This is a genomic window from Stenotrophomonas sp. YJH_SMC_57 (assembly GCF_059369755.1).
Map to the genome: position 1 here is coordinate 113,382 of NZ_JCAFSZ010000008.1, position 57,671 is coordinate 171,052.

The 57,671-nt window shown below is 68.4% G+C and carries 44 protein-coding genes (2 of these 44 cut by a window edge); 10 read left to right on the forward strand and 34 right to left on the reverse strand.

The window, feature by feature from the left end; all coding sequences use genetic code 11:
* The 10 genes from bcsA to AC5P7U_RS12505 form a co-directional block, all read right to left on the reverse strand.
* Positions 1–897 carry the start of a UDP-forming cellulose synthase catalytic subunit gene (gene bcsA, locus AC5P7U_RS12460; RefSeq protein WP_495221161.1) on the reverse strand. 1,728 nt of this gene lie to the left of the window's left edge, so the window shows 897 of its 2,625 coding nt (coding positions 1–897); it begins with the start codon at positions 895–897; its stop codon lies off the left edge, out of view.
* Positions 897–1,652: a cellulose biosynthesis protein BcsQ gene (gene bcsQ / locus AC5P7U_RS12465; protein ID WP_004154170.1), complete on the reverse strand. Its 756-nt coding sequence runs from the start codon at positions 1,650–1,652 to the stop codon at positions 897–899. The genes bcsA and bcsQ overlap by 1 nt, the downstream gene beginning before the upstream one ends.
* The gene (gene bcsR / locus AC5P7U_RS12470) at positions 1,649–1,828 is read right to left on the reverse strand and encodes a cellulose biosynthesis protein BcsR (RefSeq protein WP_004154169.1); all 180 of its coding nucleotides are present in this window, start codon (positions 1,826–1,828) and stop codon (positions 1,649–1,651) included. The genes bcsQ and bcsR overlap by 4 nt, the downstream gene beginning before the upstream one ends.
* Positions 1,828–3,459 (reverse strand): cellulose biosynthesis protein BcsG, encoded by a 1,632-nt coding sequence (gene bcsG / locus AC5P7U_RS12475; protein WP_495221162.1) that lies wholly within the window; start codon positions 3,457–3,459, stop codon positions 1,828–1,830. Before bcsG ends, bcsR begins: the two co-directional genes overlap by 1 nt.
* On the reverse strand, positions 3,456–3,635 hold the full coding sequence (gene bcsF / locus AC5P7U_RS12480; RefSeq protein ID WP_040008940.1) for a cellulose biosynthesis protein BcsF: 180 nt from the start codon (positions 3,633–3,635) through the stop codon (positions 3,456–3,458). Before bcsF ends, bcsG begins: the two co-directional genes overlap by 4 nt.
* On the reverse strand, positions 3,632–5,170 hold the full coding sequence (locus AC5P7U_RS12485) for a BcsE family c-di-GMP-binding protein (RefSeq protein ID WP_495221163.1): 1,539 nt from the start codon (positions 5,168–5,170) through the stop codon (positions 3,632–3,634). The genes bcsF and AC5P7U_RS12485 overlap by 4 nt, the downstream gene beginning before the upstream one ends.
* 213 nt (positions 5,171–5,383) lie before the next feature.
* Complete coding sequence (locus AC5P7U_RS12490) at positions 5,384–6,421, reverse strand: fimbrial protein (RefSeq protein ID WP_164087420.1); 1,038 nt, start codon at positions 6,419–6,421, stop codon at positions 5,384–5,386.
* Entirely contained in the window at positions 6,412–8,976 is a 2,565-nt protein-coding gene (locus AC5P7U_RS12495; RefSeq protein WP_308308459.1) for a fimbria/pilus outer membrane usher protein, read from the reverse strand. Before AC5P7U_RS12495 ends, AC5P7U_RS12490 begins: the two co-directional genes overlap by 10 nt.
* 92 nt (positions 8,977–9,068) lie before the next feature.
* Positions 9,069–9,800 carry a fimbrial biogenesis chaperone gene (locus tag AC5P7U_RS12500; RefSeq protein WP_008266722.1) on the reverse strand — a complete coding sequence of 244 codons (732 nt, stop codon included), beginning with the start codon at positions 9,798–9,800 and terminating at the stop codon, positions 9,069–9,071.
* A gap of 85 nt (positions 9,801–9,885) precedes the next feature.
* Positions 9,886–10,425, reverse strand: coding sequence for a fimbrial protein (locus tag AC5P7U_RS12505; protein ID WP_004154162.1), 540 nt, complete (start codon positions 10,423–10,425; stop codon positions 9,886–9,888).
* Between the two features lie 459 nt (positions 10,426–10,884).
* Between AC5P7U_RS12505 and AC5P7U_RS12510 the strand changes: the two genes are divergently transcribed.
* Positions 10,885–11,250 carry a hypothetical protein gene (locus AC5P7U_RS12510; protein WP_004154160.1) on the forward strand — a complete coding sequence of 122 codons (366 nt, stop codon included), beginning with the start codon at positions 10,885–10,887 and terminating at the stop codon, positions 11,248–11,250.
* Between the two features lie 22 nt (positions 11,251–11,272).
* Here AC5P7U_RS12510 and pncB read toward each other — a convergent pair whose 3' ends face one another.
* The 17 genes from pncB to purL all read right to left on the reverse strand — a co-directional run bounded on the left by pncB (position 11,273) and on the right by purL (position 39,131).
* On the reverse strand, positions 11,273–12,454 hold the full coding sequence (gene pncB / locus AC5P7U_RS12515; RefSeq protein ID WP_008264910.1) for a nicotinate phosphoribosyltransferase: 1,182 nt from the start codon (positions 12,452–12,454) through the stop codon (positions 11,273–11,275).
* Positions 12,455–12,507: 53 nt separating this feature from the next.
* Positions 12,508–13,347 carry a glycosyltransferase family 2 protein gene (locus tag AC5P7U_RS12520; protein WP_495221165.1) on the reverse strand — a complete coding sequence of 280 codons (840 nt, stop codon included), beginning with the start codon at positions 13,345–13,347 and terminating at the stop codon, positions 12,508–12,510.
* On the reverse strand, positions 13,344–14,195 hold the full coding sequence (locus tag AC5P7U_RS12525; RefSeq protein ID WP_049456281.1) for a glycosyltransferase family 2 protein: 852 nt from the start codon (positions 14,193–14,195) through the stop codon (positions 13,344–13,346). The genes AC5P7U_RS12520 and AC5P7U_RS12525 overlap by 4 nt, the downstream gene beginning before the upstream one ends.
* A gap of 589 nt (positions 14,196–14,784) precedes the next feature.
* On the reverse strand, positions 14,785–16,989 hold the full coding sequence (gspD, locus tag AC5P7U_RS12530; RefSeq protein ID WP_495221166.1) for a type II secretion system secretin GspD: 2,205 nt from the start codon (positions 16,987–16,989) through the stop codon (positions 14,785–14,787).
* A 9-nt stretch (positions 16,990–16,998) separates the two neighbouring features.
* A complete protein-coding gene (locus AC5P7U_RS12535; protein WP_495221167.1) occupies positions 16,999–17,784 on the reverse strand; it encodes a type II secretion system protein, XpsN-like in 786 nt (261 codons plus the stop codon).
* A complete protein-coding gene (gene gspM / locus AC5P7U_RS12540) occupies positions 17,774–18,493 on the reverse strand; it encodes a type II secretion system protein GspM (protein WP_495221168.1) in 720 nt (239 codons plus the stop codon). The genes AC5P7U_RS12535 and gspM overlap by 11 nt, the downstream gene beginning before the upstream one ends.
* Positions 18,468–19,613, reverse strand: a complete 1,146-nt coding sequence (locus tag AC5P7U_RS12545) for a PilN domain-containing protein (RefSeq protein WP_197564415.1) — start codon at positions 19,611–19,613, stop codon at positions 18,468–18,470. Before AC5P7U_RS12545 ends, gspM begins: the two co-directional genes overlap by 26 nt.
* Positions 19,610–20,473, reverse strand: coding sequence for a type II secretion system minor pseudopilin (locus tag AC5P7U_RS12550; RefSeq protein ID WP_008268216.1), 864 nt, complete (start codon positions 20,471–20,473; stop codon positions 19,610–19,612). Before AC5P7U_RS12550 ends, AC5P7U_RS12545 begins: the two co-directional genes overlap by 4 nt.
* The gene (locus AC5P7U_RS12555) at positions 20,470–21,102 is read right to left on the reverse strand and encodes a type II secretion system protein J (protein WP_049456875.1); all 633 of its coding nucleotides are present in this window, start codon (positions 21,100–21,102) and stop codon (positions 20,470–20,472) included. Before AC5P7U_RS12555 ends, AC5P7U_RS12550 begins: the two co-directional genes overlap by 4 nt.
* Entirely contained in the window at positions 21,099–21,518 is a 420-nt protein-coding gene (xpsI, locus tag AC5P7U_RS12560; protein WP_049456876.1) for a type II secretion system protein XpsI, read from the reverse strand. The genes AC5P7U_RS12555 and xpsI overlap by 4 nt, the downstream gene beginning before the upstream one ends.
* Complete coding sequence (gene xpsH / locus AC5P7U_RS12565; RefSeq protein WP_049456877.1) at positions 21,515–22,009, reverse strand: type II secretion system protein XpsH; 495 nt, start codon at positions 22,007–22,009, stop codon at positions 21,515–21,517. The genes xpsI and xpsH overlap by 4 nt, the downstream gene beginning before the upstream one ends.
* Before the next feature lie 6 nt (positions 22,010–22,015).
* A complete protein-coding gene (gene gspG, locus AC5P7U_RS12570; protein ID WP_004154150.1) occupies positions 22,016–22,459 on the reverse strand; it encodes a type II secretion system major pseudopilin GspG in 444 nt (147 codons plus the stop codon).
* A 49-nt stretch (positions 22,460–22,508) separates the two neighbouring features.
* Positions 22,509–23,729 carry a type II secretion system protein XpsF gene (gene xpsF, locus AC5P7U_RS12575; protein WP_197564412.1) on the reverse strand — a complete coding sequence of 407 codons (1,221 nt, stop codon included), beginning with the start codon at positions 23,727–23,729 and terminating at the stop codon, positions 22,509–22,511.
* Positions 23,730–23,753: 24 nt separating this feature from the next.
* Complete coding sequence (gene gspE / locus AC5P7U_RS12580; protein ID WP_197564411.1) at positions 23,754–25,475, reverse strand: type II secretion system ATPase GspE; 1,722 nt, start codon at positions 25,473–25,475, stop codon at positions 23,754–23,756.
* 136 nt (positions 25,476–25,611) lie between these two features.
* The gene (locus AC5P7U_RS12585; RefSeq protein ID WP_308308811.1) at positions 25,612–27,465 is read right to left on the reverse strand and encodes a S8 family peptidase; all 1,854 of its coding nucleotides are present in this window, start codon (positions 27,463–27,465) and stop codon (positions 25,612–25,614) included.
* A gap of 158 nt (positions 27,466–27,623) precedes the next feature.
* Positions 27,624–34,805 carry an ESPR-type extended signal peptide-containing protein gene (locus AC5P7U_RS12590; protein ID WP_495221169.1) on the reverse strand — a complete coding sequence of 2,394 codons (7,182 nt, stop codon included), beginning with the start codon at positions 34,803–34,805 and terminating at the stop codon, positions 27,624–27,626.
* A 441-nt stretch (positions 34,806–35,246) separates the two neighbouring features.
* Complete coding sequence (gene purL / locus AC5P7U_RS12595) at positions 35,247–39,131, reverse strand: phosphoribosylformylglycinamidine synthase (protein WP_495221170.1); 3,885 nt, start codon at positions 39,129–39,131, stop codon at positions 35,247–35,249.
* A gap of 825 nt (positions 39,132–39,956) precedes the next feature.
* Between purL and AC5P7U_RS12600 the strand changes: the two genes are divergently transcribed.
* The gene (locus AC5P7U_RS12600; protein ID WP_197564957.1) at positions 39,957–42,056 is read left to right on the forward strand and encodes a glycosyl hydrolase family 18 protein; all 2,100 of its coding nucleotides are present in this window, start codon (positions 39,957–39,959) and stop codon (positions 42,054–42,056) included.
* Positions 42,057–42,171: 115 nt separating this feature from the next.
* Here the strand turns inward: AC5P7U_RS12600 and AC5P7U_RS12605 are convergent, their stop codons facing one another.
* Together AC5P7U_RS12605 and xerD are read right to left on the reverse strand one after the other, a co-directional pair.
* Positions 42,172–42,963, reverse strand: coding sequence for a DsbC family protein (locus AC5P7U_RS12605; protein WP_004154141.1), 792 nt, complete (start codon positions 42,961–42,963; stop codon positions 42,172–42,174).
* Positions 42,964–43,063: 100 nt separating this feature from the next.
* Entirely contained in the window at positions 43,064–44,041 is a 978-nt protein-coding gene (gene xerD / locus AC5P7U_RS12610; RefSeq protein WP_197564956.1) for a site-specific tyrosine recombinase XerD, read from the reverse strand.
* A gap of 56 nt (positions 44,042–44,097) precedes the next feature.
* Between xerD and AC5P7U_RS12615 the strand changes: the two genes are divergently transcribed.
* Positions 44,098–44,589, forward strand: a complete 492-nt coding sequence (locus tag AC5P7U_RS12615; protein ID WP_197564955.1) for an RDD family protein — start codon at positions 44,098–44,100, stop codon at positions 44,587–44,589.
* 87 nt (positions 44,590–44,676) lie between these two features.
* Here the strand turns inward: AC5P7U_RS12615 and lptG are convergent, their stop codons facing one another.
* Both lptG and lptF read right to left on the reverse strand, forming a co-directional pair.
* Positions 44,677–45,783: an LPS export ABC transporter permease LptG gene (gene lptG, locus AC5P7U_RS12620; RefSeq protein WP_495221171.1), complete on the reverse strand. Its 1,107-nt coding sequence runs from the start codon at positions 45,781–45,783 to the stop codon at positions 44,677–44,679.
* Positions 45,780–46,862: an LPS export ABC transporter permease LptF gene (lptF, locus tag AC5P7U_RS12625; RefSeq protein ID WP_004154135.1), complete on the reverse strand. Its 1,083-nt coding sequence runs from the start codon at positions 46,860–46,862 to the stop codon at positions 45,780–45,782. Before lptF ends, lptG begins: the two co-directional genes overlap by 4 nt.
* A gap of 104 nt (positions 46,863–46,966) precedes the next feature.
* Between lptF and AC5P7U_RS12630 the strand changes: the two genes are divergently transcribed.
* From AC5P7U_RS12630 to AC5P7U_RS12645, 4 genes are all read left to right on the forward strand, one after another.
* Entirely contained in the window at positions 46,967–48,445 is a 1,479-nt protein-coding gene (locus AC5P7U_RS12630) for a leucyl aminopeptidase (protein ID WP_197564954.1), read from the forward strand.
* 82 nt (positions 48,446–48,527) lie between these two features.
* A complete protein-coding gene (locus AC5P7U_RS12635; RefSeq protein ID WP_004154132.1) occupies positions 48,528–48,953 on the forward strand; it encodes a DNA polymerase III subunit chi in 426 nt (141 codons plus the stop codon).
* A 72-nt stretch (positions 48,954–49,025) separates the two neighbouring features.
* Positions 49,026–51,854 (forward strand): valine--tRNA ligase, encoded by a 2,829-nt coding sequence (locus tag AC5P7U_RS12640; RefSeq protein WP_495221172.1) that lies wholly within the window; start codon positions 49,026–49,028, stop codon positions 51,852–51,854.
* Positions 51,855–52,013: 159 nt separating this feature from the next.
* Entirely contained in the window at positions 52,014–52,835 is an 822-nt protein-coding gene (locus tag AC5P7U_RS12645) for an EamA family transporter (protein ID WP_197565046.1), read from the forward strand.
* Positions 52,836–52,910: 75 nt separating this feature from the next.
* Here the strand turns inward: AC5P7U_RS12645 and rimI are convergent, their stop codons facing one another.
* The 3 genes from rimI to pssA are packed head-to-tail and all read right to left on the reverse strand — an operon-like array spanning position 52,911 to position 54,690.
* Entirely contained in the window at positions 52,911–53,408 is a 498-nt protein-coding gene (rimI, locus tag AC5P7U_RS12650; protein ID WP_004154129.1) for a ribosomal protein S18-alanine N-acetyltransferase, read from the reverse strand.
* Positions 53,405–53,917 carry a hypothetical protein gene (locus tag AC5P7U_RS12655; protein ID WP_004154128.1) on the reverse strand — a complete coding sequence of 171 codons (513 nt, stop codon included), beginning with the start codon at positions 53,915–53,917 and terminating at the stop codon, positions 53,405–53,407. The genes rimI and AC5P7U_RS12655 overlap by 4 nt, the downstream gene beginning before the upstream one ends.
* The gene (pssA, locus tag AC5P7U_RS12660) at positions 53,914–54,690 is read right to left on the reverse strand and encodes a CDP-diacylglycerol--serine O-phosphatidyltransferase (RefSeq protein WP_308309632.1); all 777 of its coding nucleotides are present in this window, start codon (positions 54,688–54,690) and stop codon (positions 53,914–53,916) included. The genes AC5P7U_RS12655 and pssA overlap by 4 nt, the downstream gene beginning before the upstream one ends.
* Positions 54,691–54,770: 80 nt before the next feature.
* Here pssA and AC5P7U_RS12665 point away from each other — a divergent pair, with 80 nt between their 5' ends.
* The 3 genes from AC5P7U_RS12665 to AC5P7U_RS12675 form a co-directional block, all read left to right on the forward strand.
* Positions 54,771–55,145, forward strand: a complete 375-nt coding sequence (locus tag AC5P7U_RS12665; RefSeq protein WP_197565045.1) for a DUF4124 domain-containing protein — start codon at positions 54,771–54,773, stop codon at positions 55,143–55,145.
* A gap of 551 nt (positions 55,146–55,696) precedes the next feature.
* Positions 55,697–57,400, forward strand: coding sequence for a proline--tRNA ligase (locus AC5P7U_RS12670; RefSeq protein ID WP_049458183.1), 1,704 nt, complete (start codon positions 55,697–55,699; stop codon positions 57,398–57,400).
* 222 nt (positions 57,401–57,622) lie between these two features.
* Positions 57,623–57,671, forward strand: the start of a protein-coding gene (locus tag AC5P7U_RS12675; protein ID WP_004154120.1) for an H-NS histone family protein. 335 nt of this gene lie beyond the right edge of the window; only the first 49 of its 384 coding nucleotides appear in the window; its start codon is at positions 57,623–57,625; the stop codon falls past the right edge of the window.

Below are 57,671 nucleotides of genomic sequence, written 5' to 3' on the forward strand. Positions count from 1 at the left end.
CATCGCGGCGTATACGGTATGCCGTACCAGCGCCAGGTCTTCGTTGTAGGTGGGAATCAGCACGTCCACCGTCGGCCATTGCCGCACGTCGGCCGGCAGCGGCGCAGGTCGCCTGCGCAACGGCCAGGCGACCTGCACGTAGCCCAGCATCAGCACCAGCCAGGAGTAGGTTTCCGCAGCCAGCAGGATCACGCCGCAGACCAGGTCGAAGGTGCTGTTCCAGTTCAGCGTGGCGGTATAGCGCCACCACAGGTAGCGGCAGGAGACGGTGATCGACAGCACCACCAGCACCAGCGTGGCGTAGCGGCCCTGCATGCGCCGCACCAGCAGGGCGATGATCCACAGCAGCAGCACGAACACGAACTGCGCGACGTAGGTGAACGGCTGGGTGATGCACAGCGCCGCCAGCCCGAGCGTGAGCAACCCGATCAACAGAGTCAGCAGATGGCGCGAGCGCGGCGACAGGGCGCGGACCCGCTGCCCGAACCAGCCTGCGAAACGGCTGTTCCAGAACTCGCTGGGCGCATCGCTCATCGCCCGCAGATAGCGCAGCCGGCCTCGGCCTGCGGCGCCGCGAAGCTCGGCAATCCGCTGGCGGTTGGCGTCGGCCAGGCGCTGCCGCCGCTTCGACGCCTTCGGCACCAGCCGCACCACTGACAGCCAGGCGGCCTGGATCAGCAGGCGCAGCGGATCACCCGGACGCCAGCGACGGTCACCCTGGATCTGCGGGAAGGCGTTGCGCAGGCGCGGCGCGATCGACTGCCAGGCCGGTCCCTCCAGGCGCAGGAAGGCCCACCCGGTCCATTGCAGCAACCACAACAGGGCCCGCGTCGGCCAGGAGGCATGCACCCGCTCGCGCAGGCGCCCCCAGCCCAGGTAGTAGACCCGGGCGCCCATCAGGGGACGCCTTCGCGGTGCTGTCGCCGCGCCGCTTCAGCCAGGCACCACAGCACCAGGCCGTCGACGTCGGCCGCGGCCAGCGAGTTCGCTGCATAGCGCCCCAGCGGTTGCTTGCTGGCGAGTGCGGCCGGCACCCGCGCATCCTCATGCAACGGCTGCGGCACCAGCCGGCTGGCATGGGTGTGCAGCCACAGCTGCATCAGATCGCGCTGCACCGGAACGGCCGGGTCATAGCGGTTGGCCAGCACCCGGCGCTCGTCGTCCGGCTGCCGTTGCAGGACCACATGACTGACCGGATCGACGCAGGCCAGGCGCAGCGGCAGGGTGCAGCGCGCGTGCTGGTTGATGGCTGCCGCATGTGCCGGCAGGCGCTGCGGCAGATCGAACAGCACCCAGTCGAACTGGGCCTGCAGCAGCGGCAGGCGATCGGCCCAGGTCGAAGGCGCCTGGCGCAGCTGCTGCTCGACCTGCATCGCGCCCTCGGCATCCACCCGGCCGTAGGGCAGCACGGCCAAGCCGGGCGCGATGGCAAAGGCGGCATCGCGCCAGTCGCTGCCGTCCAGCTGTGCATGCGCCCAGCCGCGTTCAACATCCGCGGGCAGGCCCAGATGCAGGCCAAGCATCTGGTCGGGACTGCATTCCACCAGCAGCACGCGCTGGCCCTGGGCATGCAGGCCCTGCCCCAGCGCGGCCAGCACCGTGGTCACGCCGGTGCCGCCATGGACGCCCTGCAGGGACAACACGTTGCTCATCCGCACCGCTCCAGTTCCGCCAGCAGCGGCCAGCGCGCCAGCGCCTGGGCACGTTCATGCTGGGCCGAGAAATCCACGTAGGGCAGCTCCGGCATATCCAGGCTGCGGCGCAGCAGATCGATGTCGTCCTCTTCCACGGACAGGGTGGCGGGCACGGCAAGAATGTCGGCAGGCATCAGCGCGCATCCTCCGGGTAGGGGCTCCAGGTCTGGCTGCCCTGCAACTGCAGCCAGGGTTTGCCGCCGTAGTCGATGACCTTGGCGCCTTCGTTCTCCGACACCGAGGGCGTCTGCGGCAGGCCCTTGAGCAGGCTGTCCCAGTTGCGTTCGCTCGGCGGCGACTGCGCGTTGAGTGCGTAGACGCGCGAGACCAGCTCGGACACGGCCAGGTAGCTGCTCGGCTCGGGGATGTGGCGCGGGCCACCGGCCGCCGGTGCGCCCATCCCGACCAGCTTGACGCCCACCGGCACGTGGGTGATCGACGGGCTGGGAATCTCGCGCATGCCCGGAATCTGCATGCGGTCCCCGTGCAGCGCGGCGCCATGTTCGGGGACCACCACGATCATCGCGCGCCGGCCGCTCTTTTCCACCGCATCGACAAAACCGGCCATGTCACCCAGCACCATCTCCGCGCGCGCCTTGTAGTCGGCGGCGTTGGAACGGCCATCGGCACCGACGATGCGATTGCCGTCATGCAGCGAGATCGTGTTGTAGAACAGCGCCACCTGCTGCGGGGCTTCGGCCAGCCGCTGCTTCCACCACGCCATCAGCACGTCGCCATCGCGGCGCAGTGGCGACTTGTCGAACGCCACCAGCGCCTTCGGGAAGGCGCTGATATCCATCGGCTGTGCCTGCAGCCCACCGTACTGGTGCAGCTCGCCGATGAAGTCGTCGAAGTGGCCATCGTGGTTCATCGCCAGCTCGCTCTGGAAGCCCAGCCGCTGCAGGTTCGAGAACAGCTGGCACTCGGCAGGCACCGGGTCGAACAGCTTGGTATGCGAGGTCTGGCCACAGCTGGCGCGCAGCAGCCGGATCGCCGCCGGGCCGCTGTAGGCGGTGGCCGAATTGAAATCGTCGAACACCACGTCCATGTGGTCGAGCAGGTTGTTCTGGCGCAGCCCGACTTCGTCCAGGTCGCTCCACGCCAGCGAGCAGATGTTGAGGATGATGACGTCGAACGGAGCACCGCTGGCCGGTGCCGGGAAGCTGGTCTTCAGGCTGGCCTGCTGCTGGTAGAAACTGCTCAGCCACGCATTGAGCGTGTCGTTGTTGGCGGGCGGCAGTCCCCCTGTCGTCGCCCCGGCGGCCCCTGGGCTGGCCGCCGTGGCGGTGCCCTGCCCCCAGTTCCAGCCGGCCGGCATCGGTATCGCCATGACGGCAAGGCCAAGCATGCCCAGCACGCTCAGGGTGGTGATGCGCAGCCACGGCTTGAGCAGGAAGTAGGCCACCAGCAGCAGCGCGAGCACCGCCACCATCTGCCAGTTGATGAAGCGCTGGGCCAGTTCGAGCCAGTAGTCGGCCGAGAAATCCAGCACGCCTGGTTGCACCAGCAGGCGCTGGAACGGTGGCCACCAGGTGTCCTGGTAATAGAGCGCCACGCCTACCGGCACGGCAACGATGGTGCGTGCGATGCGTGCCCATCGCCAGCGCAGCGGAACCAGCAGCGCGCCCAGGAACAGCAGGTTGGGCAGGATCTTCAGGTCCAGCGCGCCCATCCAGGCCAGCACCACCTTGGACAGGAAATACAGGTTCCAGCCACGCAGGTCGGCCCAGGCGAACGGAGATGCGGGAACGTTCTGCGGACTCATGCAGCGCTCCGCGGCGCACGCTGGCGCACGCCGGCGCGGCGCAGATGGCGGGGCGGCAACCAGCGCGTGGCACGGCGGCGCAGCCCGCGCCACAGGGTGCCCAGCATGGCCCCGAAGGGAATCATCACGACCGCGCAGGCGACGATCAGGGTCCAGAGTTGCTGGTCGGTGGTCATGCGGTATCTCCCAGCCGCAGCGGCTTCGGGGCAACGACGGCCGGCGCTTCCCGCACCGGAGCCACTGCGGGCAAGGCAACCGGCGCCTCGGGCAGCAGCTCGGCGTCCGGATCACTGCCGCTCGGATTCATCGCGGCGATGTCGTATTCGGCAAGGCGCTGATAGCCGTCAAACAGTTCGCGCCATGGCAGGCGGAACAGGTTGCCCAGCGCCTGCTCGACCGCATCGCGGCGGCAGCCGAACAGGAACAGGCGGACCTGCCCGCGATAGATACAGGCAAGATCACCCTGGCGGCGGATGCGCAGCTGTTGCAGGGTCTGTTCGGCGCGCAGCCCGGCAACCGGCTGCAGGGCCAGCACCGCGCTTTCCACCGCGCTGCCGTCCTGGTCGATGCGTTCTGCGGCAATCTGGCGGAAACGTGCGGCATTGACCAGGCCGCTCAACGACGGCGGCCGATGGGCGCGGATCAGCGGCTCCGGGTCATCGGCCAGCTGGCCCTGCCAGCGCTGCCGCTGCACGGTTTCCAGCAGCGTCAGCAGGCGTGGCAGCGGCGTATCGGCCGGCACCACCAGACTGCATCCGCACTGCATCAGCAGGCGTTCGTCGGCGTAACGCAGGCAGGGCTGAAGCTCGCGCACGACCAGCTTCAGAGCGGTGCCGCGCTCGCGGCGCAGGCGGTGCAGCAGCCGCGCCAGCGCGTCCACCTGGGCGTTCTCGTTGATGGCCAGCACCACGGTGGCCTCGCGCGCCTGCAGTGCGGCCGGCAGCAGGCCGGCCCAGCCCTCGTAGAGGCGCCATGCGGCGGACAGCGGCGGCGCGCCCTCCAGCACGTCGGCCTGGGCGAGGAAGACGTCGCGATCACTTCCGCTGGCAAGGCTGGCAGCCTCGCCACCGGTATCGGCCTCGGCCACGTGGCGCAGGCCGGTGCCCTCCTGCAGCACGCCAAAGGAACGCTGCGCGACCACGCCATGACTGTTCGACCAGTAATGCAGCAGCAGCTGCAGGGCACCGCGATGCGGGTGCAGCTGGGCCACGCCGGCACAGGCGCGGTTCAAGGGCAGCAGGCGCGGTGCCAGGGTGGCGACTTCGCCATGGCAGAGCAGCAGCACGATCTGGCCGGCCTGCCCGGCCCAGCCTTGCAGCCGTTCGCACCAGCGCGCCAGGCGCGTGTCATCCCAGCCATCCAGCGCGGCAACCGGAAACTGCACCAGGCTGAGCCCGGTGGCGGCGGACGCCACGCGTGGCAGGTCCTCTGGCAAGCCGCGCAGCGCCTGCTGCATGCCGTGGTGGGAACGCTGGAACAGGCGCAGGCGTGCCGGCCCCTGGTCGTCCGCCAGCAGCGACAGCATCGGCTCGGCGCCACGGCCCAGCGTCACCAGAACGGCGTCCTGCAGTGCGGCGGCGGTGGACAGCACGCCGGCGCCGAGCAGGTCGGTCGGCGCACTGCCGGCCGCGACGACCCAGTACAGGCCGCCCCCGCGCATCTCAACGAACTCCGAAGGCAATCCGGCAATGGCAAGGTGGGCTGCTGTCACGCCGGGTCCTTTCAACGCCCCTCAACCGGGTGGAAGGCCCGATGGCGGAGACGCTGCGGTGAAGGGAAGGTCATTTCCATGACGCACATCACATTCATGTTTCTGTACGGTCATGATAGCTCCGATCTTCACGTTTGCGGCATCAAGACGCAGTCAACGCCGCCTGCGGAACAGGCGACGTGCGGGGCAGTGCTCAGCGATGGAAAAACGCTGTTACTCGTACTGGATCGTGAACGTTGCCTGCCCGTTGGCGACACCGGCACCGACGGTCCCGGCCTGGGTCTGCACATAGCGGGCCCGCAGCGGCAGGCTCATGACACTGGTACCCGGCGCGGTGGTGCCGACATTGATGGCCTGGCCGAAGCGGACTTCGCGTTCGGTGCTGCCATCACGCTGCACCATCTGGATGCCGATGCGGGTCGCACTGTTGGTGGCCGCGCTCAGCTTCAGCACGCCGGGCATGTTCGAACTGTCCTGGTCGGCGTCGAGGCGGATGCCGATCTTGCTCTGGTAAGACGCAACGTTGCTGCCCTGGCAGTTCAGGCGGATCTCGAAGTCACGATCGACCGCGCGCGAGCCGACGCCGGTGAAGCTGGTGTTGGGCACGCTGCCGAAATCAACGGCGATGTTGCGGCTGCCGGCCTGCACTTCGCAGGTCGGGCTGACCACGGTGGTGCCCGAACCGCGGAAGGTCGAAGTCAGCACCGGGCGGCTGGGGCCGTCGCCATCGAAGTAGTAGGTGGTGAAGCGGCCGTTCGGCGCGATCACGCCCGAACCGGTCTGCGCGGCGGTCTTGATCAGCTGGATGCGGAACTGGCCACCGATCAGCGAGATGGTGGAGTTGGCGCCGAAGTTGATGGAATGCGGGTAATAGGTCTGGATCGCGCCGGAGTCGCGGAACAGGCGGATGCCCACACCGGCAACGCCGGTCTCGTAGACGTTGGCGAAGCCGGCCACCGGCCGCTTCTGCGGCGCATTCACGTACTCACCGGTCGAGCTGCCACCATACCAGTAGTCACAACGGGCGACGTTGTTCTGCTGGTTGATCGGCACGCTGAGTTCCTTGATCACACCACCGACCGGCGTGCTGGGCAGGATCACGATCTGGCCCATGTCCATCTGCACATCCTGGGCAACGAAACCGTTGATCTGGATGCGGCAGGCGGCGCTGGCCTGCTGCGCCAGCAGCGCGCCACCGAGCAGGGCCAGCGTGGCCAGCAGCCTGCGGCCACGGAAAGGAATCATCGGCATGCTGCCTCCAGCGGAATGAAGCCGGTCTTGGACGCGTCGGCGCCCGCCGGAACCTGGTAATCAATGGTGCAGCGCTGATCGGCACCGGCGCCCCACTCCACCAGCAGGCGACCCTGGTTCTGTTCGCTGCGCACGTACAGGCGGCCCCCCTGGCTGACCATGCCCACCGGCTGGCCCTGCTCATCCTTGACCTGCGCGCCGAACGGCATGCTGCGGCCATCGGGGTTGCGGACCTGGATCAGCAGCGCGTTGCCCTTGCGGGTGTCGAAACGCAGGTAGCTGATGGCACCGGCGAACGGCGCGACCGACTGGCTGGTGCTTTCCAGCTCGACGTCGTGGGCCATGCCCTGCGGGTCGAGGGTGACGGTGTTGAGGCGGTACGGCGACACGTACGGCACCACCGCGTAGCCGCGGCCGTCCACGCGCAGGCCCGGGGCGTTGCTGACGATGGCATCGCGCGCGCCCGGTGCTTCGACCAGCACCATGGTGTCGCCGCGCTGCGGGGTGAAGGTGAAGCCACCCGGATGCACGACCACGCTGCCGTTGGCACCGACCGAGGCCTGGCGGAAGTCACGCGAATGGCTGTAGGTCGCGTTCAGTGCCGAGTAGCGGCTGCGGTACTCGACATTGCCGACCGCGGTGGTGCCACCCTCGCGCGAATCGGACAGGGCCGCGCCATAGCTGAAGTTGTTGTCGACACCGGCAGAACCGGTGATGCCGACGCGGCTGTTGTCGTAGCCGCCGCGGTCGCGCATGCCGAGGTCGGCACTGAACGACACCGGGTGGGTGCCACGGCCCAGCGGCACGCTCATCGACAGCAGGTACTGGGTGTCGGAACGACCGAGCACGCCTTCTTCGGTACGCAGCGCGGAGAAACCGAAGTTCACCGAACGCCAGGCGTTGTTGTAGCCTACCTGGTACTGCTTGGAGGTGCCGGCGCGGTCGTAGAAGTCACGCACCGAGCCGGTCACGTACAGCGCGCCGCCGCGACGGCCCAGCGGCTGGTTCAGCGTTACCTGGAACTGGCTGCGCTGGCGGCCACGGGTGGTCGGATCGATGCCGCGCTTGTCCGAGTCGCGGCCATACAGCGCGTCCTGCAGGCTGTAGAAGCCTTCGGTCGAATAGCGGTACGCGGCCAGGGTCAGGTTGGTCCCGGTCTCGCCGATCATGTTGCTGTAGCTCAAGCGCACGCTGGCACCGGTGTGGTTGCCGTAGTGATCGAACGAGGTGCGCGCATGGGTGACGTCGGCCGCGAACGCACCGACCGGCGTGGACAGGCCCACGCCGTACAGCAGCGACAGGTAGCCATCGCTCAGCGCACTGCCGCCGTAGAGGGTCAGCTGGTTGCCGATGCCGCGCTGGTAGGTACCCTGCACCAGCCACGGCTCATCGGCCAGCAGCTTGTTGCGTACCTGGCCGGCGGTCAGCGCGTAGCGCGACACGCCTTCGCGCAGCATCTGCGGCACCGAACCGAACGGCACCTTGAATTCGCGGCGACGGCCATCGGCCTCGATCACGCTCACTTCCAGGTCGCCGCCGTAGCCGGTCGGGTACAGGTCGTCGATGACGAAGCTGCCCGGCGACACGGTGGAGGAATAGATCAGCTGCTGGTTCTGGCGCACTTCAACGCGCGCGTTGGTTTCGGCGATGCCGCGCACGACCGGCGCGTAGCCGCGCAGCGAGTCGGGCAGCATGCGGTCGTCGCTGGCCAGGCTGGCGCCGCGGTAGCCGATCGAATCGAACAGCTCGCCGGTGGTGTAGGCCTCACCGATGGTGAGCATGCCACGCACCTGCGGGATGCCGCGCTGCGCGTAGGTGGCGATGCTCTGCCAGTGGCGGCCATCGCCCTCGGACCAGGTCAGGTTCGAGTCGTGGCGGAACTGCCAGCCGCCCAGGTTCAGGCCGGCATTGAGGCCGAGGTAGGCGCTGCGGTTGCGCTGGCCACCTTCGACGCGGCTGTCGCTGTCGATGGCATTGAAGCTGTAGCCAACGAAGCCGGCGTTGATGCCACGGTCCCACAGCGCCGGGTTGACGTAGCCGCGCGCTTCGCGGCGCAGGAACACCTGCGGGATGCTGAGGTCGTAGCGCAGGTTGCCGCTGTCGTAGATGCCGTAGGCATTGGCCATGCGCTGCTGCACCGGCACGCAGCTGGTCTTGTCTGTCGGCAGCGTCGGGTCCTGCTGCAGCAGCACGGCCTCGCTGTCCACGCCCATTTCTTCCAGCATCGGCAGCGGCAGGCACGCATCGACATGGCCCTGCGCGTCGGCCTTGAACTGCAAGTCGCGACGGCCCTGCCAGCCACCGTTGACGTAGACGTCGACGCGGTAGGTGCCGGCCACCATCGGGTTGCCATTGCTGAAGGCCGCCAGGTCGACCTGCTTGGCCTGGCCGGACAGGAAGCTGGAATTGAACTGGGCCGATTCCGGGGCACGCGCATTGGCTGCGCCGCTCTGCGCCATCAGCGCCTGCTCGCCCAGATTGGCCGGCGCTGCCAATGCCCATCCTGGGCAGGCCACGCCAGCTGCCAACAGGCAGATCGCCTGGTGGATCGACAATGTCAATCTGTTTCCGATCACACTGACATTCCTTCAATTCGCCGCGCGGCGGCGGTGGCGGGATGCGCTGGCCCTGGGCCGGCGCGGCGCGTTCAGCCCCCGGTGCTGCCGAGGCGGATCGTGTGTTCCACCCGGCCGCCGTAATCGTTGATGGTGATGAAGCGCACCTGGTCGGTGCCCGCCGGCGCGGCGAACTCCAGGCTCTGCTTCGGCGCGACCATTGCGCCCTTGTCCTCGACGGCCTTTTCGCTGCTGCCGGTCACGGCATGCACTTCGGCCAGCGTGACGTGGAACGGACTGGGGTTTTCCACGCGCAGGCGGTCGCCCGTGCGGGTCCAGCGCAGCGCTGCCGGTGCGTCGTTGGCGACGCCCTTCAGGCCCTGCGGCCGGTAAAAGAGCTTCAGGCGCGAACGGAACGCGACCTGCAGGTAATTCTGTTCGCCCGTGTTGTCGGCGTTGTCCGGCGACGGCGGCACGTCCAGCACGTTCAGCCAGAACACCGACTCACGATCGGCCGGCAGTTGCGCACCGGAGAAGATCACGCGCAGCGCCTGGCTGCGGCCCGGCTCGACGCGCGCGATCGGCGGCGTCAGCACGAACGGGGCATCGCTGGTATCGGCGGTCTGGTTGGCATCGCCACTGTCGATCCAGGCCTGCACCAGGGCCGGCGAGTCGCCCACGTTGTCGACCTGCACGGTGACTTCGCGCGCCTGCGCCGGGTAGATCACCCGCGTGCCATTGACCACCACGCCGGCCAGTGCGTCCTGGCAGAAGGGCAGCGTGAACGCTGCCAGCAGCAGCGCCCGGGGAAAGAATGCTTTCATCGGAAGTACTACGCTCGAGAGGTGTGGCCAGCGGCCGTGGAGCACTGGCCGGCGCGTACGCCGGCCAATGCGGGTACGGCGACGATCAGTTGTAGATGATCGTGTACTTGACGCTGCTGGTGACGTCGCCCGGGGTGGCGGCGGCAGTGGCGTAGTACTCAGCGTAGTAGTTCAGGTCGGCCGAGCCGTCGGTGCCGACGGTGACCCACTGCGAGTTGGTCTGGGCCAGGCCAGCGCCGGCAGCCTTGATCGGCAGGAACTGGTTGTTGGAGCCCAGCAGCTGCAGCTGCACGTTGGTGGCAGCGTTGGCCGAGGCCTGGTTGACCAGGCGGCCGCTGTTGAAGTCGACGGTCGAACCCGGCTCGAAGTAGGTGGCGACGTTGCCGGCGCTGCACTTGGTCAGGTTGATGGCGAACGGGGTACGGCCCGCAACGGCACCGGCGGTGGCCAGGGTGTTCTTGGACACGGTCGGCAGGTTGACGGCGAAGTCCTTGCCGCCCGGGGTCGAGATGGTGCAGGTCTTGTCGGTGACCTTGCCATTGAAGGTGATGGTGCCGTCGGCGGCATTGGCGGCCAGCGGAGCGGCGGCCAGCATCAGAGCGGCGATGAGAGTGTTCTTGTGCATTCGCTTTTACCTAACCCTACTGAAGAGATGAGAAGTAGAGGAGGAAGCAAGGAGCACTGCCGGGCTAACAAGACCCATCCTTGCGTCTCACCTGTGGCCGGACTCGGACATACCTTCCCCTGAATCCGTGACGCAAGTATAGGCACAAGTGTGATGAAAGTCTCATTATTTTTATGAACGCCAATTTATTGACGGCTCAAATGTGACGTGCTAAGCGGAATGGCGCCCTGTGGGGCGTGGAGGATTTGACGCGGGCCCGGTCGGGCCGCAAACGACGTTCAATGACGCATTGAGTGGCGCACCCGGCATGCACGGACTCCGGCCTTTTTCAGGCGGAAATCAGCTTCTTTGATGCGCATCACTCTTTCTTGGTGATGGCCCTAGCAGATTCGAACTCGTCCTATTAAAGGCTGATCGAAGCTGTCGCTAACTAGGACACACCGAACCAGAGAACGTGTCATGAGGAACTCCATTCTGCTGTGCGTGGCCCTGATGTCCGTCAGTGCGCTGGCCCAGGCCAGCAGCGGCAACATCCGTTTCAGTGGCCGCATCGCCGAGCCGGGCTGCACGACGAACCTGTCCCAGGGCGAACTGAGCCTGGCGGCCTGCCCGCCGTCGGCCAAGGGCTCGACGGTGGAAGTGACGGCGCTGGCCGATGGCCAGGCTGCGACGCTGCGCGACGGCAAGCGCCAGGGCCAGAAGCTGTCGGTGTCGGCCAGCGCGATGCGCGCCGGCGATATCGCCTTCTCCGAACGCTACCGCGTCCAGGCCTCGCAGCAGCAGCCGCTGCAGGGCGCCTATCTGGTGGTCGTCGACTACCTGTAAGCGCCCGCCCCCACCGGCGGGGTCATTCCGGCTGCGGCAGCTCGAAGACCTGGCGCAGGTAAGCCAGGTAACCCGGGTCGTCGCACATGCTCTTGCCCGGCGAATCGCTGAGCTTGGCCACCGGCTGGCCATTGCAGCGGACCATCTTGATGACGATGTTGAGCGGCGTCGGGCCCAGATCATTGGTCAGGTGGGTGCCGACGCCGAATGCGACCTGGCAGCGACCGCGGAAGTAGTCGTACAGGCGCATCACCTTGGGAATGTCGAGCCCATCGCTGAACACCAGCACCTTGCTGCGCGGATCGACGCGGCGCTGCTGGAAATGCGCCAGCATGCGGTCGCCCCAGTCGAACGGATCGCCCGAATCGTGGCGGACGCCGTCGAACAGCTTGCAGAAGTACATGTCGAAGTCGCGCAGGAACGCGTCCAGGCCGACCACGTCGGACAGCGCGATGCCGAGGTCACCGCGGTACTCGCGCGCCCACGATTCCAGTGCCGCCACCTGTGAGTCGCGCAGGCGCGGGCCCAGCGCCTGGAACGCCTGCAGGTACTCATGGGCCATGGTGCCGTGTGGGGTCATGCCGTACAGCCGGGCAAAGTGCACGTTGCTGGTGCCGACCAGCTGCGGGCCGAGGGCATCGCGCAGCAACGGCAGCAGGCGCGCGTGCCAGTCACGCGAATAGCGGCGGCGGCTGCCGTAGTCGGCAATGCGGCATTGCTCGAAGCCGGGGGTATCACGCAGCAGCGCGGCCTTGGCCTGCAGCCGGCGCTCGCCCTCGGCGAAGTCGGCCGTGGTGGTGTTGCGGAACCAGACTTCGTTGATGATCGCCAGCAGCGGCACTTCGAACAGGATGGTGTGCAGCCACGGGCCGGTGATGTCCAGCTCGATCTCGCCAGGCACCGCCTTCGACGCGCGCAGCTGGATGTACTTGCGGTCGAGATGGAACAGGCCGAGGAAATCGGCGAAGTCCGGCTTTACGAAACGCAGGCCCCGCATGTAATCCAGCTCTGCGTCACTGAAGCGCAGGGTGCACAGGTGGTCGATCTCTTCGTCGATCTGGTCGATGTAACGGGCCAGGTCGATGCCGGGGGTGCGGCACTTGAACCGGTACTGCACCTGGGCGCCGGGGTGCTGATGGAGCACCGCCTGCATCATGGTGAACTTGTACAGGTCGGTGTCGAGCAGGGACTGGATGATAGGCATGGGGCGGATTATGCGCCCGCCGGGGTGAACCGGGGGTCCGCCGCCGCCCTCTGCTACAGCGACCTGCGCAGCAGGCGTGGTACCAGCATCAGCGCATGCGCCCAGATCGCCGCCCATACCGCAGCCCGTACCGGCAGCGGGCGCTGCTTCGCCTCGAATTTCCGGAAGTAGCGCCACAGGCCCTTGTGCTTGTGCCACTCGACGAAGAACGGCCGCGAGCGGCTGGAGACACCGCGCACGTGGGTCACCTGCAGATCGTTGGCGATCGCCACCACCGCGCCGGCCTCGCGCGCACGGCGGCACAGGTCCAGGTCTTCGGCATGCAGGCGGTAGCCCGCATCCCACCCACCGATGCGGTCGAACAAGACGCGCGGCATCATCAGCAACGCACCGGACAGCGCCGGCACGCGCTGCAGGGCCTGGTGCGGATCGCGCGGCACCGCCAGTTTCGAACCCCGGCCGGGCGACCGCAGCATCAACAGGAAATCGGGATCGCGACGGCGTACCGCCTCGTCGGCCCGGCCATGCTCGTCCAGCTGCTCGACGCCGAGCAGGCAATCGCCCAGCGCCTCGGCACGGCGGCTCAGCTCGGCCAGGGTATCCGCTTCGACCATCAGGTCCGGGTTGATGAAGGCCAGCCACGGGCTGGCCGAGTCGGCCACGCCCCGGTTGTTGGCGGCGGCAAAACCGGGATTGTCCGGATTGCCGACGAAACGCACGCGGGCATCATGGCTGGCATGCCGCTGCACGATGTCCAGCGTGCCATCCAGCGAACCATTGTCGATCACCCGGATCTCGGCCACATCCTGCGCCTGGCGCAGGCGCGAGAGGCAGGCATCGATGGTGCTGCCACTCTGGTAGGTGACGACGATGGCGGCAATGGCAACATTCAAGCAGGTGGCTCCGGCGCGGGCGGGACGAACAGGTCGCCCTGTTCGCGCGGCATTATCGCCTGCTGCATGCGCTGTTGCAGGTCGGCACGCAGTCCATGCAGCGGATCATGCATCAGGAAGTCGGCCAGCCGTGGCACCCAGCCCGGCCAGCGCGCGGCCAGCGCTTCAAGATCACCGTCGCGGCTGATCGCCTCCCCTGCCCGGCTGACGAAGGCGGTCTCGCAAAGCACGTTGCGCCATCCCAGCCCGGCCATGCGCAGGCTGAGATCAACCAGTGCAGCGTTCCAGCCGGCGTAGCTGTCCACATCCAGGCCACCGGCACGACGGCGCGCATTGCCGCGCACCAGTACCGCATGGGTGACCGCCGAAGGCAGTTCCGGATGCAGCGTCGGCAGCGTGGCACAGGTGTGCGCCAGCACGGCCGGGTCCTGGGGTTCGGGATTGATCTCGCCCAGCCGAGGCCAGGCCGCCGTTTCCCCGGCATTGCACCATGGCGTCGCGGTGGCGATGGCGGCATCGCGGGCGAAGGCGTCCTGCAGCTGCTGCAGCCAACCCGGCGCCGGCACGCTGTCCGGTGCCAGCACTGCCACGTCCAGGCCATCGCAGGCCCGCAGCATTTCATCAAGGTGGGCGACTTCGCCCAGTGGCCGTGCGCGCCGGGTGTATTCGGCCTGCAGCGGCGTATGTGCCAACCAGTGCTCCACCACGGCCTGTGCACGCGGACCGGTCTGCGCATCGTCGGCCAGCCAGACCGCGGTACCCGGTGCGGTGCCGGCATCCAGCGCCGCCAGGCAGCGGTCGAGCGCAGCGTCGTCCACGCACAGCGGCAACAACACGATCGCCCCCATCCCGCCTCCGTGGTTGTCGGTGCCCACAGCGTAGCACCGGGAGGGTATCGGCCGGGTTGCACCCGGCGCCTGCTTCAGGCCAAGGCAACAGCAACAGCCGGAGCAGAAGCTGGGTTCCTGGGGTTGGCGAGGTGGGTCCGGTTGCGGGGGACGCCGTAAACCCGTCCCTGGGGGCTTGGCCGCGGCATCCATGCCGCGGACACCCCCGCAACCGGACCCACCCCGCCTTCGACAGATTTCTGCTACCTGTCGGGCCTTGCTTTCTGTAGAGCCGAGCCATGCTCGGCTCAGATCTCACAGAGATCAAAATATTCGATTTCGATGGAAAGTCATCCACACATGGCGTGGATCTACGTGTCGACCAAGGTCGACACCTACCACAGCCGCAGGAAATTGTCAGAGGCGGGGCGGTGTGGGTTGGCAGGACCGTTGGCGCCATGGATGGCGCCATCGAGCCCCCATGGACGGGTTTACGGCGTGTCCTGCCAATCCACACCGCCCCGCCATCCCGCAGAAACCCGCTGCTGCTGTTGCTGTTGCTGTTGCCTTGGCCTCTGCGGGTGCCGGGCGCCGCCCGGCCGTAAACCCCTTACTTCTTTGCGCGCGGCTGGTTCAGCGGCTCCATCGCACGGAAGCGCTGGCTGTACTCGTCGGTCAGGTTGCGCGATTCCTGGGCATTGCGGACGATGGTCGGGGTCAGCAGCACGATCACTTCCGAACGACGGCTGGTGCGGGTCTTCTGCCCGAACAACGCACCGACCACCGGGATCTTGCTCAGGCCGGGAATGCCACTGCTGCCATCGGTGGCCGAATCGGTGATCAGGCCGGCCAGCATGATGGTGTCGCCGCTCTGCACCGCCGCTTCGGTGGACAGCTTCTTGGTCGAGATGCGCGGGTTGCAGTTGCGCTCGGTCGGGTTGCAGGTCTCCGGCACGTCCGAGGCACTGCTCACTTCCTGCACGATGTCCAGGAACACCGTGCCATCGCGGGTCACCCGCGGGCGCACCTTGAGGATCACGCCGGTGTCGATGTACTGCACCGAACTGTAGCTGCTGGTGCCCACGCCGGTGTTCACCGTGGTGGTGTTGATCGGCACCTTGTCGCCGACGTTGAGCGTGGCCTCGGCGTTGTTGCGCACGAACACCGAAGGCGTCTGCAGCAGGCGCACGTCGGTGACCTTGTCCAGCGCACTCACCACCGCCGCGCCGTTGTGGCCGGTAAACGCCCAGCCGAGACCATCGGCGCCGGTCACCGCGCCCGCGAAGCTGCTCCAGGAACCGCCGGCTGCGGCCGGCAGGGTCACGCCGCCCAAAGCACCGGTCAGCTTCTGCCCGAGCACCGCATTGTCGAAGAACCAGTTGACGCCGTACTTCAGGTCGCCGGTCAGCGCGACCTCGGCCACCTGCGCTTCGATGTGCACCTGCAGCGGCATCACGTCCAGCTTCTCGATCACCTCGCGGATCGAGCGCCACGCCTGCGGGGTCGAGCGCACCAGCAGGGTGTTGGTTTCCTCCACCGCCGACACACCCACGCGGTCGCCTTCCACTTCCAGGCTGACGCTGACATTGCCGGACTGGCGCTGCGGCAGGTTCATGCTGCCGTTGTTGCTGCCCCCGGTGCTGCTGCCGGAGGTCGAGCCGAAGTTGCTGCTGCCGTTGCTGCTGTCCATGCCACGGTCGCCGTCGCTGCCCAGCTGCGACGGAATCGCGCCGGGCGCCAACGATGCCGGGCTGGAGCCGCCGCGGTTGCCGCTGCTGGCGAAGGCTTCACCGAGACGTTCGGCCAGGTCGCGCGCCTTGATGTAGCGCAGTTCGTAGGAGAACAGGCGGGCGCTGCCACCGGCGGTGTCGATGCGGTCCAGCCACTGCTGGATCTGGTCCAGGTAGCGCACCTGCGGGGTGATCACCAGCACGGCATTGGCATTCTCCAGCGGCAGGAAGCGGAACATGCCCGCACTGGGGGTCTTGCTCTCCTCGCCGAACACCTTTTCCAGGTCGGCGGCGACCTGCTCGGCCTTGCCCGACTGGATCGGGAACACGCCCACCGACATGCCCGACAGCCAGTCGACGTCGAAGATCTCGACCGTGCGCATGTAGTTTTCCAGCTCGGCGCGGGTACCGCCGAGCGTGATCACGTTGCGGCCGCTGTCGACGTTGACGATGGCGTTGGGCCGCGCATACGGCTCCAGCACCTTCTTCATCTCGCTGGCGGAGATGAACTGCAGGGGGATCACCCTTACTTCGAAGCCGCGCGCGCTGGCCGCCGGCGCGGTGCTGGGCGCAACGGTTCCGGCCAGCGCCTGGTCGGCGGCAACGATGTTGTAGCGGCCGCCGCTGTACACCATGCGCGCGTTGTTCCAGCCCAGCACCATTTCCAGCAGGTTCAACGCCTGTGCCGGCGACACCGGCTTGGGCGTGGCCAGGGTGACCGTGCCCTGCACCCCCGGTGCGATCACGTAGTTCTGGCCCAGCATGTCGCCCAGGATGGCCTTGACCACCGCATGCACCGACTCGCCTTCGAAGTTGAAGGTCGCCTCGCCGGTACTGGCCCCGTGCAGTGCCGGTGCCGCTGCGCGGGCCGCTTCGCGGTTGATCATGGTGCCGGTGCCGCGACGGATCACCGCCTGTGGCGCCCCCTGGGCATCACGGGCAGCATCGGCGGCGACCTCCGCGGCCTGTCCGGCCTCGGTGGTGGATGTCAGGTTGCCCTTGCGCTGCACATGCGGCGCGGACACGGTGCTGCAGCCGACCAGCAGCGCGAGGGCAAAGGACCAGGGAAGAAAACGCAGGCTCATGCATTCACTCTATCGGTTGGTGCCATCGCCTGGGGGCGGCGACGGTTGTTGCTGCTGTTGTTGCTGCAGCTGGCGGCGACGGGCCTGGATGCGCTCGCGGATGGCCTGCATCTGCGCTTCGCTGGGGCCGTTGTTGTTGGCAGGCGGTGTAGCGGCCGCTGGCGGCACGCTGCTGGCCGGCTGTGGCTGTGGCTGCGCACTTGCCGCAGCCGGGGGCGGCGCGGGCGGGGCACCGGCCGGCGGCGGTACCACGATCACCCCGGCCGGTGGCGCACCGTTGGCGCCACGCAGTACGGTGGGTGGTTCACCGCCCTGGCCATTGAACACGGCCAGCTCCAGCACCTGGCTGCCACCGGGGCCGATCACCGTGGCCCGGCGCGGTTCCAGCGCCACCAGCTGCCAGCCATCCACCGCGTCGCCGTTGAGGCGCAGCCGCACCGAGCGGTTCTGTTCGGTGGTGAAGGTGGCCATGCTGAAATTGCCGGTCATCAGCACGCCGGTCAGGCGCAGGGCCGCGCTGGCGGCTGGTTCGCTGCCACCGAGCAGGTAGGGCCGCGGCCTGCGGTCTTCGGCGAACAGCGGGCGTTCGCTGATCGCGCTGTAGCTGTCTGCGCTGGCCATGCGCTCGGCGGCCAGGGCCGGCAACGCCGGCAACGACGGCCCTGCATCCGCATCGCCATCGGCTGCGGGCAACTGGCTGCCGAGGCCAAAGCCGGTGGCCAGCCAGACCGCCGCCGCCCAACCCGCCAACGCCAGCAGGAAGCCGGTGCGCAGGCTGATCTGCTCAAGTTTCATCGGCCACCTCCTGCCCCTCGGCCGGCGCCGCCGGGGCGGGCGCCGCGGCCGCCGGCGACGGCTGTGGTTGCGGCTGCGGGGCCGGTTCAGCCGCCGGGGCCGGCGTGGCCGCATCGGTCGCCGCGCCCGGCAGCAGGTAACCGGCCAGTTCGAACGACACGTCCAGGCCCAGGCCGGATTCGTTCGGTGACTGCTGGAAGCGTTGCGCGATCAGGTTGAGGTTGTCGACGAACAGGCGCGGGCTGCCGGTCTCCAGGCTGTGCAGCACCGTGGCCAGTTCGGCGACGCCACAGCGCAGGCGCACCTGCATGGCGACGCGCACGAACTCGGCATCGCGCCGGTTGTCGGTCAGCGGCGTACGGTTGCTGATGGTGCAGCTGCGGTTGCCCGGGCTGGCCATCGCCACCGCATCCTGCAGCTTCGCGCCCAGCGCGGCAGCGGCGGCTTCGGCGGTGGCTTCGCGCAGGAAACCGGGACGCTGCTGCAACGCTTCGCGGGTGGCGCGCAGGCGCTGTTCGATCTGCGGCTGCTGCTGCAGCTGCGCCTGCACGCGCGCCTCGCGTTCGCGCAGCGCCGCGACATCGGCATCGATCTCGCGCAGGGGCTGGGTGAACCACGGGTGCACCAGCAGCAGGTAGGCCAGGCCCAGCACTGCCAGCAGCAGTGCCAGTGCCAGCCAGCGGTCACGGCGTGCGCTTGGCATCGGCATCGGCCGCCTCCCGGGTCGGGGCCGCCGCCGGCAACGGCTGCAGCTCTGCGGTCATGGTGAAACGATCACGGCCACTGGCAGCACCGTCGGCCTGCAGTACACCGGTCAGATTGACCTTGCGCCACTGCGGGGCGTCCTGCAGCAGCTGCACCAGCTGCGAGGCCTCGCGGCTGAGCCCGATCAGCTGCAGGTTGTTGTTCTCGATGGCGAGCTTTTCCAGATAGGTGCCCTCCGGCAGGCGCCGGGTCAACTCGGTCCAGATGTCCACCGTGCCTGCGCGCTGGCTGCGCTGCTTTTCCAGGAACGCGGCACCGTCGATCAGCGCCTGCAGCTGCGCGCGTTCACTGGCGACGCCGCGTGCGCTGCGCGCGCTGCGTTCCACCTCTGCACGCAGTTCGTCGGCCGCTGCGCGTCGGTTGTCCAGCAGTTGCAGGCCGGCAAGCACCAGCATCACCACGGCAGCCACGCCCAGCAGCAGGTTCCAGCGCCGCATCGGATCGGCCTGCAGCTGGCGCTGCGCGGGTGGCAGCAGGTTCACCTGCAGCGTGTTGCCCTGCACGTCGATGGCATCGACACCGGCCAACGCATCGGCCCAGGGGCCCACGCTGCCGCGCCAGGCGTCCAGCTGGCGCAGCGGCCAGGCCACCAGTTCGACCTGCAGCTGGCCCTCGCCGGCCGCTCCGAGCTCGCGCACGTCATAGCTGACCTGGCTGGATTCGAACGGCGTCTGGCGGTCGATCTCGAAGCCGACCACCGCACGCAGGCGGTCGGCGGCGGCGGCCGGCAACCGCAGATGGCGACGCAGCACCTCGCTGGCCGGCAGCAGCCACACGCGCGGCAGGCTGCGCAGGCGCGCTTCCAGGACCCGGTCCAGCTCGGCCGGCGACAATGGCCACGGCAGCCGCGCCACGGACTCACGGCGCTCGCCGGCCTCACGCCAGACCTGCAGCTGGTCGCCCTCACGCTGCAGCAGCAGGCGTGCCTGCGCCCAACCCAGCGCCCACTGCCAACGGACCGGCACCCAGGCCAGCAACGACTGCCGCCACCAGCGCAGGAAACGGCCGGCGCCAGGACCGATCCGGCCCTGCACCTGTCGCAGACTGTCCTGCCACGCCGTCATCTTGCTGTCATTCCCTGCTCCCAGCGAAGCACTGTGTAGGTCCGCCCGGGAACCCCGCCCGAGCCATTGCGTACCACTGCCTGCAGCACTGACCGGCGTCCACTGCCGTCGGTGACACGGGACTCGATACTATAGGTGCCACTGCTGCTGGCAAGCGTTGACGCACCCGCAGCGGAATCGGCGTCACGCTCCTGCTGGGCGCGCTGGGCCAGCAGCGTGTCCGCATCCAGGCCCAATGCGGTCAGCACCGGCGCGCTGGCAAACTGCGGATCCGGACGCGACTGGCGGCTGTACAGGGTCAGGTGCGGAAGCATGGCCCGGTACAGCGGACCGCGCATGCCCAGCACCCGCTGCAGCTCGCCAAGTGTCTCGAAACGCTTGTTGCGCGGGCCGTACGGCAGCCCCGCCGCGGCGTAGTCGGGCGCCTCGGCGCCGCCGCCGGGCTGCAGCAGGCTGTCTTCGTCACGCCAGTCGACGATGGCGCCGGCCAGCTGCCGGGCACTGCCGTCTTCCTCGCCCAGCGCCTTCAGGAACGCCTCCAGCAGTGCCACGTCGGCCAGGTTCAGATTGATCTTGCCGTTCTCGTCGAGCACCGTGATCTCGATGTTGGCGTCATCGAACTGCCAGCGATAGGTGCGGCCGTCGGCGCGCCAGGGTGCCCGTTGCGGGTCGGCGGACAGGCGCATCAGCGCATATTCCATGCCCGCGCGCGCGCGTTCCTGGCCCCGAGCGTCGCCATCGAGTACCTGCTGCTGCAGGTGCTCGACACGCGCGCTCAGCGCGAACGCTCCCACCAGCGCCGTCATCAGCGCGATCAGCCACAGCACCAGCACCAGCGCCGCGCCCCGCACCCGGTTCATCGCGCACCTCCGCTGCCACCGGCACGCGGCGCCACCACCAGCGCCGGCCAGGGCGTGCCCTTGGCCGGCACGATCTGGATCTCCACCAGCATCGGCAGGCGCCGCGTGTCGTCCCAGCGTGGCATCCAGTCGGTCACCTGGCCGGTGCTGGCATCGATGCCGCGGTAGCGCAGCTGCACCGACTTCAGGTTGTCCACCAGCACCTCCGGCGGACGCGGCGGGTTTTCAGCGATGTGCTCGCCTTCCTGCAGCAGCACCAGGTCCAGCAGCAGGCGCTGCTGGCCGCTGCGGCCTTCCACCTGCAACGCGTGCAGGTAGGCACCGCCGCGGCCGAGGTAGCCCGGCAGATCAGCGGCGAACAGCATGCGCTGCTCTTCGCCCTGGAAGAAGATCGGCTCGCGGGTAGGGTCCGGCGCTTCCAGCGGCGTACGCAGCGCCGCGGACAGCTGCCGCCGCAACAGCGCTTCCACCGCACGCATGCGCTCGCTCTCGGCGGCGATCTGCTCGCCGCGCTGGCTGACCGCCATCGCCGAGCGCACGCTGGCAAACGCCAGCGCCAGGCCCCCGGCCAGCAGTACCGTAGCCAGCATTACTTCCACCAGGGTGAAGCCTGCGGCGCCGCGCTTCACCGCGCGTTCTCCAGGTCCGGCGGCAACAGGCGCAGGCTGCGCCAGCGAAGCTGCTCGCGTTCGCTGTCGCCCCAACGCACCTGCAGCTGCAGTTCGGCCAGCCACGGCATTCCCGGCGCCTGCGTTTGCGCCTGGTTGCCGGCTCGCGGCTCCACCCACGGCTGCACCTGCAGTTCCCAGTGGTAGCGCCCCTGTTCCCAGTCACCCTGCTGGCTGCCGACCTGCAACGGCGAGGCCACGCCGGCTTCGGCCAGCAGCGACTGCGCATGCAGCACCGCACGCGTACGCACCTCGGCATCGCGCACCTGTTTCGCACCACCGGAGAGACTTCCCAGCAGCAGGGTCAGCGCCAACCCGAGCAGGGCGAAGGCGATGATCACTTCCAGCAAGGTGAAGCCACGTGCGCTGCGCTTCATTGTTCCCGCCAGGGGCCGGAACGGACTTCGCCGGTCAACCAGCCGACATCGATGCGCCATTCGGCGCCGTCGCGCTGCAGGCGGATGCGGCCTCCGCTGGAACCGCCATCCGGATGGAACTCGATCACGCCCTGCCCCGGCGCCGTGGCCAGCTGCGCGGCGCCTTCGAACTGCACCTGCAGCTGTGGCGGCACTTCACCCACGCGCTGGTTGGCGCCTTCCCAGCGACGTCGCGCCGGTTCGATGACGAAGCGCTGCGGCTCGCCGCGGGCGATCGCCTGCGCGCGCACCATGCGCAGCTGGTTGGCGATGTCCTTGCCGGCGCTGCGCAGCTGCATGCCTGAAAAACCCCGCGACAGCCCGGCTGCGGTGATCAGCCCGATGGCCGCGATCAGCGCGATCACCAGCAGCATTTCCAGCAGCGACAGTCCCGCAGCGCGCCTGCCGTGCAGGCGCGGGCGTGGCAGCCGGCGCGGCAGGAAATACGTCATGCAGGATCAGGGCTGGTAGCGGATGTCAGCGTCGACGCTGCTGCCGCCGGCCTTGCCGTCCTTGCCCAGGCTGACCAGTTCGTAGGGCTGGCCTTCGCCCGGCGCGCGGTATTCCAGCGCGTGGCCCCACGGGTCGTTCAGGTCGGCCGGCTTGGCATACGGCCCCAGCCAGCCGCCGACGCCGGCCGGTGCGGTCACCAGGTCGTTGAGCGAGCCCGGCAGCTTGCCGGTGTCGATCTGGTAATTGTCGATCTTGGACGCGACGGTCTGCACCTGGGCCTTGGCGATGTTGGCCTTGCCGCGATCGGCGCCGCCGAGCACGCGGCTGGCGACCAGGGTCAGCACCGCGCCGATCAGCACGATGACGATGATGATTTCCAGCAGGCTCATGCCCGACTGGTTGCGCGCGGCGGTGAAGGAAAGGCGGATCGGTCGACGGGAAGCAATCATGGTCGGTCCTTTCGGTTGCGGAGTGTCGGGGTTGCGTAGGGATCCATCGTCAACCGATGGCATTGGTCAGGTCATACAGCGGCACCAGCACCGCCACGATCACCGCACCGACCACCGAGGCCAGCACCAGGGTGATCGCCGGCACCATCGCCGCCAGCAGGCGGTCGATGCGCCGGGCGCTGTCCTGTTCAAACGTATCGGCGGCCTTCAGCAGCATGGTATCGAGCGCACCGGATTCCTCGCCGACCTGGATCATCTGCAGGGCCAGGCGCGGGAAGCGCTTGCCGCGTGACAGCGCCAGCGACAGGCCGACACCGTTCTTCACTTCATCGGCCGCCGCTTCGACATCGGCGGCCAGCGCACGGTTGCCCAGCACGTTGCGGGCAATGCCCAGCGCACCGAGCAGCGGCACGCCATTGCGCAGCAGCGTACCCAGCGTGCGCGCAAGCCGTGCGGTTTCCAGTTCACCCAGCAGGCGGCCGATGCCACGCCGCTGCAGCAGCCAGCCATCCAAGGCCAAGCGGAAGGCCGGTTGCCGTGCCTTGCGTTCGAAGAACAGCGCCAGCACCGCCGGCACCACCAGCAGCAGTACCCACCAGTCGCGCACGAACAAGCCCAGTTGCAGCACCGCGTTGGTGAACCACGGCAGCGCCACGTCCAGGCTTTCGTACATCTGCGCGAACTGCGGCACCACGTAGCCAAGCAGGAACAGCAGCGCGCCGCCCACCACCACCAGCAGGATCGCAGGATAGACCAGCGCGTTGATCACCTTGCCCTGCAGCGCGCGGCTGCGTTCCAGGTAATCGGCCAGGCGCTGCAGGGTTTCATGCAGGCTGCCGCCGGCTTCGCCGGCACGCACCATGTTCACGTACAGGCGCGAAAACAGGCCGTGCTGGCGTTCCAGCGCGGTGGACAGCGGCGCACCGCCGCGCACCACGTCGCGGATGTCGGTGATGGCGCGACGCGATCGTTCATCCTCGGGCAACCCGAGCAGGATCGACAGCGCGCGGTCCAGCGGCTGGCCGGCACCGAGCAGGGTCGCCAGCTGCTGGGTGAACTGCAGCAGCGCGGCGCCCTGCAGCGGGCGCTGGCGCAGCAGGTTGCGCCAGCTGCTGCCGCCGATCGCGCCACCATCGGCCAACTGCGTTTCCATCGGCAGGTGGCCCTGGTCCTGCAGGCGCGCGACCAGTTCGGCCTCGCTGGCCGCTTCCATCTGCCCGTCGAAGATCTCGCCGTGCGGATTGAGTGCCCTGTAGCGATAGGTCGGCATGTCAGCCCCGGCGTCCTGCGCGCATCAGCTTTCCTCGGTCACGCGCAGCACTTCCTCGATGGTGGTCTGCCCGCTCAGCGCCTTGGACAGGCCATCTTCGTACATGGTGCGCATGCCGGCTTCGCGCGCGATGCGCTCGATCTCGCCCATGCCATCACGGCGCATCACCGCCCGCCGCAGCGCATCGTTCATCACCAGGAATTCCATGATGGTGGTGCGGCCGAGGTAGCCGGTCGGCGCCAGCGCCGAGGGCCTGGGGCGGAACAGGTGGATCGGGCCTTCGGGCTGCAGGCGGCGCAGCTCGAAGCGTTCGATCTCTTCCGGCGAGGCTGCGTAGCGCTCGGCGTGGGTCGGCTCCAGCCGGCGCACCAGGCGCTGGGCCAGGATGCCGTTGATGGTGGAGGTGAGCAGGTAATCTTCCACGCCCATGTCGAGCAGGCGGGTGATGCCGCCGGCCGCATTGTTGGTGTGCAGGGTGGACAGCACCAGGTGGCCGGTCAGCGCCGACTGGATGGCGATGCGCGCGGTTTCCAGGTCGCGCATTTCGCCGATCATGATGATGTCCGGGTCCTGGCGCACGATGCTGCGCAGGGCGTTGGCGAAATCCAGCCCGATCTGCGGCTTGGCCTGGATCTGGTTGATGCCCTCGATCTGGTACTCGACCGGGTCTTCGACGGTGATGATCTTGACGTCGGCGGTGTTGAGCTGGCTGAGCGCGGTGTACAGCGTGGTGGTCTTGCCTGAACCGGTCGGGCCGGTGACCAGCAGGATGCCGTGCGGTTGTTCCAGCACCTTGCGGAACTGCGGCAGGAAGGCGTCGGTAAAGCCGAGCCGATGGAAATCGAATACCACCGTTTCGCGGTCCAGCAGTCGCATCACCACGCTCTCGCCATGCGCGGTGGGTACGGTGCTCACGCGCAGGTCCAGTTCCTTGCCCTGCACGCGCAGCATGATGCGGCCGTCCTGCGGCAGGCGGCGTTCGGCGATGTTGAGCCGGGCCATGATCTTGATGCGGCTGATCACCGCCGCGGTCAGGTTGGCCGGCGGGCTTTCGCCCTCCACCAGCACGCCATCGACGCGGTAACGCACCTTGAGCCGGCTTTCGAAGGGTTCGACGTGGATGTCCGAGGCACGCAGTTCCACCGCACGCTGGATCACCAGGTTGACCAGGCGGATCACCGGCGCTTCCGAGGCAAGATCGCGCAGGTGCTCGATGTCGTCGACCGCACCGCCCTCGCCGTCGGCGGTTTCCACGATCGCGCCCATCGCACTGCGGCCCTGGCCGAACCAGCGTTCGACCAGATCGTCGATCTCCGCGCGCATGCCCAGCACCGGCGTCACCGGAACCCCCAGCGCCAGCTGCACGGCCTGCTGCGGGTAGGCGTCGTGGGCGTCGGCCAGCCACAGCCGGACGCCCTGTTCATTCAATTCCAGCGGGCATACGTGGAACTGCTTGAGGAAACGCAGCGACAGCGGCAGGCCTTCGGCCAGCGCCTGCGGCGGGGCTTCGGGTACCTGCTTGCCCTCCAGCAGCGGCAGGCCCAGCACCTCGGCGCTGGCCTGCGCCTGATCGCGCTCGGAAACCAGCCCCAACCGCACCAGCAGGCCGAGCAGGCTGCCGCCGGCCTCGGCATGCAGCGGCCGCGCGCGCGCCAGGTCCCCTTCCTTGAGCCGGCCACGCGCCAGCAGCGCATCCAGGATGCGGCCTTCGGCGTCGTCGGTAACGGTTGCGGCGAGCGCGTTCACGTGACTCTCCTGTCAATCGCTCCGACTTTAGCAGTTAAGCCGTGATTTCCGCCGCCCCTCGGCCACCTTTCGTAAAAAGACGAAGCCCGTCACACAGGGTGACGGGCCTCGGCCATTCAACTACGTCGGCAGGTGTTTACTGCGTGGCAAGGATGCTCACGCCGTTGTAGGCCGCCTCGCCTACCACCTTGATGTAATAGGTGCCGGCGGTCGGTGCCGTCACCCGCACCGTTTCCGAGGTGCCCGGGCGGGTCGAACGCGCATCGTTGTCGGTGGCACTCGGCTCGCGGCCCTGCGCCAGGTAGACCGAGACGTTGCCGGTACCGCCGTAGGTGATCACGCTGAGCTGCTTTCCAGCCACGGCCTCGAAGCTGTACAGCCTGCTGCTGGCGGCAGCGCCGTTCAGGCCACCCACCGCCGCCTTGTTGGTCAAAGGCGTCGCCACCGGCCCGCAGTTTTCGGTGCACGGTTCTTCCAGTGCCTTGGCCAGCGCAGCCTTGGCGTCAAGGATGCCGGTACCGATCGGGGTCGCTGCCGGAATGGCGACCGGGAACGGACGCGCGGTTTCCTTCAGCAGGGTGCGCATCGCGGCCGGGGTCAGCGGATCCTTGCCCTTGGCGATCAGCGCGCTCTGCACCAGTGCGGCAACGGCTGCCACATGCGGCGAGGCCATCGAAGTACCGCCCATCCCCATGTAGCCCGGCGTGCCCGACTCCGGCGTGGTCGCTGCATTGGAACCGGTCTGCCAGATGTAGCCCCCCGGGTTGCCGTCGACACTGCCGCCGCCACCCGGACCGGACAGGTCCACGCGGGTGCCGTAGTTCGAGTAATAGGTGATGCCGCCGGTGATGCGGGTCGCGCCCACGGTCACCACGCCTTCGCAGCTGGCCGGCCGGTACTTGGATGCGTTGTCGGTCTCGTTGCCGGCGGCCACCACCACCGTGGTACCGCGCGAGATGGCGCCGTTGATCGCGTCCTGATAGGTGCTGCCGCAGGCGCCGCTGCCGCCCAGGCTCATGTTGATGATCTCGGCCGGGTTGGTGTTGGCCGGGATGCCCGATACGGTGCCACCGGATGCCCACACCACGGCGTCGGCAATGTCGGACAGGTAACCGCCACACTTGCCCAGCACGCGTACCGGCAGCACCTTGGCCTTGTAGGCGACACCGGCCATGCCGACGCCGTTGTTGGTCTGCTCGGCCACGGTGCCGGCGACGTGCGTGCCGTGCCAGGAACTGTCCTCGGCCAGCGAGCCGTTGTAACACTCGTTATCGTTTTCGACCCAGTCGCCATAGTCCTGCGCACCGGGTACGCGATCATTGGTCGGGCGGCGCGAGGTCTCCGCGTCGCTGATGAAGTCGTAGCCTTCCAGCAGGTTGCCGACCAGGTCCGGATGCTGCGGCAGGATGCCGGTGTCGATCACCGCCACCACGATGCCCTCGCCCTGCGAAACGTCCCACGCCGCCGGGGCGTTGATGCCGCCGACCGCGTTGTGCAGGTGCCACTGGTTCTGCTGGTAGAAGGGATCGTTCGGCACCAGTGCCGGCTGCACGTCGCCGGCACGCAGCTCGGTGCGGCGCAGCTTCACGTCCGCTTCGGCGTACTGCACCGACGGATCGGCCTGCAGTTCCTTCAGCACGCGCTGCAGTTCGGCCGGGGCCAGGCGGCCCTGCACGCGGATCAGGTCCGCGCCGGTGGCGAGCCTGCGCACCACCTGCGGGCCGAGCGTGCTGGCGCGGGAGGTGCCGCCGGACAGGCTGGCACGGGTCAGCGCCGACTGCACGGTGGACAACTTGGCCGAGCGGTCGCTGGCGGCGGCAGCCCCGGCCCGGTACTTGACGATGATGCGCTCGGCCCCCGGTTGGGCGGTGCTGGCCTGGCGCACTGGCTCACGGGTCGGCAACCCGGCGGCGTGGACGGCACCGACGGCCGTCATCGACAGCACGGCGGCGGCAAGCACATTGATGCGAAGGTTCTGCTTCTTGATCACGTCGAAATTCCTCTTCTGGGTCATGGATCGAACCAACACTGCGGCCATCATTCCTTGACGACTCCCGGCCGGCCCAGCCGGGATTGCCGTGACCTCCCCCCAGGCCCTCACTGCAGGTGCTGCGCCGGCGTGGGTGGCCGCCGGCGCAATGGAGCGGGCTACCAGCCGAAGCCGGCACCGACGCCGACCGAGCTGTCATCGCTGCTGAAGGCACCGCCGAAGGTGACCGTGGCGCGATCGCTGATCGCACGCTGGTAACCCAGCGACAGTGCCGATTCACCCCCCTGGAAGCCGATGCCGACGCCGACCCGGTTCTGGGTGCGGATACCGGCCGCGCTGGTGGCCATGTTGAGCATCGCGGCACTCATCGCGCCCTGACGGTCGATGCGGCGGTCCATGTGACGCAGGCGCCCATCGATTTCGCCCTTGAACACATCGAAGCTGTCGGCGACGGCCTGGACGCGGCTGTCGGTGTAGCTGTTGGCGGTGGCCATGCCACGGTCGAGCTGGCCCTTGTTGACCGCGTCGGTGGCCGTGGTACCGGCCGCCACGTTGGTGACCTGGCGCTCGTTGCCTTCGCTGCCCACCGACACCGTGTTGGCGCGGTCGGCGACCGAGCCCTGGCCCAGCGCCACCGCGTTCGCTGCGCTGGCATTGGCACCCTGGCCGATGGCGGTGGACGAGGCGCCACTGGCAACGGCGCCGTCTCCCATGGCAACCGCATTGAAGCCGCTCGCCGGGGTGCCCACCGGAATGCCGGCACCCGCCGCAGCCGCGGTCGGCGTGCCCTGCACGCGCGCGGTGCTGGTCGGTGCTGCGTCCGCCGTCACCCGTGCATCGGCGACACTGGTCTGTGAACCGTCCTCCAGCGGCGCACTCATCGCGCGCAGGCTGGCGGTTCCGGCGCGCGTGCCACCGGCAGTACGACGGTCGATTTCGCTGACCTTGCGATCCAGCGCGCCCAGTGCATCGCCGACATTGCTGTAGGTGGCGCCCTGGATCACGTAGTTCGGCGCCACGAACACGCCCTGCATGCCCACGCTGGCACCGCCACCGAGGAAGCTGGCGGCGTCGCTGAGCGACTGGAACAGCTGCCCACCATTGATGGCCTGGCGGCTGCCAGCGGCGATGCTGCCCGCGCCGACGTTGTCGAGGGTGGTGCCCTGGAAGCCGGACAGGGTCAGGCGGTCACGGCTGGCATCGTCGTAGCTGACCGCGCTGGCTGCGGTGGTTTCAACCGTGGCGATGCGCGAATCGAAATCGCCCACGCGGGTCTCCACCGCCCCGACACGCTGGTTGGTGACGTTGAGCTGCGAGCCGGTGACCGCGTCGGTGCTGCCTGCACCGATGCGGCCATCAGCCACGTTGACGATGCGGCGCGTTGCCGGGCCATCGGTGCCATTGCCACCGCCGACCGAGACCACGTTGGCATCAAGTGCACGTGACCCTGCGCCCAGCGCCACCGAGTTGGCACCGGATGCACCAGCGCTGTTACCCAGTGCCAGCGCGCCATTGCCGATCGCCATCGCGTTGGCGCCCACGGCGTTGCTGCGTGCGCCACTGGCACTGGCCGCCGACCCGATGGCCGTGGCATCGCTGCCGCTGGCACTGGCGGTACCACTGCCGGTGGCCTTGAGGTAGCGCGCGGTGCCGTCGGCGGTCGCCGCCACTGCATCGAGCTGGCCGCGGTTGACCGCATCGGTACGCTCGGTACCCGCAGCGACCCGGGTGATCTGTCGATCGGTGCTGACACTGCCGACCGACACGGTGTTGGCACGATCGGCCACCGAGCCGGCACCCAGTGCGATGCTGCCGGCCGCCGTGGCGTTGGCACTGACACCCACCGCAGTGGCATTCGCACCGGTGGCCTTGCTGCCGTAGCCGACCGCCGTACCCAGACGACCACTGGCTTCGGCATAGCTGCCCAGTGCCGAGGCGCCATCGGCCGACGCATTGGCGCGGAAGCCGCTGGCCTGCGACTGCGTGCCGCTGGCGGTGGCCTGCGCGCCGCTGGCGGTGCTGTAGGCGCCCTTGGCCTGGGCACCGGCACCGCTGGCACTGGCGCCGAGTTCGCTGGCGCTGGCACCACTGCCCACCGCCACGCTGTCGACGCCACTGGCCTGTGCCGCATTGCCCAGCGCTGCGGCGTTGTTGCCGGTAGCCAGTGCATCGAAGCCGACTGCGGTGGCATTGGCGGCCATCGCGTTGGCACCGCTGCCCAGCGCGGTAGCGCCGTTGCCGATGGCGTTGGCTGCATTGCCGGCGGCCAGGGCGTTGTCACCGTCGACCAGTGCGCCGGCCTCGCCATCGGCGTTGCCACTGGCCTGGAACTGGCGGCTGGTCTTGTCGGCAACCGTGGCCACTGCATCCAGCTGGCCCTTGTTCACCGCGTCGGTAGCTTCTGTGCCGGCGGCAACATGGGTCACCTGGCGTTCGCCACCGGCCTTGCCGACGGCAACGGTGTTGTCGCGGTCCGCCTTGGAGCCCGCACCGAGAGCGACGCTGTTGCTGCCGTTGGCGGTGGCGTTGGCACCCAGTGCGGTGGAACTGCTGCCGGCTGCCCACGAATTCCAGCCGATGGCGGTGGCGTAGTCTTCGGTGGCCCACGCACCTGCGCCGAATGCCGCAGCGCCAGTACCGCTGGCACGCGACGGGATCAGGCCGAAGAAGGTACTTCCACCAATGGCGACGCTCTCCTCGCCACTGGCCTCGCTGGACTGGCCCACGGCCACCGCGCCGGTGCCGGCCGCGGCCGCGCCGAAGCCGACCGCCGTAGTGTTGGCACCACTGGCCGCCGATCCGTAGCCCAGCGCAGTACCGAGGCGGCCGCTGGCTTCGGCGTAGCCGCCGACAGCGGTGGTGCCATCGGCGGAGGCAGCGCTGCGGAAGCCACTGGCCAATGCCTGCGTGCCACTGGCATTGGACTCGGTGCCGGTTGCGGTGCTGTAAGCACCACTGGCCTGAGCGCGTGCGCCGGTGGCGCTGGCACCCAGCTCGCTGGCGCTGGCGCCACTGCCCAGGGCCAGGCTGTCTTCACCGGTGGCCTGTGCGGTACTGCCCAGCGCCGCTGCGTTGTTGCCGGTGGCCAGCGCATCGATACCGACGGCCGTGGCATTGGCAGCCAGCGCATTGGCACCGCTGCCGAGTGCGGTGGCACCGTTGCCGATGGCATTGGCCGCATCACCGGCCGCCAGCGCGTTGTCGCCCTCGACCAGTGCGCCGGTTTCGCCATCGGCATTGCCGCTGGCCTGGAACTGCCTGCTGGTTTTTTCCGCAGCAGCGGCAACCGCATCGAGCTGGTTCTTGTTGACCGCGTCGTTGCCCTGCGTACCGTCGGCTACGTTGGTGATCTGGCGGGTGTTGCCGCCCCCGCCCACCGAAACGGTGTTGTCACGGTCTGCAATCGAGTCCGCACCCAGCGCCACGCTGTTGGCGCCGCGCGATTCGGCGGCGTTGCCCAGCGCGGTGCTGTTGATGCCACCCGACCAGGCGCCACCACCCACCGCGGTGGAGTAGTTGCCCGAGGCCTCGGTGGCCAGCACACCGAACAACGAGCCACCGACGGCGACGCTGTTGGTGCCGGTGGCCAGGCTGCCCTGGCCGGTGGCGGTGCTGTAAGCACCGGACGCTTCCGAATCGCCACCCACTGCCACGCTGTTGGAACCGGAGGCATTGGCGAAGTTGCCGAATGCGGTGGCATTGAAGGCCGAAGCCTGCGCGTAGCCACCGATGGCGGTGCTGTAGCCACCGGTGGCCTCGGCGCCGATACCGAATGCCGCCGATGCGGTACCGCTGGCCACGCTTTCGCTGCCCACGGCGGTCGCCGCATCGCCACTGGCATTGCTGAAGTAGCCCACGGCCACGGCTTCTTCACCGGACGCTTCGGACAGCACGCCGGTAGCCGTGCTGCCGGCGCCGCTGGCGATGCTGGCGGCACCGAAGGCCGCGCTCTGCTCGCCGCTGGCCTCGCTTTCCGCACCGTGCGCGGTGGCGTACTCGCCGGTGGCCTGTGCGTTGGCACCCAACGCGCTGGCGTTGGCCGCGGTCGCCAGTGCATTGAAGCCCAGTGCCTGTGCATTGTTGGCCAGTGCGTTGGCGCCGCTGCCCAGCGCGGTGGCGCCATTGCCGATGGCGTTGGCCGCGTCGCCCGCCGCCAGCGCGTTGTCCCCCTCCACCAGCGCACCGGCCACATTGTCGCCGTTGCCGCTGGCCTGGAAGAAGCGGCTGGTGGTGCTGGCGGTGCTCGCCACCGCATCCAGCTGCGCCTTGTTCACTGCATCGGTGGCCTGCGTGCCAGCAGCCACGTTGGTGACCTGGCGTTCGTTGCCGGCGCTGCCGACCGACACCGTGCGTGCACGGTTGGCTACAGAACCGGCGCCCAGCGCGACGGCATTGCTGGCGCTGGCACTGCTGCCGGCGCCGAGCGCGATCGCACTCTCACCGCCGGCCACCGTGTTGGTGCCGATGGCGATGCTGTTGAGGCTGTTGCCCAGCGCCTGGAAGCCCAGCGCTACGCTGTTGTCACCATAGCCGAAGGCGCCGCGACCTACCGCAGTGGAACTGGCGCCGTTGGCCCAGCTGTTGTAACCGATGGAGGTTGCACCGCTGCCGCTGGCCCAGGCTGCGTTGCCGAAGGCCGATGCATTGGTGGCGGTGGCCCATGCCCCTGAACCGAAGGCGCTGGCGCCGCTGGCCGTGGCCCAGCTGTAGCCGCCGACAGCGGTGCTGTCGTCGCTACTGGCAAACGCACTGTCGCCCACCGCCACCGCATAGGCGCCGGTCGCGCGCGACTTGCCGCCCGCGGCGAAACTGTTGTCACCACTGGCCCTGGCGGCGTTGCCGAACGCACTGCTGGCGGCTCCGGTGGCCTGTGCACCGCTGCCGACCGCCGTACCGTCGGCAACGGCGGTGGTACCCACCTGCTGCGCCGTGCCGTCGGCACCGATGATCGGCTGGTTGTATTCGTCGTAGGCCTGGCCGAGGCCACCGATCGCCACGCCGCCCTTGCCGGTGGCGTTGCTGTTGCGGCCGACCGCCACACTGTCATCACCGATCGCCGAGGCTGCAGCGCCCTGTGCAACCGCGCCGGCACCGATCGCATTGCTCGACGAACCGGCCGCCACCGCGCCTTCACCTTCGGCCAGTGCGCCGGCATCGCTGCCCGCTTCCGGCTGCGCCTGGAAGAAGCGCGCGGTGCTGTCGGCGGTGCTGGCCACGGCGTCCAGCTGTGCCTTGTTCACCGCATCGGTGGCTTCGCTGCCGGCGGCAACGCTGGTGATCTGCCGTTCGTTGCCAGCACTGCCCACCGCCACGCTGTTGGCGCGCACCGCTTCGGAGTTCGCACCGAGTGCAACACTGTTGGCGCCTCGCGCCGTGGCGTAGTAGCCCACCGCCGTGCTCTGCGCGCCGCTGGCCCAGCTCTGCGCACCGAGCGCGCTGGCGTTCTCGCCCGGTGCGTAGGCGAAGTAGCCGACCGCGGTCGCTTCGGCGCCGGAGGCTTCGGTCAGGCTGCCGTTGGCCACCGCGCGGTCGCCGCTGGCGATTGCGCCGGCACCGACCGCGGTTGCCGCTTCGCCACTGGCCTGGGTCTGCACGAAGAAGCCCAGGCCGGGAATCAGGTCGGCAGGGCCACCGATGGCCACGCTGCTGGTGCCGGTGGCGTTGCTCTGCGTGCCCAGCGCGGTGGAGTAGTCACCGATGGCATTGGCGACCGCGCCGAACGCGGACGACTGCGCACCGGCGGCATACGCGCCCACGCCATAGGCCGACGCGGCGAAACCACCGGCATCGGCACTGGCGCCCACGGCGGTGCCACCGACACCGGCACTGGTGGCGCCAGTTTCCACCGGCACACCGCCACTGGTGATCAGCGGATTGCCATCGGCATCGACCGCAGCACCGCCAACGGCGACGCTGCCCGCGCCGTTGGCCTGCGCATTGTTGCCGAACGCCGCGCTGTTCTGGCCCGAGGCCAGTGCGTTGTTGCCGACGGCGGTGGCGTTCTGCGCGACGGCGGTGGCACCGGCACCCACGGCGGTGGCGCCCTTGCCGATCGCGTTGGCCGCTTCGCCTGCAGCCAGCGCCTCGTCACCCTCGGCCAGCGCACCGGCATCGCTGTTGCTGCTGCCGTTGGCCTGGAAGCGCTTGGCGGTGGCATCGGCCACGGCGGCCACGTCTTTCAGCTGGCCCACGTTGACGGCATCGGTGTCTTCAGTACCGGCAGCCACGCTGGTGATCTGCCGGGTCAGGCCATACTCGGCGGCGCCGACGGACACCGTATCGACACGGTCGGCCAGCGAACCGGCGCCCAGCGCCACGCTGCCGGTGGCCACCGCCGCCGAATTGGAGCCCAGCGCGGTGCTGTATTCACCCACGGCGGTGCTGAACGCGCCGACTGCAATCGATGCTTCGTTGGCGGCCGTCGCGCCACGGCCCAGCGCGGTGCTGCCCGGGCCCATCGCGACGGCACCGCCACCCACAGCGGTGGCACCATCAGCGGTGGCTTCAGACAACGCGCCGAGCGCGGTGGCCGCGCCGTTCTCGCTGGCCGCATAGGCACTGGCACCCACGGCGGTGTCGCCCAGGCCGAAGGCCGCAGCACTCTGCCCGACCACGACGCTGGCATCGCCAATGGCCAATGCGCCCTGGCCGAACGCGCTGGCGCCGATGCCGGCGGCGATGGCCTGGGTACCGATGGCAGTGGTGGCATTGGCCAGCGACTGCGCACCGGCACCGGCCGCCAATGCGCCCTGCCCCTCGATCTTCGCCGCGTCGCTGTCATTGCCTGCGCCGTCGGCCTTGAAATAGCGGCTGCCGTCTGCGGCCACGTCGGCAATCGCGGCCTGCGTGGCCCGTGCCTGCGCATCGAGCTGCGCCTTGTTCACCGCATCGGTCGCCTGGGCGCCCGCCGCGACGTTGGTAATCTGCCGTTCCTTGCCAGCATCACCGACGGACACGGTGTTGGCCCGCGTGGCCTTGGAACCGGCGCCCAGCGCCACGCTGTTGGCGGCACTGGCGTTGCTGTTGCTGCCAATCGCAACGGCGTTGCTGCCCTTGGCCGTAGCCGAGCCCTCGATCAGGCACTTTTCCAGCAGCTTGCCGCTGAAAGCGACGCAGGTGGCGCTGCCGCCGATCTGCACCGACTGTGCCGCGGCGGTGCCGCTCATGCCCAATCCCAATACCAGGCCCAGCGCCACTGCCAGCAATGCGGGCGTGGCTCGTGTCGCATCGCGGCGCTGGTCGACGACCCCACCGCTGCTGCTGTCGGAGGAGGCCAGTTCCGAAGCCACCACCCACTGACCCAATGCTTTGTTCCAGACCTTGCGATAAATCCGATTCATCGGTACGGCTCCTGATTGGACTGGTTTTGGGCAAAGCAACGCCACCGCTGGGCTTTCCGGCCCAACGTCCCCTGGGGGCGTTTATTCGCGTGATTTACTGCGGGGTATTGCCGAACGGCGCGCAGCGACAGAAAACCGAGCGCGTGCGCCAACCGGTTACTGCGAAATGAATGATTCTGTAACGGGCTTCAAGTGTTAACGGCAACTTTCCAGATCGTCAAGACTTTGACACGGCAAATCCTATTGCCGTGAAGCAGTTCACTATTTCACCTGTTTATAAAGCGATTTTGTTAGATCTGAGTGACGAACCACCGGCGCCCTGTAAACGCATGTAACTGATGGTTGCGGCAGGTATTTCTGCCCTTCCAAAGAAAAACCCGACAGTCGCCTGCCGGGTTTCCCGTACCTCATCGCATTGTGGCGTGCGCGACGGTTGCGCCGTCAGCCGCACCACACCCGCGCGTTGCGGAACATGCGCATCCACGGCGAATCACCCTGCCATTCGGCCGGCGCCCAGCTCAGGTTGAGCGCGCGCGGGGTGCGCTCCGGGTGCGGCATCATGATGGTGACGCGGCCATCGCTGCTGGTCAGGCCGGTGATGCCGTCCGGCGAGCCGTTCGGGTTCAGCGGGTACTGGCTGGCAACGTTGCCGTGGCCATCGATGTAGCGCAGCGAGACACGGGCCGCGGCCTGGTCGACGGCGTTGTCGAACACCGCCTGGCCTTCGCCATGCGCCACCGCCACCTGCAGGCGCGAACCGGCCATGCCGCGCAGCAGGATCGACGGCGACTCCACCACTTCCAGCAGCGCGGTGCGGGCTTCGAACTGCTCGCTGGCATTGCGGCGGAACTGCGGCCAGTGCTCGGCACCGGGGATGATGTTCTTCAGCTGGCTCATCATCTGGCAGCCGTTGCACACGCCCAGCGCGAAGCTGTCTTCGCGGGCGAAGAACGCAGCGAACGCATCACGCAGCGCGCTGCGCTCCAGGATCGAGGTCGCCCAGCCACGGCCGGCACCGAGCACGTCGCCATAGCTGAAGCCGCCGCAGGCGACCAGGCCGGTGAAGTCCTGCAGCGCCACGCGGCCTTCGATCAGGTCGCTCATATGCACATCGAACGCGCGGAAGCCGGCACGCTCGAAGATGTTGGCCATTTCGATCTGGCCGTTGACACCCTGTTCGCGCAGCACCGCCACGCGCGGACGCGCACCGGTACTGATGAACGGCGCGGCGACATCTTCGTTGAGGTCGAAGCTGAGCTTGGGCTTCAGGCCCGGTGCGTTGAAGGCGCGGGCGACTTCACGCTCGGCATCGGCATTGGCCGGGTTGTCGCGGCGCTTCTGCATCGCGTGGGTGACCGACCACCAGGCATCGAACAGCGCATCCCAGCGCCATTCGGCCAGGTTCTCGCCGCCCAGCGACACGCGCACCACCGGCGCGGTGGTCGGCTTGGCGATGCGCTGCGCGCACTCGGTCAGTGCGTGGCGCTCGACCAGATCGGCGAACGCGGCGCGGTCCTCGCGCGCGATCTGCACCACTGCGCCCAGTTCTTCATTGAACAGGCTGCGGAACGGATCATCGCCCCAGGCATCGAGGGTGATGTCCAGGCCCAGGCGCGAGGTGAAGGCCATTTCGCACAGTGCGGCGAAGGCACCACCGTCGCTGCGGTCGTGGTAGGCCAGCAGCAGGCCGGACTGGCGCGCATCGCGGATCAGTTCGAAGAAGCCACGCAGGCGCTGCGGATCGTCCAGGTCCGGGGCGGCGCCGGCAAAGGCCGGCAGATCGCCGTGGTCGGCATGTACCTGGGCCAGGATCGAACCGCCCAGGCGCTGCTTGCCGGCACCGAGGCCGATCAGCCACAGCTCGCTCTCCACCTCACGGTCGAGCAGCGGGGTCAGCTGCTGGCGCACGTCGGCGACCGGCGCGAACGCCGAGATCACCAGCGACACCGGCGACACGCTCTTGTGTGCCTCGCCCTGGTCGTGCCACTGCGCCTGCATCGACAGCGAATCCTTGCCAACCGGAATGCTGATATCCAGCTGCGGGCACAGCTCCATGCCCACCGCCTTCACCGCGTCGTACAGCAGCGCGTCTTCGCCCGGGTGACCGGCGGCGGCCATCCAGTTCGCCGACAGCTTGATTTCATCCAGTGCGTCGACCGGCGCCGCACACAGGTTGGTCAGCGCTTCACCCACCGCCATGCGCGCCGAAGCGGCCGCATCAAGCAGGGCCAGCGGGGTGCGCTCACCGATCGACATCGCTTCGCCGGACACGCCATCGAAGTCGGCCAGGGTGATCGCCACGTCGGCCACCGGCAGCTGCCACGGGCCGACCATCTGTTCGCGCGCGGTCAGGCCGCCGACGCTGCGGTCACCGATGGTGACCAGGAAGTTCTTCGAGGCCACCGTCGGGTGCGCCAGCACGCGCAGGCCCGCCTCGTGCAGATCCAGGCCACCGGTCTTCAGCGCCGGCCAGCGCGGCGCCGGCGGGTGCGCGGTGTCGCGGTGCATCTTCGGCGGCTTGCCGAACAGCACGTCCATCGGCAGGTCGATCGGCGCATCGGCCGGGGTGTGGCCCGGCACCGCACCGTAGGCCACCACCAGGTGTTCCTCGGCGGTGGCCACGCCGACCGCGGCGAACGGGCAGCGCTCGCGCGCGCACAGCGCGGCGAATTCGGCCAGGCGCTCCTGCGCGACACCCAGCACGTAACGTTCCTGCGACTCGTTGCACCACAGCTGCATCGGCGACAGCGACGGATCATCGGTGGGCACCTTGCCCAGGTCGATGACGCCGCCGACCTTGGAGTCGTGCAGCAGTTCGGGAATGGCATTGGACAGGCCACCGGCGCCGACGTCGTGGAAGAACTTGATCGGGTTGTTGGCGCCCATCGCCACGCAGCGGTCGATGACCTCTTGGCAGCGGCGCTCCATTTCCGGGTTGTCGCGCTGCACGCTGGCGAAGTCCAGGTCCTCGGCGCTTTCGCCGGAGGCCACCGAACTGGCGGCGCCGCCGCCCAGGCCGATCAGCATCGCCGGGCCACCCAGCACGATGACCGCATCACCGGCCTGCAGCGGGATCTTCTCGACCTGGATACGGTCGATGGCACCGAGGCCACCGGCCAGCATGATCGGCTTGTCGTAGGCGCGCACCAGGTCAGCACCTTCGGGCAGCTCGAAGCTGCGGAAGTAGCCGAGCAGGTTCGGGCGGCCGAATTCGTTGTTGAACGCGGCGCCGCCGAGCGGGCCGTCGGTCATGATTTCCAGTGCAGGTGCCATGCGCGGATTCAGCGCGCGCGGCGCTTCCCACGGCTGCGGCAGCTCGGGAATGCGCAGGTGCGAGACCGAGAAACCGGACAGGCCGGCCTTCGGCTTGCCGCCGCGGCCGGTCGCACCTTCGTCGCGGATCTCGCCACCGTTACCGGTCGATGCGCCCGGGAACGGCGCGATCGCGGTCGGATGGTTGTGCGTTTCCACCTTGATCTGGAACGCGCTGGGCACCTGCGGCTCGCGGCGGTATTCGCCGCTGGCCGGATCCGGGCGGTAGCGCGAGGCCGGGTGGCCTTCGATCACCGCCGCATTGTCGCTGTACGCGCTGAGCGTGTGCTGCGGGGTCTGCTGGTGGGTGTTCTTGATCATCCGGAACAGCGAGCGGTCCTGTTCCTGGCCGTCGATGGTCCAGCTGGCGTTGAAGATCTTGTGGCGGCAGTGCTCGGAATTGGCCTGCGCGAACATCATCAGTTCCACGTCCGACGGCGAGCGGCCCAGCGCGGTGAAGCGTTCGCGCAGGTAGTCGATCTCGTCCTGGGCCATGGCCAGGCCGAGGCGCTGGTTGGCGGCCTCCAGCTGGTCCACCGGCACGCGTTCCAGTTCACCGCGGGCCGGTGCCGAGAACAGCGCCTGGCCCTCTGCCACGGTCTCCAGCACCGACTGCGTCATCGGGTCGTGCAGCGCCTTGACCAGCGCCTGCTGGGCAGCGGCATCGGCCGGCCAGCCCTGCACATCGATACGCAGGCCACGCTCGACCCGGCTGACCGGCTGGCCCGCACCGCGGACCAGTTCGGTGGCCTTGCTCGACCACGGCGACAGCGTGCCCAGGCGCGGCACCACGATGCGGCTGACCGCGCCGTCGGCCACGGCCTCGGCCTGCGGCGCAGCTTCGAGGATGCGGCACAGGGTGGTCAGGTCGGGGGCGGCGCTGCCTTCGGGCTGCACGAAGTAGACGTGCCAGGCGCCGCTGATGCGCAGGGAGGGAGCGATGGACTGCAGGCGGGATTCAAGACGTTCGCGGCGGAACGGCGACAGGGCGGGCGCGCCCTCGAGGACCATCATGTCCGGGGAACCGTAGTTGGGAAACGGGCCCGACATTGTACCGGAAGCGGGGGAAGGGCTCTGGCCGGGCGGCGCCCGGCACCCGCCGAAGCCAGGGCAACGGCAACAGCAACGGCCAAAGCAACAGCAGGCATTCCGTGGGCTGGCGGGGTGGTGGGGGCCAGCAGGACACGCCGTAAACCCATCCATGGGGGCTCGATGGCGCCATCCATGGCGCCAACGGTCCTGCTGGCCCCCACCACCCCGCCTCCGACAGATTTCCGCGATCTGCGGTAGATCCACGCCATGCGTGGATGCTCTGCGGCAATGCCGGCCGCTGGCCGGCAACCAGTGAACATCGGAAATCAGGCATTGAAGAGCGAAGCGACCGGCTTCTGCTTTTGATTTTTTTTTGTTCTGCCTTTCGTGGCTGACCGCGCAGGAACCTGTCAGGGGCCGGGTGGGTGGGCTGCGCAGGGGCGTGAGCCGCATGGATGCGGCGATCGAGCTTACAGGGACGTACTTGCAGCGTCCCCTGCGCAGCCCACCCACCCGGCCCACCCTCAGAAACCCGCTTTCAGCGACCCACTCCAGCCACGAGGGGGCTCCGCCGATGGCCGCCGACCGCGCGCAGCGCCGCTCTCCCCCCGGATCCCCGAACCATGCACTCGCTCACGGATTGACCACACGATTGATGACAACGTTGTCCCCACCTGGCGCCGGACTCTCTCCCCGGCCTCCCAGGTACCCCGTCCGCCCCCTCCGTCGCCTTCCCGGGCGACGCCCGGACCTGCGTCACGCGCGGCGCCATCGGGGCCCGCGCGCCCTTTGATCGGAGACTTACCCATGTACGACCCGATTGTGCGCAGTGCCGAACGTTCGACCCGTAGCTGTCGTCCCCGCCGCCTGGCCTGGCTGCTTGCCCTGGCCGCCGGCAGCGTCGCCCTGCCCGGCCTGGCGCAGGCCGCCAGCTGTGCCGGGGTGGCCCAGTGGGACCAGGCCAAGATCTACCGGGCCGGCGATACCCTGCAGAAAGGAGGCGTCCTCTATCGGGCGAACCAGGACATCTGGAACGCGCCGCCGGACCATCCGGCCGGTGCGCCCTACTACACCAACCTGGGTGCCTGCGATGGCAGTGGCAGCAACCAGCCGCCGGTGGTCAGCCTGACCTCGCCGGCCAACGGTGCCACCTTCAGCGCCGGCAGCACGGTGAACGTGACCGCCAACGCCAGCGATCCGGACGGCAGCGTCGCCAAGGTCGAGTTCTTCCGCGACGGCAGCTCGCTGGGCATCGCCACCAACGCGCCGTATGCAGCCAGCTGGGCCAATGCCAGCGCCGGCAGCCACACGCTGCGTGCGGTGGCCACCGACAACAACAACGCCACCACCAGCACGCCGACCATCACCATCACCGTCAACGCCGCCGGTGGCGATACCACCGCGCCCAGCGTGCCGGGCGGGCTGGCCGTGGGTACGCGTACCGCCAGCAGCATCGCGCTCAGCTGGAGCCCGTCCACCGACAACACCGGTGGCAGCGGCGTGGCCGGTTACGACGTGTACCGCAACGGCAGCCTGGTCGGTTCGCCGTCCAGTGCCAGCTATGTCGACGGCGGGCTGACCGCATCGACCACCTACCGCTACCGCGTGCGCGCCCGCGACAACGCTGGCAATGCGTCGGCACAGGGCACCGAGATCAGCGCCACCACGCTGGCCGGCGACGGCGGCACTACCGGCAAGCGGGTCATCGGTTACTTCACCCAGTGGGGCATCTACGGCCGCAACTACCGGGTCAAGAACATCGACAGCAGCGGTTCGGCCGCGCGCCTGACCCACATCAACTATGCGTTCGGCAACGTGCGCAACAACCGCTGCGAAGTGGGCATCACCCAGCCGTCGGATCCGAACAGCGGTGCCGGTGGCGATGCCTTTGCCGATTACACCAAGGCGTTCAGTGCCGCCGAGAGCGTCAGCGGCAGCGCCGATACCTGGGACCAGCCGCTGCGCGGCAACTGGAACCAGCTCAAGCAGCTCAAGGCCAAGTACCCGGGCATGAAGGTGCTGATCTCGCTGGGTGGCTGGACCTGGTCGCGTGGCTTCTCCAGCGCGGCCCGCCCGGAAAACCGCCAGGCCTTCGTCGCCTCGTGCATCGACGCCTACATCAAGGGCAATCTGCCGGTGACCGACGGTGCCGGTGGCGCCGGCGCCGCACTGGGCGTGTTCGACGGCATCGACATCGACTGGGAATACCCGGTGGCCTGCGGCATCGAATGCGGCAAGCCGGAGGACAACGCCAACTTCACCGCGCTGATGGCCGAGTTCCGCCGCCAGCTCGATGCAGTGCGTCCGGGCCTGTTGCTGACGGTGGCGGTGGGTGCGGGCATCGACAAGATCCGCGTCACCGATCCGGCCGCGTACCATCCGTACCTGGACTACATCAACGTGATGACCTACGACTTCCACGGCGCGTGGGATGCGAAGACCAATCACCAGTCGGCGCTGTTCGATTCGCCGAATGATCCGTCCACCGGCGACCAGAAGCTGTACAACAGCAACGATGCCATCGAGGCCTTCATCAGCCGCGGCGTGCCGGCCGCCAAGCTCAACCTGGGCATCGGCTACTACGGGCGTGGCTGGACCGGCGTGGCCAACGCCAACAACGGCCTGTACCAGACCGCCACCGGCGCTGCGCCGGGCACGTATGAAGCCGGCATCGAAGACTGGAAGGTGCTGAAGAACCTGGCATGGCCGGGCTACACCGACAGCACCGCCGGTGCCACCTGGATCTACAACGGCAGCACGCTGTGGAGCTTCGACACCCCGGCCAACATCACCCGCAAGATGGGCTACGTGAAGACCCAGGGCCTGGGCGGCGCGTTCGTCTGGGAGTTCAGTGGTGACGATGCGCAGGGCACGCTGACCAAGGCGGTCAGTGATGGCCTGAAGTAAGAAAAAAGCCGGGGGTGCATTGTGCGCCCCCGGCCTCTGATCTGTAGCGCCGAGCCATGCACGGCTGTCACATGTGGAACCGCAGTCGAGCATGGCTCGACGCTACAGTTCCGCGTCAGCGCTTGGCCGACAGCTTTTCCAGCGCTGCGCGCAGCTGTGCCGGCGGCAGGTAGCCACCCAGCTGGGTGCCATCCGGCGCAAAGATCGCCGGCGTACCATTCACGCCCAGCTGCTGGCCCAGCGCGTACTGCATGGCCACCGGGTTGGTGCAGTTCTTGGCCGGCACGCTGCCACCGCGCTTGGCATTGGTCAGCGCCTGGCGACGATCGGCCGCACACCAGACCGAGATCATGTCGGTGTAATCCTTGCTGCCCAGGCCCATGCGCGGGAACGCCAAGTACTCGACGCTGATGCCGTTGCGGTTCAGTTCGGCAATGTCCTGGTGCAGCTTGCGGCAGTAGCCGCATTCGATATCGGTGAACACGCTGATGGTGTACTTGGCGTTCGGCGCGGCGAACACGATGCGGTCGCCATGGTTGGCCTTGGCCAGCAGGTCGCGACGGTAGCCCAGCAGGCCTTCGCTGTTGGCCGGGCCCTTGGCACGCGTGTCGTAGGGCTGCGACTGGAACAGGTAGCGGCCATCATCGGACACGTACAGCAGCTGGCCGGAAACGACGACCTCGCGGAAACCGGGGAACGGCGCGGCGCCGATATAGTCCACCTGGAAGCCGGGATTGAGCGCGGTCAACGCCGCACGCACGGCCTGGTCGGCCGACGCGTTGCTGGCCGGGCTGGCCTTGGCCGCAGCAGCGGCAGGTGCAGGCGCCTTGGCGGCCGGCGGGGCCGGCTGTGCGCAGGCGGTCAGGCTGAGCGCACCGAGCACGGCGGCGATGGCAAATCGAAGCATGGAGCGGTCCGCGGCAGAAGAAGACCCCGGATTCTGACACAGCCGCCCGCAGCGGGCCGCGATGCCGCGCCCGCCCCAGGGACGGGATTCAGGCCCCTGCTCAGCCGCGCGGGTGATGCCGGGCGTGCAGCTTCTGCAGGTGTTCGCGGGCCACCAGGGTGTAGATCTGGGTGGTCGACAGCGAACTGTGGCCCAGCAGCATCTGCAGCGCGCGCAGGTCGGCGCCGCGATTGAGCAGATGGGTGGCGAAGCTGTGGCGCAGGCCGTGCGGGCTGATTCGCGCCGGGTCGATGCCGGCCACCTGCGCGTGACGCTTGACCAGGTGCCAGAAGGCCTGGCGGGTCAGCGCATGCAACGTCGGCTCGACGAACAATGGCGTTTGCCCATCCGCCAGGGCCTGCACCCTGCCCTTGCCGACCAGCTGTGGCCGCGACTGCTGCAGGTAGCGCTCCAGCCAATGCTGGGATTCCTCACCCAGCGGCACCAGCCGTTCCTTGCTGCCCTTGCCGGTGACCCGTATCACGCCCTGGCGCAGGTTGACCGCGGTGGCGGGCAGCAACACCAGTTCGCTCACGCGCAGGCCGGCGGCATACATCAGTTCAAGCATGGCGCGATCGCGCAGGCCCAGTGGGCTGTCGATGTCCGGCGCGGCCAGCAATGCATCGATCTGGCTTTCGGCCAGCGCCTTGGGCAACAAGCGTGGCAGCTTCGGGGGGTCCAGCAACGCGCTGGGGTCTTCACTACGTTCGCCACGACGCACGCCATCGGCGAAGAACGCCCGCAGCGCCGACAGCAGGCGCGCATTGCTGCGCGGCGACCAGCCATGGCGGGTGCGCCAGGCCAGGTAGTCGAACAGCCCGGGACGCTCGATGCCGGCCAGGCCACCGTCGCGTCCATCCATCCAGCGCGCCAGCCCTTCCAGATCGCGCCGGTAGCTGTCGAGGGTGGCGCCGGCCAGGCCATTCTCGGCCCAGATCGCATCGAGGAAGCGCTGGATGCGCGCACTGTCGTCCGCGCGCAGTTCGGGCAGCTGCTGGACCAGCTGGCGGCGTTCGGCAGGAGTGGAAACAAGAGCCATGGGTAAAGGATACGAGGGCGCCAGCGGATGCGGCCAGCATTGCGTATGCTCGGCGCATGTCCCGCCCTGCCACCGACACGGCCCCTGCGGCCGCTACTGGAATGCCGCGCCCGCGTGCCCTGCTGGTCTGGCGCATGCTGGCCATGGTCTACGACGCACTGCCGGTGCTGGCACTGTGGATGCTGGCCGGCACGCTGTTCACCCTGGCCTACACCCTCAGCGGCCACGCGCAGCGCGAGAACATCGCTCCGTTCAGTGCCTGGCAGTGGCTGCTGTGGGCGGTGTGCTGGGGTGTTACAGGTGGGTATGCAACGGCCAGCTGGCGCCGCGGCGGCCAGACGCTGGGCATGCGGCCATGGCGGTTGAAGCTCGAATCGAGCGATGGCAGGCCGCTGCGGCGCGCGCAGCTGTGGTTGCGCTTCGCGGTGGGCACGCTGTCACTGCTGCTGGGCGGGCTGGGCTTCTGGTGGGTCTGGGTCGACCGCCAGCGCCTGACCTGGCACGACCGCGCCAGCGGCACCCGCCTGGTGCGGATGCCCAAGCGCTGACCCGCGTTCTGTAGCGTCGAGCCCTGCTCGACTCGCGCCACGCGCGGACCGCGGAAAACCGCCGGGCCGCGCCCGGCGCGGCAGCACTCAGCCCGACTTGCGCCGGAACAGCAAACCGGACACCGCCAGCATCACGATCGGCGGCAGCGCATAGGCAATGCGGTAGTCGAACTTCAGCGCGCCGGCCATGCGGCCGAAGAACAGCTGCAGCAGCCAGAAGCCCAGCGCGAACAGGATGCCCAGGAACAGGCGCTTGCCCATGCCGCCGCTGCGCAGCGAACCGAACGCGAACGGCACCGCGGCCAGGCACAGCGCCAGCACGTTCAGCGGGTAGAACCAGCGGCTCCAGTAGATATCCTCGAAATCGCGGGCGTCCAGGCCGTTGCGCTCGCGGTATTCGATACTGGCCCGCAACTCGGCGATCCTCAGGTTGCGCGGCTTGGCGATACCCGCGGCCAGCGAGCCGGCATCCAGGCGGGAATTCCACGGCTCGCGTGCCACTTCCTGGCGCGTGGCCGAGCGCTCGCCGAACGTATCGCGGCGGACGCCGGTCATCACCCAGCCGTCGCGGTCATGTTCGGCAGTGGCGGCATGGGTGATCGAGGCGATCTGTCCGTCTTCGGCGATGCGATACAGGCGCACGTCACGCAGGATCAGCCGTGTTCCCTTGTCGCCGACCAGCTGTTCCTCGCCGCCGGCAGCGCTGAGGAAGGTATCGCCCTCGCGCGCCCACAGGCCCGAGTAACGGGTCGTGGCAATGTCCCGGCCCCACTTGGCGCTCGCCTTCAGCGCATCGGCGCGGTCCTGGCCCCACGGTCCCAGCGTCTCGGCGCTGAACACCATCACGGCGGTCAGCAATGACAGCGCGATCGCCACCGACACGCTCAATCGCCTGCGCGACAGGCCCAGCGCGCGCAACGCGGTCAGTTCCGAGGTCGCGGCCAGCTGGCCCAATCCCATCAGCGCGCCGATCACCGCAGCCGTGGGGAACATCGTGTAGGCCCGGCGCGGCACGGTGTACAGCACCCAGGCCGCCGCGTGCCCCAGCGTATAGCCGTTCTTGCCGATGTCCTTGAACTCGCCGGAGAAGGCCATCACCACGTCCAGGCCCACCAGCACCGCCCAGGTCAGCAGCACCGTGGTGAACACCGTCCGGCCCAGGTACAGGTCGAAACGCATCGGGCGCAGCCTCATGCGCGGGCTCCCTTCGGTCGGCCCAGGCGGCCATCACGTGCATACATCCAGATCGACAGCGCCAGCAGTGGCAGGGTCAACCACCACAGGCCGATCGCGGGCGGTATCTTGCCGGTGGCGATCCAGCCACTGCCGATGAACATCAGGTTGGTCCCCACCATGTAGGCCATCAGGGCCAGCATCATCCGCCCGTAGCGCTGCTGGCGCGGCGAACTGCGGCCCAGCGGTACGGTCAGCAGGGCAAAGGCCAGTGCGATCAACGGTGGCGCCAGGCGCCGGTGCAGCTGTGCCTGCGCCTGCGGGCGCCCATCGCCGATCAGCTGCAGGGTCGGCATCAGTTCCGGATCATCCTCGGTACGGGTCTGCGCGCCATCAGGCAGGGCAACGTCGTTGCGGGCGAAGGTCGCCAGGCGGTAATCCAGCCCGCCTGCGGCCGGCCCTTCCACCTGGTGCCCATCGTCCAGCTCGAGGAAGCGCTGGCGGGCGCCTTCAAAGAACATCCGGCCACCTGCGGCGGACACCACCTCGATGCGGTCATCCTTCTGCCGCTGCATGAACACCTTGCCCAGCTGGGTGCCATCGGGCGAGATCGACGACAGGTAGACCACGCCGCCATTGGGCAGCGGGGTGAACCGGCCCGGCTCCAGGCCGGCCATCAGCACGCTGCGGTTGGCTTCGATGATCATCTGCTCGGCTACCCGGCCGGCCCACGGGCCCAGCCACAGCGAGCAGGCACCGACCAGCAGCACCACCGGCACCACCAGCATCAGCAGCGGCCGCAGCAGGCGCTTGGGGCCGACGCCGATGGCGGTGATCACCGCCATTTCCGAGTCGCGGTACAGGCGGGCGATGGCCAGCAGCAGGCCCAGCATCAGTGCCAGCGGGAGGATCAGCGGCAGGTAGGCGATGAACTGCAGGCCCAGCTGGGAGAACAGCAGCTTGGCTGGCAGGCGTCCGTCGGCGATGTTGCCGAGGATGTCCACCAGGACGCCGCCCACGCTGACCACGAGCAGGACGATCAGGGTGGCGAGGAAACTCTGGACGAAATCGCCCAGCAGGTATCGGTCGAGCTTCAACATGGGGCGGTGGTTTAAACTCTGGGGTTCGTTCGCGGTGCCGCCCAGTCTACTGTCTGGGCGTAAACGGTCCGCGATTGTACGGACTTGCCAATGGAATCTGCTCAATGGCCCTCGAATTCACCCTGAACCACGTTGCTCCGGCCGCCGCCACCGTTGATTGCCTGGTGGTCGGCGCGTATGCCGACCATACCCTGACTCCGGCCGCAAAGGCACTGGACGCCGCCAGCGGCGGTCGCCTGGCCGCCCTGGCCCAGCGCGGCGACCTGTCGGGAAAGACCGGCGCCACCACCCTGCTGCACGACCTGCCGGGGGTGTCGGCCCCGCGCGTGCTGGTGGTCGGCCTCGGTGAGGCCGCCCGTTTCGGCGTGCCCCAGTACCTGAAGGCCATCGGCGACGCCGTGCGCGCGCTGAAGGCCGGTGCCACCCGCAGTGCACTGTTCACCCTGTCCGAGGTGGCGGTGAAGGACCGCGACGCCGCTTGGGCGATCCGCCAGGCCGTGATCGCCGCCGATCACGCTGCTTACCGCTACACCGCCACCCTGGGCAAGAAGAAGGCCGACGATGCCGGCCTGGCGCAGCTGGCCATTGCCGGTGACGACGCCCAGGCCCTGGCCCAGGGCCAGGCCATCGCCGCCGGTGTCGAGTTCGCCCGCGAACTGGGCAACCTGCCGCCGAACTACTGCACCCCGGCCTACCTGGCCGAAGTGGGCGTGAAGTTTGCCGGCGAGCACGACGGCGCCGAGGCCGAGATCCTGGATGAGACCCAGATGGAAGCGCTGGGCATGGGCTCGCTGCTGGCCGTGGCCCGTGGTTCGGCCAACCGCCCGCGCCTGGTCGTGCTGAAGTGGACCGGCGCCGGCGACGCCAAGCCCTACGTGCTGGTCGGCAAGGGCATCACCTTCGATACCGGTGGCGTCAACCTGAAGACCCAGGGCGGCATCGAGGAGATGAAGTACGACATGTGCGGTGGCGCCAACGTCATCGGCACCTTCGTCGCCGCGGTCAAGGCCAAGCTGCCGCTGAACCTGGTGGTGGTGGTCCCGGCGGTGGAAAACGCCATCGACGGCAACGCCTACCGTCCGTCCGACGTGATCACCTCGATGTCGGGCAAGACCATCGAAGTCGGCAATACCGACGCCGAAGGCCGCCTGATCCTGTGCGACGCGCTGACCTACGCGCAGCGTTTCGAGCCGGCCGCGCTGGTCGACGTCGCCACCCTGACCGGTGCCTGCATGGTCGCCCTGGGCCACCAGACCGCTGGCCTGATGAGCAAGCACGACGACCTGGCCAACGAGCTGCTGGCCGCCGGCGAACACGTGTTCGACCGCGCCTGGCGCCTGCCGCTGTGGGACGAGTACCAGCCGATGCTGGATTCGACCTTCGCCGACGTCTACAACATCGGCGGCCGCTGGGCCGGTGCGATCACCGCCGGCTGCTTCCTGTCGCGCTTCACCGAAGGCCAGCGCTGGGCACACCTGGACATCGCCGGCGTGGCCAGCGATGAAGGCAAGCGTGGCATGGCCACCGGCCGCCCGGTCGGCCTGCTGAGCCAGTGGCTGCTGGACCAGGTCGCCCGCGCCTGATGCCGTACCCGACCCTGGCCGGCCACCGCCGGCCAGGGCCTCGCCCGGCAACGCCGGGCCCTTGCCTGACCCGGACCCTGCCATGCCCCGCGCCGACTTCTACCTGATCGCCAAGCCCCGCTTCCTGACCGAGCCGCTGCGCCTGGTCTGCGAGCTGGCGCGCAAGGCCAACGACGCCGGGTTGTTCACCCTGGTGCTGGCCCGCGACCAGGCCCAGGCCGAGGAACTGGACGAGCTGCTGTGGGCGTTCGATGACGACGCCTACATCCCGCACCAGATCGCCGGCGAGGACATGGACGAGGAAGAAGCACTGGTGCTGATCGCGGTGCCCGGCACCGAGGCCCCGGCCCGCCCGCTGGTGATCAACCTGCGCGACGATCCCTGGCTGGGCCAGTGCGAGCGCGTGCTGGAGGTGGTCCCGGCCGACCCGGAAGCGCGCGAACCGCTGCGCGAACGCTGGCGCCAGTACAAGGCCGCCGGTTACGACCTGAACAAGCACGACATGTAAGCACGCGCCGGCCCCCTTGATGGGCCGCCGCCGTGCCCTGATCCTTCAACGATTGCCTCCTGGTTCCCCCGCATGACCCAACTCGCCTCCAGCTACGACCCGAAGTCCTTCGAGACCGACCTCTACGAGGCCTGGGAGAAGGCCGGCCACTTCAAGCCGTCCGGCACGGGCGAGCCGTACACCATCCTGCTGCCGCCGCCGAACGTGACCGGCACCCTGCACATGGGCCATGCCTTCCAGCAGACCCTGATGGACGCATTGGTGCGCTACCACCGCATGCGCGGCTACGACACGCTGTGGCAGGTCGGTACCGACCATGCCGGCATCGCCACCGAAATGGTGGTCAGCCGCAACCTGACGCTGGAAGGCAAGGGCGAGACCCGCGATTCGCTGGGCCGCGAAGGCTTCATCGGCAAGGTCTGGGAATGGAAGCAGCAGTCCGGCGACACCATCGAGCGCCAGATGCGCCGGCTCGGCACCTCCGCCGACTGGTCGCGCAGCACCTTCACCATGGACCCGCAGCCGTCGGCCGCGGTCAACGAAGCCTTCGTGCGCTGGTACGAGCAGGGCCTGATCTACCGTGGCCAGCGCCTGGTCAACTGGGACCCGGTGCTGAAGACCGCCATTTCCGACCTGGAAGTGGAGAGCGCCGAGGAAGACGGCTTCCTGTGGTCGATCGCCTACACGCTGGATGAAGGCCTGAGCTACGAGCACGTCGAGCGCGATGCCGACGGCGTGGAAACCCTGCGCGAGACCCGCGATTACCTGGTGGTCGCCACCACCCGCCCGGAAACCCTGCTGGGTGATACCGCGGTGATGGTGCACCCGGAAGACGAGCGCTATGCGCACCTGATCGGCAAGAGCGTGGTGCTGCCGCTGACCGGCCGCCGCGTGCCGGTGATCGCCGACGACTACGTGGACCGTGCGTTCGGCACCGGCGTGGTCAAGGTCACCCCGGCGCACGACTTCAACGATTACGACGTCGGCGTGCGCCACAGCCTGCCGATGATCAACCTGTTCACCCCGGTGGCGGCGCTGAATGAGAATGCGCCGGAACGCTTCCAGGGCCTGGACCGCTACGAAGCGCGCAAGGCCGTGCTGGCCGAACTGGAAGACCTTGGCATCCTGGTCGAGACCAGGGCGCACAAGCTGCAGGTGCCGCGCGGCGACCGTACCGGCCAGGTGATCGAGCCGTACCTGACCGACCAGTGGTTCGTGAAGATGGACGACCTGGCCAAGCGTGGCCTGGCGCTGGTGGAGGATGGAAGCATTTCCTTCGTGCCGCCGAACTGGATCAACACCTACCGCCACTGGATGAACAACATCCAGGACTGGTGCATCAGCCGCCAGCTGTGGTGGGGCCACCGCATCCCGGCGTGGTTCGATGCCGCCACCGGCAGCTGCTACGTCGGCCGCAGCGAAGCGGAAGTGCGCGCGAAGCACAACCTCGGCAGCGATGTGGTGCTGAACCAGGAAGGCGACGTGCTGGAGACCTGGTTCTCCTCGCAGCTGTGGCCGTTCTCCACCCTGGGCTGGCCGAACGAACAGGCCATGGCCGAGCGTGGCTTCGACCGCTACCTGCCGTCGTCGGTGCTGATCACCGGCTTCGACATCATCTTCTTCTGGGTGGCGCGCATGATCATGGCCACCGACAACCTGGTCGGGAAGATCCCGTTCAAGGACGTCTACTTCACCGGCCTGATCCGTGACGGCCAGGGCCAGAAGATGTCCAAGAGCAAGGGCAACGTGCTCGATCCGCTGGACATCATCGACGGCATCACCATCGACGACCTGGTCGCCAAGCGTACAGGCGGCCTGATGCAGCCGAAGATGGTGGAGAAGATCGAGAAGGCCACCCGCAAGGAATTCCCGGACGGCATCGCCGCCCACGGTGCCGACGCGCTGCGCTTCACCATCGCCGCGCTGGCCACCCACGGCCGCGACATCAAGTTCGACATGAACCGCGCCGAGGGCTACAAGAACTTCTGCAACAAGCTGTGGAACGCCAGCCGCTTCGCCCTGATGAACACCGAGGGCGCGGCGTTCAGCGGCGTGCCCAAGCCGCGCACCGATGCCGAGCGCTGGATCCTGGCGCGCCTGGCCGCCACCACTGCCGAAGCACAGGGCCATTTCGCCGCCTACCGCTTCGACCTGCTGGCACAGTGCCTGTACGAGTTCGCCTGGAACGCGTTCTGCGACTGGTTCCTGGAGCTGAGCAAGCCGGCACTGAACGGTGGTGACGCCGCCGACGCCGAGAGCACCCGCCACACCCTGCTGTACGTGCTGGAAGCACTGCTGCGCCTGCTGCACCCGCTGACCCCGTTCATCACCGAACAGCTGTGGCAGCAGCTGGCCCCGCGCCTGGGCCTGGCCGAGACCACGCTGTCGCTGCGCCCGTACCCGACCGCGGCCGAGTTCGAAGGCGATTTCGCCCAGGCCGAGGCCGACGTGGAATGGCTGAAGGCGGTGATCAGTGCGGTGCGTCGCGTGCGCAGTGAACTGAATGTCGCGCCGTCCAAGCTGGTGCCGCTGCGCCTGCAGGCCGGGCTGGAGCAGGACCGCGTGCGCATCGAACGCTTCAGTGCCTCGCTGTCGTTCCTGCTGAAGCTGGACAGCATCCAGTGGCTGGCCGAAGGCGAAAGCGCACCGCCGGCCGCCGCCGCAATCGTCGGTGAACTGAAGCTGCTGGTGCCGCTGGAAGGCCTGGTCGATCTTGATGCCGAGCGCGTGCGCCTGGACAAGGAAATCGCCCGCGTCGAAGTCGAAAAGGAAAAGAGCGAGACCAAGCTGGCCAAGTTCACCGACAAGGTGCCGCCGGCCGTAGTCGAGCAGGAGCGCGTGCGCCTGGCCGACTGGAACACCCAGCTGGCTGGCCTGCGCGAGCAGCGCGCGAAGCTGTAACCGCCGCGCTCTGGTGCGTGCCAACCAAGGTTGGCACCTACCACGGCGGGAGAGGTTGGCACCTACCGCGGCGGGAGAGGTTGGCACCCACCGAAGTGGAATCGGAAACGCCGGGCGATGCCCGGCGTTTCCATTTGCCCCGCATGGCATCATCGGCGGATGCCGCTTTCCATCTTCCTGCTCGTCCTCGCTGCTGCAGCACTGCATGCCAGCTGGAATGCGATCGTCAAGCGCGGGCCGGACAAGTTCCTCGGCACCGTGCTGGTCACTGGCAGCGCCGCGCTGCTGTCGGCCACCGCGTTGCCGTTCCTGCCCTTCCCTGCCGCGCACAGCTGGCCGTGGCTGGGTGCCTCGGTGTTGCTGCAGGTGACTTACTACGGCCTGGTCGCACGCTGTTATCAGCAGGTCGACATGAGCCTGGCCTATCCGCTGATGCGTGGCAGTGCGCCGATCCTGGTCGCACTGGCCGGCACCCTGCTGGGTGAAGGGCTGCCGCCCGTCGCGTGGCTGGGTGTAGTGCTGGTCAGCACGGGCATCCTGTGCATGGCACTGGGTGCACGAGGTGGCCAGCTTCGGCTGCCACTGCTGACTGCCGCGATGATCGCCACTTACACCCTGGTCGATGCGCAGGGTGCGCGCCAGTCCGGCAGCGCGCTCAGTTACACACTGTGGTTGTTCCTGCTGTCGGGCATTCCATTGCCGCTGTGGGCGCTGTACACCCGGCGGGGTGCGGTGCTGACCTATGCGCGCCAGCACTGGCCGCTGGGCATGGCCGGCGGCGTCGGCACCACCGCCTCATATGCGATGGCGCTGTGGGCGATGACCCAGGCGCCGGTGGCGATGGTTTCGGCGCTGCGCGAATCTTCGATCCTGTTCGCGCTGCTGATCTCGGTATTCCTGCTGCGCGAACGGATACCACGCGCGCGCTGGCTCGCGGCGTCGCTCATCGTCGGTGGCGTGCTGGCGTTGCGGCTGGCGTGAGGAAAGCGTGCCAACCAAGGTTGGCAGCTACCGATTCATCGGTAGTGCCGGCCGCTGGCCGGCAACCCTTCTCCGCTACAGCGGCGGCATCGCCTGCAGGTCGCCGTCGACCAGCTCGATCGCCATTACCAGCGCGTCTTCGCGGCCCTGCGCGGCGGGGTAGTAGCGCGGGCGACGGCCGATCTCGTTGAAGCCTTCGCTGTGGTACAGCGCCAGCGCAGGCGCATTGGACGGCCGCACTTCCAGGAACACGCGCTGCGCGCCACGGTCTCCGGCCAGCTGCACCAGCGCACGCAGCAACTGGCGGCCGAGCCCCCGCGACTGCGTCGACGGATCGATGCAGACGTTCAGGACATGCGCCTCATCGGCGGCGATGCTGAGCACGCCGTAGCCGATCAGCTGGCCATCGCGCTCCATCGCCAGGCCCGGGTAACCCGCGCGCAGGCAGTCAACGAAGATACCGCGCGTCCATGGGAACGGATAACCGCGCACTTCAATCGCCATCACCGCATTGAGATCGCTCTCGCGCAACGCGCGCAGGCTGACCGGGCCGGGCTGGCTGACCGCACTCATGGCGCGCCCCGCTTGCGCAGGGCACGCAGCTGCGGCCACAGCGCCCGCTTGGCGGCCGGGTCGTGGCGCAGCTGGTCCAGCGGCCAACTGTCCATCAGCGCCTGCGTCGCCGGATCATTGGGATTGCAGCCGGACGCACGCAGCAGCGCAATCTGCAGGCGATCCGGCAGGCGCACCACGGGCTGCCGGGCATTCCCGGCCGGCAGCGGACGCGCCGCAGCCGGGGCGGTATCGGGTGCGTTGACCGGGGTCTCGCGGCGTGGCGGCGCCGGGTGTTGCAGACCGGGCGACGGCACAGCTTCGGCGCGGGGTTCGCCCGACGAAGATGCGGCGCTTCCCCGCGCCGGCTGCGTCGGCGGCGCGGCGGCCGCCTCGGCTTCGGCCACGCTCAGCTGCAGCGCAGCGTCCAGCTCTGCGGCCAGCTGGCCGTCGTGGTAGACGGTGTAGCCCATGGCCTGCAGCCAGGCCTGCTGGGCCGGAGACCACAGCACGGGCAGGTCCTGGCTCACGCCGCCTCGGGCCTCTTGCGCAGGCGCTGCACGGCCCACATCACCGGGCCGGACAGGGCGTACAGGATGCCCACCGCGAACAGCACGCGCGGCAGATCGATGACCGCGATGGCGATTGCCACCGGCACCAGTGCCAGCACCAGAAACGGGACGCGATCGGAGCGGGTGCCCTTGGCGGCACCGCCCTTGAAGCTCCAGAAACGGATGCGGCTGACCATCAGCAGCGCCGCGATGATCGTCACGGCCAGCGCCACATAGCGCAGCTGGTTGCCGTCCCAGCCCAGGTTGCCATCGGCGAAGGCCCAGACGAAGGACATCATCAGGCCAGCCGCCGCCGGGCTGGCCAGGCCGACGAACCAGCGCTTGTCGACCACCGCCACCTGGGTGTTGAAGCGGGCCAGGCGCAGCGCCGCGCAGGCGGCATACAGGAAGGCCACGGCCCAGCCGACGCGGCCGAGCAGCGGGTCATCGAACTTCAGCCACGACAGCGACCAGTGATACATCACCAGCGCCGGGGCCATGCCGAAGCTGACCAGGTCGGCCAGTGAGTCGTACTGCACGCCGAATTCGCTGCTGGTGCCGGTCAGGCGCGCCACGCGCCCGTCCAGGCCATCCATCACCGCCGCCACGAACACGGCGATGCTGGCGTTGACGAAATCCCCGTTGGCCGCGGCGATGATCGCGTAGAAGCCAGCGAACAGCCCGGCGGTGGTGAACAGGTTGGGCAGCAGGTAAATCGTGCGCGAACGCGGCGGCGGTGTGATCGGGTCCATGGAATCCAGTTTAATCGACTTGCCAGTGCTCGGTGCCAATGCTGCAATCGGCGTTCTACGCCCATTCCGCGGAGTCTGCCATGCGTGCCCTGTCCTGCCTTGGATGCCTGCTGTTGTTGGCCAGTGCCCACGCCGTGGCCGGTCCGGTCTACAAGTGGAAGGACGCCAACGGCGTGACCCAGTACTCGGAGACCCCGCCGGCGGGCAAGAAATTCGAGACCCGCGAGCAGGCCCGCAGCCCACAGGCCGCGGCCGGTACCGGGACCCCGGCCGCGCCGGTGCCGGAGCAGTGCAGCACCGCCCGCGCCAACCTGGCCCTGCTGGAAGGGTCCGGCCCGGTGATGCAGGACACCAATGGCGACGGCAAGCCCGATACCGCGCTGACCCCGGAGCAGCGCACGGCGCAGAAGGGGCTGGCCGACGCGGCCATCAAGGCCTACTGCCCGGCGGAGTAAGGGTATCGGCAGGGCTGCGCCCTGCACCTGCCGAAGCAAGGTCAACGTCAAATGCGGCATTCCGTGGGATGGCGGGGCACTGTGGGTTTGCGGGGACGCCGTAAACCCGTCCATGGGGGCTTGGTCGCCGCATCCATGCGGCTCACACCCCGCAAACCCACAGTGCCCCGCCTTCGACAGTTGGCCGGTCGCCAGTAGATCTACGCCATGCGTGGATGAATCTCCATGGAAATCGAATATTTCGAGAATTGATCGAACAGCAGCCGAGCATGGCTCGGCTCTACAAAAGGGGGGCAGATCGCGGGAAACTGTCGAAGGCGGGGTGGGTCCGGTTGCGGGAGTGTCCGCGGCATGGATGCCGCGGCCAAGCCCCCATGGACGGGTTTACGGCGTCTCCCGCAACCGGACCCACCCCGCCATCCCACGGAAAACCCGCTGTTGCTGTTGCAGGTGACGTTGCCTGAGGCAGGTGCAGGGCGCAGCCCTGCCGATACCCCTCCCCCCGGCCGGGCTGGCAGAATAGGCGTCTCTGCCGTTATCCGAAGCCGACGATGCGCCTCTCCCAGTTCCACCTGCACACCACCAAGGAAACCCCCAGCGACGCCGAGCTGACCAGCCACCGGCTGATGCTGCGTGCGGGCATGATCCGCAAGCTGGCATCGGGCCTGTACACCTGGTCGCCGCTGGGCCTGCGCGTGCTGCGCAAGGTTGAACGCATCGTCCGCGAGGAAATGGACCGCGCCGGCGCCGTGGAATTCCAGATCCCGACCATCCAGCCGAAGGAACTGTGGGAGCAGACCGGGCGCTGGCAGAAGTTCGGCCCGCAGCTGCTGAAGATCAAGGATCGCAAGGACCAGGTGTTCTGCTACAGCCCGACCGCCGAAGAAGCCGCCTGCGACTTCGCGCGCAGCGAGCTGTCCAGCTACAAGCAGCTGCCGGTCAACTTCTACCAGGTGCAGACCAAGTTCCGCGACGAAATCCGTCCGCGCTTCGGCGTGATGCGTTCGCGCGAGTTCCTGATGAAGGACGCCTACTCGTTCCATCTGCACGATGAGTGCCTGGTGCGCGAGTACGAGAACATGAAGTCGGCCTACAGCCGCATCTTCACCCGACTCGGCCTGGATTTCCGCATGGTGCAGGCCGACTCCGGCGCGATCGGCGGTGATGCCTCGCAGGAATTCCACGTGATCGCCGATTCCGGCGAGGACGCGCTGGTGTTCTCCACCGGTTCGGACTACGCAGCGAACATGGAAGCGGCGATCGCTGCCGACCCGGCACCGCGCGCGGCAGCCGGAGAAGCCCTGCGCAAGGTCGATACGCCCACCCAGAAGACCTGCGAGGACGTTGCAGCCCTGCTCGGCATCGACCTGCAGCGCACCGTGAAGTCGGTGGCGCTGATCGCCGGCGAAGGCGAGGCACAGCAGTTCGTGCTGGCGCTGGTGCGCGGCGATCATGAGGTCAACGAGATCAAGCTGGCCAAGGTTGCCGGCCTGGCTGAGCAGCGTTTCGCCAGCGAGGCGGAAATCGCAGAGCACCTGGGCAGCGTGCCGGGCTTCCTTGGCCCGGTCGCCCCGGCCAAGGCCATCCGCGTGGTGGCCGATCGCGAAGTGGCGGCGATGTCCGACTTCGTCGTCGGTGCCAACGAAGCCGGCTTCCATCTGGCAGGCGTCAACTGGGGCCGTGACCTGGCGGAGCCGGAAGTGGCCGACATCCGCAACGTGCGTGCCGGTGACCGCGCGCTGGACGGCGGCGAACTGAAGATCGCCCGTGGCATCGAAGTCGGCCACGTGTTCCAGCTCGGCCGCACGTATGCCAAGGCACTGGACGCCACCGTGCTGGACGAGAACGGCAAGGCGGCCGTGATGGCGATGGGCTGCTATGGCATCGGCATCTCGCGCGTGGTCGCTGCCGCGATCGAACAGAACCATGACGAGGCCGGCATCATCTGGCCGGACGCGATGGCGCCGTGGCAGGTGGTGGTGTGCGTGATCAACCCGAAGGGCGACGCGGCCGTGGCCGACGCTGCTGCCAGCCTGCTGCAGGAGCTTCGCGATGCGGGCCTGGATGCAGCGCTCGACGACCGTGGCCTGCGCCCGGGCGCGATGTTCGCCGACATGGAGCTGATCGGTATCCCCCACCGCGTGGTGGTGAGCGAACGCGGCCTGGCCGCTGGCACCTACGAGTACCGCTCGCGTCGCGCCAGCGAAGCGGAAAGCCTCGACAAGGCCACCCTGCTGCAGCGCCTGCAGGGCTGATCAGGAAAGGACCGGAGCATGCCCCGGTCTTTTTTTGCCGCCCGAACCGCTGCTCGATACTGCAACAGACATAATCCGGTCAAAATCGACGCGCTGCAGTCGGCATGCCGCCAAGCCCTGACCGACCTGCATTTGTGCTTGGATTAATTCATCTTTATTCTGTCCCGCGACGCCATGGACTGGCTCGTCCCGTCCACACATTAGTTTCCGGAGTAACCGTAAATGAGCATTGACCTGACCGGCCTGTCGGCACGAGAGCTGGGCGCCCTGA

Excerpts from the sequence above, each read along its gene's own strand:
- bcsQ (WP_004154170.1), bottom strand. The coding sequence starts at position 1,652 with ATGAGCAACGTGTTGTCCCTGCAGGGCGTCCATGGCGGCACCGGCGTG.
- bcsR (WP_004154169.1), bottom strand. The coding sequence starts at position 1,828 with ATGCCTGCCGACATTCTTGCCGTGCCCGCCACCCTGTCCGTGGAAGAG.
- bcsG (WP_495221162.1), bottom strand. The coding sequence starts at position 3,459 with ATGAGTCCGCAGAACGTTCCCGCATCTCCGTTCGCCTGGGCCGACCTG.
- bcsF (WP_040008940.1), bottom strand. The coding sequence starts at position 3,635 with ATGACCACCGACCAGCAACTCTGGACCCTGATCGTCGCCTGCGCGGTC.
- AC5P7U_RS12490 (WP_164087420.1), bottom strand. The coding sequence starts at position 6,421 with ATGCCGATGATTCCTTTCCGTGGCCGCAGGCTGCTGGCCACGCTGGCC.
- AC5P7U_RS12500 (WP_008266722.1), bottom strand. The coding sequence starts at position 9,800 with ATGAAAGCATTCTTTCCCCGGGCGCTGCTGCTGGCAGCGTTCACGCTG.
- AC5P7U_RS12505 (WP_004154162.1), bottom strand. The coding sequence starts at position 10,425 with ATGCACAAGAACACTCTCATCGCCGCTCTGATGCTGGCCGCCGCTCCG.
- AC5P7U_RS12510 (WP_004154160.1), top strand. The coding sequence starts at position 10,885 with ATGAGGAACTCCATTCTGCTGTGCGTGGCCCTGATGTCCGTCAGTGCG.
- pncB (WP_008264910.1), bottom strand. The coding sequence starts at position 12,454 with ATGCCTATCATCCAGTCCCTGCTCGACACCGACCTGTACAAGTTCACC.
- AC5P7U_RS12525 (WP_049456281.1), bottom strand. The coding sequence starts at position 14,195 with ATGGGGGCGATCGTGTTGTTGCCGCTGTGCGTGGACGACGCTGCGCTC.
- gspD (WP_495221166.1), bottom strand. The coding sequence starts at position 16,989 with ATGAGCCTGCGTTTTCTTCCCTGGTCCTTTGCCCTCGCGCTGCTGGTC.
- AC5P7U_RS12535 (WP_495221167.1), bottom strand. The coding sequence starts at position 17,784 with ATGAAACTTGAGCAGATCAGCCTGCGCACCGGCTTCCTGCTGGCGTTG.
- gspM (WP_495221168.1), bottom strand. The coding sequence starts at position 18,493 with ATGCCGATGCCAAGCGCACGCCGTGACCGCTGGCTGGCACTGGCACTG.
- AC5P7U_RS12545 (WP_197564415.1), bottom strand. The coding sequence starts at position 19,613 with ATGACGGCGTGGCAGGACAGTCTGCGACAGGTGCAGGGCCGGATCGGT.
- AC5P7U_RS12550 (WP_008268216.1), bottom strand. The coding sequence starts at position 20,473 with ATGAACCGGGTGCGGGGCGCGGCGCTGGTGCTGGTGCTGTGGCTGATC.
- xpsI (WP_049456876.1), bottom strand. The coding sequence starts at position 21,518 with ATGAAGCGCAGCGCACGTGGCTTCACCTTGCTGGAAGTGATCATCGCC.
- xpsH (WP_049456877.1), bottom strand. The coding sequence starts at position 22,009 with ATGACGTATTTCCTGCCGCGCCGGCTGCCACGCCCGCGCCTGCACGGC.
- gspG (WP_004154150.1), bottom strand. The coding sequence starts at position 22,459 with ATGATTGCTTCCCGTCGACCGATCCGCCTTTCCTTCACCGCCGCGCGC.
- xpsF (WP_197564412.1), bottom strand. The coding sequence starts at position 23,729 with ATGCCGACCTATCGCTACAGGGCACTCAATCCGCACGGCGAGATCTTC.
- AC5P7U_RS12590 (WP_495221169.1), bottom strand. The coding sequence starts at position 34,805 with ATGAATCGGATTTATCGCAAGGTCTGGAACAAAGCATTGGGTCAGTGG.
- purL (WP_495221170.1), bottom strand. The coding sequence starts at position 39,131 with ATGATGGTCCTCGAGGGCGCGCCCGCCCTGTCGCCGTTCCGCCGCGAA.
- AC5P7U_RS12600 (WP_197564957.1), top strand. The coding sequence starts at position 39,957 with ATGTACGACCCGATTGTGCGCAGTGCCGAACGTTCGACCCGTAGCTGT.
- AC5P7U_RS12605 (WP_004154141.1), bottom strand. The coding sequence starts at position 42,963 with ATGCTTCGATTTGCCATCGCCGCCGTGCTCGGTGCGCTCAGCCTGACC.
- xerD (WP_197564956.1), bottom strand. The coding sequence starts at position 44,041 with ATGGCTCTTGTTTCCACTCCTGCCGAACGCCGCCAGCTGGTCCAGCAG.
- AC5P7U_RS12615 (WP_197564955.1), top strand. The coding sequence starts at position 44,098 with ATGTCCCGCCCTGCCACCGACACGGCCCCTGCGGCCGCTACTGGAATG.
- lptG (WP_495221171.1), bottom strand. The coding sequence starts at position 45,783 with ATGAGGCTGCGCCCGATGCGTTTCGACCTGTACCTGGGCCGGACGGTG.
- lptF (WP_004154135.1), bottom strand. The coding sequence starts at position 46,862 with ATGTTGAAGCTCGACCGATACCTGCTGGGCGATTTCGTCCAGAGTTTC.
- AC5P7U_RS12630 (WP_197564954.1), top strand. The coding sequence starts at position 46,967 with ATGGCCCTCGAATTCACCCTGAACCACGTTGCTCCGGCCGCCGCCACC.
- AC5P7U_RS12635 (WP_004154132.1), top strand. The coding sequence starts at position 48,528 with ATGCCCCGCGCCGACTTCTACCTGATCGCCAAGCCCCGCTTCCTGACC.
- AC5P7U_RS12640 (WP_495221172.1), top strand. The coding sequence starts at position 49,026 with ATGACCCAACTCGCCTCCAGCTACGACCCGAAGTCCTTCGAGACCGAC.
- AC5P7U_RS12645 (WP_197565046.1), top strand. The coding sequence starts at position 52,014 with ATGCCGCTTTCCATCTTCCTGCTCGTCCTCGCTGCTGCAGCACTGCAT.
- rimI (WP_004154129.1), bottom strand. The coding sequence starts at position 53,408 with ATGAGTGCGGTCAGCCAGCCCGGCCCGGTCAGCCTGCGCGCGTTGCGC.
- pssA (WP_308309632.1), bottom strand. The coding sequence starts at position 54,690 with ATGGACCCGATCACACCGCCGCCGCGTTCGCGCACGATTTACCTGCTG.
- AC5P7U_RS12665 (WP_197565045.1), top strand. The coding sequence starts at position 54,771 with ATGCGTGCCCTGTCCTGCCTTGGATGCCTGCTGTTGTTGGCCAGTGCC.
- AC5P7U_RS12670 (WP_049458183.1), top strand. The coding sequence starts at position 55,697 with ATGCGCCTCTCCCAGTTCCACCTGCACACCACCAAGGAAACCCCCAGC.